We start from the raw sequence: 57,671 nt of genomic DNA, 5'->3' as shown, positions 1-57,671 counted from the left end.
GGTCTTCTTTGTCGTTACGGTTATCTTTCAGTTTGATTGACACACCCGAGTTCAGGAACGACAACTCGCGCAGGCGTTTAGCCAGAATCTCGTACTGGAATTCGATGTTATTGGTAAAGGTCTGGAAACTCGGCCAGAAACGCACGGTTGTCCCGGTCAGCTCAGTTTCACCTACCATTTTCAGTGGTGCCTGCGGCACACCCATTTTGTAGGTTTGTTCGTGAACTTTACCGTCACGGCGGATCACCAGTTCCAGCTTTTCAGACAGGGCGTTAACAACCGATACACCCACGCCGTGCAAACCACCGGAAACTTTGTACGAGTTATCGTCAAATTTACCGCCGGCGTGCAATACGGTCATGATGACCTCTGCGGCTGATACCCCTTCCTCGTCATGCATACCGGTTGGGATACCACGGCCATCATCCTGTACAGAAACCGAGTTATCCGAATGGATGGTAACGATAATTTCTTTACAGTGGCCAGCGAGGGCTTCGTCGATAGCGTTGTCCACAACCTCGAATACCATGTGGTGCAGACCGGTACCGTCATCAGTATCACCGATATACATGCCCGGACGCTTACGAACCGCATCCAGCCCTTTTAATACCTTGATACTTGAGGAGTCATAAGTATTCGACATCAACGTTTCTCGCTCATTTTTAATCCTGTGGTTGAACCTCTATTTTGCCATGTTCCACGCGGAACATCTTGCCCTTTTCGCCTACCATGTCAGTCACTTGTTCAGCACTCACTGCGCTGACAAAAACCTGTGCCTGGGTAGCCTTGAGACGCTCGGCCAATAATCGACGACGGCCGGTGTCCAATTCGGAAGCAAAATCGTCAAGCAGATACAGGCAACGCCGCCCGCTCTGTCGGGTGAGAAACTCACCCTGCGCTAACCGCAGTGCGCACATCAGCAACTTCAGCTGACCACGCGATAGCAAATCTTCTACCGGCGTACCATCAGCCCGAATACGGAAATCCGCTTTATGTGGCCCGATGGCGGTATAAGTTAGCGCGCGGTCACGCTCAAACTGGCGTTCCAACAACTCACCATAGTCACTCTCTTTATCCCAGCCGCGCTGGAAAGAGAAACTCAGGGCGAACTCTGGCAGGAACAGGGCGCATGTGGCTGAAATATCTGCCGCAATTGCACCGCTGTATGCCGCCCGCCACTCACTAATGCGTTCAGCCAACGGGATAATTTCCAGATCCCAAGGCCGAATTTGCGCATAGCGACTGACCTGGCGCAGCGCGGCGTTACGCTGCTTAAGTAATCTTTTTAGATTGCTCCAGGCCGTAAAGAAACCGGGTTCGTTATGAAAGCAACCCCAGTCTAAAAAAGCGCGCCGAAACTTAGGCCCGCCATTCAATAAGGTAAACCCTTCAGGGGTAATCAATTGCATTGGCAACAGTTGCGCCAATTCAGCCACTTTGTGGCCGTCAGTGCCATCGATACGTACCTTACTATCACCCTGTCGGCTTTTACTCAGCCCCACAGAGGATTCACGTTCATTCACGTCAACCCGGCCATGCAGCACAAACTCGGCACATTCGTGACGGATCACTCTACCGGCTTGTAAGCTACGAAAAGCCCTACCGTGACCAAGGGTATAAATCGCCTCCAGCACACTGGTTTTACCGCTACCATTGGGGCCAACTAAAAAATTAAACCCCGACGCCAGTGCCAAGTCTGCCGATTCGATATTGCGAAAATCTTTAATTAATAAACGCGTCAGAGCCATGCTTTACAAACGCATTGGCATGACAACATAAGCCGCAGCCTGACTGGCGCTGTCTTCAATCTGTACACTGGAAACCGAATCGGTCAATAACAGGCGCACATCCTCACATTTCAGGGCATTCAGCACATCAAGTACATAGCTGACGTTGAAACCAATTTCCATTTCCGTCCCATCATAGCTGACGTCCAGGATCTCTTCTGCTTCTTCTTGTTCAGGGTTATTCGCGGTAATCTTGAGCTGATTATGGCTGACATAGAGCCGAACGCCACGGAACTTCTCATTTGACAAAATTGCCGCACGAGCAAAAGCCTGTTTCAGCAAGTCACAACCTGCTTCCAGCGTTTTGTCCGGATTTTTCGGCAATACGCGGCGATAATCGGGGAAACGACCATCAACCAGCTTAGAGGTGAAAATAAAATCACCCACATGCGCACGGATGTTATTACTGCCAATTTGTAGTCGCAGCGGTGTATCACCCCCATCGAGTAACCTGACCAGTTCCATCACACCTTTACGTGGCACGATAACCGAATGCGAAGGTAATGTTTGCCCGATTGGCATTGAACATACCGCCAGACGATGGCCGTCAGTTGCGACAGTACGCAGCTCTTCGCCTTCGGTCTCAAACAACATGCCGTTCAAGTAATAGCGCACATCCTGATGAGCCATAGAGAACTGTGTCGACTCAATCAGACGCTTCAATGTGGCTTGCGGTAAGGTGAATTCCACCTCGCTCTGCCAATCATCCAGATTAGGGAAATCCGCCGCAGGCAAGGTAGACAGCGAGAAGCGACTGCGGCCGGAGCGCACCAGCAGGCGATCACCGTCCAGCGCCACCGTGATTTCCGCCCCTTCCGGCAAACCACGCCAGATATCAAAAAACTTCCGGGCAGGTACGGTGGTTGCGCCCTGTTCATGGGGATGAGACAGCGCCACGCGCGCTACCATCTCCATTTCCAGATCAGTACCGGTCAGCAGCAAAGAGCCTTCCGTCACTTGTAGCAACAAGTTACCCAGGATTGGCAACGTAGGGCGTCCACCCAGCGGGCTACTGACCTGTTGCAGCGGTTTTAGCAGATGCTCACGTTCAATGATAAATTTCATAGCGCTAGGAGGATAATGTTCTGATTAAGTTAGAGAAATCTTCTTTGATGTCGTGGCTTTCTTCACGCAATTGTTCAATCTTGCGGCAAGCATGCAACACCGTGGTATGGTCGCGGCCACCAAACGCATCGCCGATTTCAGGCAGGCTGTGGTTGGTTAGCTCTTTTGCCAGCGCCATCGCCATTTGGCGCGGGCGGGCTACCGAACGGGAACGCCGTTTGGAGAGCAGGTCAGCGACCTTAATTTTATAATATTCTGCGACAGTCTTCTGAATATTATCGATAGTAACCAGTTTTTCTTGCAATGCCAGTAAGTCACGCAGGGCTTCACGCACAAAATCGATGGTGATAGCCCGGCCGGTAAAGTTGGCGTTGGCAATAACACGGTTCAATGCCCCTTCCAGCTCACGCACATTGGAACGCAGACGTTTGGCAATAAAGAACGCGACTTCACCCGGCAAGCGAATATTATTTTCATCTGCCTTTTTCATCAGAATCGCAACACGGGTTTCCAGCTCCGGTGGCTCAATGGCAACCGTTAGCCCCCAGCCGAAACGCGATTTCAAGCGATCTTCTACTCCGTTGATCTCTTTTGGATAGCGATCTGAGGTCAGAATGATCTGCTGATTGCCTTCCAACAAGGCATTGAAGGTGTGGAAAAACTCTTCCTGTGAACGCTCTTTATTGGCAAAGAACTGAATATCATCGATTAATAAAGCATCAACCGAACGATAATAGCGTTTAAACTCTTCTATCGCGTTGTTCTGCAAGGCTTTCACCATATCTTGCACAAAACGCTCGGAATGCATGTAAACCACTTTGGCATTGGCTTTACGCGCAATGATGCCATTCCCTACAGCATGTAACAGGTGAGTTTTACCCAAACCTGTGCCGCCATAGAGGAATAATGGGTTATACGCTCCACCCGGATTGTCGGCAACCTGACGGGCCGCAGCACGCGCTAATTGGTTCGATTTACCTTCAACGAAGTTATCAAATGTGTGCTTCGGGTTCACATTCGAACGGTAAGAATGTTCAGGCTGAGCGGGTGAACTGTCCCAACTCGGGCGTACCGGTGCGCTGCGGGTAACCGGAGCAACAGGTGCGCTAACGCTGGCTGTAACTGGATGATTGTGTGCTCTTACCGCCGGCTTACTCCCTACTTCAAAACGCAGTAAAGGAACCTCGGAACCACAGAAATCATTAAGCAAGCCATTGATATTGTTTAAGTACTTATCACGGACCCAGTCCAGAACAAAACGATTAGGGGCGTAAAGCGCCAGAGTATTGTCACTCAGTTCCGCCTGTAGGGGGCGTATCCACATACTAAATTCTGTGGCAGGTAACTCATCCTGCAATCGGGCAAGACACTGCTGCCAAAGCGAAAGTGACACGGCGGACTCCACTCGAACAAGATCAATAAAAGAAAGAAATCAGGATTTTTTGTAACTCATCGTTTTTGACACACGCCAACATGGCCTGTAGCAAGCCAAAGTGACATGCGAACCGTTTTTCGGTTGTTTTACGACTCACATCCCCCAAGATCCTAGAGTAGTGATCCCAGAGTAGCGGATGCGATCGGAATGGCGGATCATAGCGCAAAAGGAGCAATAGATCCTCCCCTTCCTCACAGATTAGATCCTTTTTATCCACAGGGCATAACTTCTGTCGGGAGTGTAACCCAGCGCACAGCTTTTCGTGCCCCTCATCGTCAATGATCGCGAAATATTTCAAGATTCGCTACTATCTCCCTCCCCTTTCCCTGCAACAGATCGCGATTAATCCGCAAAGGATCTCACCGCGATCCTTGCGATTTGTCCGGGAGTCCGTATAATCCTCAGCCCTACGTGTGATGCCTGTGCTCTTGATGGCCTTGGCCAAAAAAGAAACCAGCGGTGAACACGGGCAGGCTCTTGGTAAACTCCCGATACAGAAAACTTCTGTGCGGGCGGGCGCAATGTCAATTGACTCAGGACTGTACAATTATTACAATCCCGCTTCTTTATATGTTGCGATTGAGGCGTCGGTGTTTCACTCCGAGCAGCCAAACGCGTTTACTGAATCAGTAATTATTTTAAGTTTAGGTAGAAATCGCTATGAAACGCACTTTCCAACCGTCCGTATTGAAGCGCAACCGTAGCCACGGTTTCCGTGCTCGTATGGCCACCAAAAATGGTCGTCAAGTTCTGGCTCGCCGTCGTGCGAAAAGCCGTACTCGTCTGACTGTTTCTAAGTAATAAAAGCTAACCATCTCAGTGGTTAAGCTAGCATTTCCTAGGGAGTTACGTTTGTTAACTCCCAGTCATTTCACTTTCGTCTTCCAGCAGCCACAACGGGCTGGCACGCCGCAAATCACCATCCTCGGCCGCCTGAACGAGCTGGGGCATCCCCGCATCGGTCTTACCGTCGCCAAAAAACATGTCAAACGTGCTCATGAACGTAATCGGATCAAGCGCTTAACCCGCGAGAGCTTCCGTTTACATCAGCATACGTTACCGTCTATGGATTTTGTTGTGTTGGTGAAAAAAGGCGTGGCTGACCTCGATAACCGTGCGTTAACGGAAGCTTTGGAAAAATTATGGCGTCGCCACTGTCGCCAGGCTCCCGCATCCTGATCGGGCTAATCAGGGGCTATCAGCTCGTGATTAGTCCGCTGCTGGGGCCGCGTTGTCGTTTCCATCCGACATGCTCTCATTACGGAATTGAGGCAGTGCGCCGGTTTGGTATGATAAAAGGCAGTTGGTTAACACTGAAACGCGTATTAAAATGCCACCCTTTGAACCCAGGTGGCGATGATCCCGTGCCGCCGAAACCCGACGATAACAGAGAACACTAACGATGGATTCGCAACGCAATCTTCTACTCATCGCTCTGCTGTTCGTGTCTTTCATGATCTGGCAAGCCTGGCAGGTGGACAACAGTCCACAACCAGCCGCTCAGACCACGCAACAGACTGCGAATACTGCTACCGGTGATAAAGCAAGCCAGGCTGTGCCAGGCAGTGGTCAGGGCCAATTGATTACTGTAAAAACTGATGTGCTGTCTCTGACCATTAATACCCGTGGCGGCGACATCGAGCAGGCTAACCTGCTGGCTTACCCGGATGCTCTGGGTTCAGACAAAACGTTCGAATTACTGGAAACCACCCCAGCGTTCGTTTATCAGGCGCAAAGTGGCCTGACCGGTAAAAGCGGCCCGGATAACCCAGCTAACGGCGAGCGCCCACTGTTTGAAACGCCTCAAACCAGCTTTGTATTGGCTGATGGTCAGGATGAACTGCGCATTCCATTGACCTTCACCGGTAAAGACGGTTCTGTTTTCATCAAGACCTTCGTGCTGAAACGTAACGATTACGCTATTGGCGTGGATTATCACGTTAAAAACGCCTCTGCTGCCCCGCTGGAGCTGACGCTGTTTGGCCAATTGAAGCAAAGCATCAACTTGCCTAAACACCGTGATACCGGCAGCAATAACTTTGCGCTGCATACTTATCGTGGTGCGGCTTACTCTTCTGATGAAACTAAATATAAAAAATACAGTTTTAGTGATATCGAAGATAAGAGCCTGGACATCACCACCAAAGGCGGCTGGGTAGCCATGTTGCAGCAGTACTTTGCAACCGCGTGGATCCCAACAGCTAACGAAACCAACACCTTCTATTCCGCTGACTTGGGTAACGGTTTGGCTGCCATCGGCTTTAAAGGTGCGCCTGTCGTTATTCAGCCGGGTGAAGCGAAACAACTGGGTGCCACCTTGTGGGTTGGCCCGGAAATTCAGGACAAAATGGCCGCTATCGCGCCCCATCTTGACCTGACGGTTGACTATGGTTGGTTATGGTTTATTTCTCAGCCACTGTTCAAACTGTTGAAATTCATTCACAGCTTTGTCGGTAACTGGGGCTTCTCCATCATCGTTATTACCTTTATCGTGCGTGGTATCATGTACCCGCTGACTAAAGCGCAATACACCTCGATGGCGAAAATGCGTTTGCTACAGCCTAAACTGGCTGCCATGCGTGAGCGTATCGGCGACGATAAGCAGCGTATGAGTCAGGAAATGATGGCGTTGTACAAAGCTGAGAAGGTTAACCCGCTGGGTGGCTGCTTACCGCTGGTCATTCAGATGCCAATCTTCCTGGCGTTGTACTACATGTTGATGAGTTCCGTTGAGTTGCGTCATGCGCCATTCATCCTGTGGATTCATGACTTGTCAGCACAAGACCCGTACTACATTCTGCCAATTCTGATGGGTATCACCATGTACTTCATTCAGAAGATGTCACCGACCACCGTGACTGACCCGATGCAGCAGAAGATAATGACCTTCATGCCAGTTATTTTCACTGTGTTCTTCCTGTGGTTCCCGGCCGGTCTGGTACTGTACTATATCGTCAGTAACCTGGTGACCATCCTGCAACAGCAGCTGATTTATCGTGGTCTGGAAAAACGTGGCTTACACAGCCGCGATAAGAAAAAACAGTCTTAACATGATAGATACCCCAGTCACTGGCAGACGTCAGTAACTGGGGAGAGCAGCTAACAAACGCTGCGACTGCAATTAAGAAGGGTATATGAGGCGGTCATAGCTATATGACCGCCTTATTCTTTTAAAGAGAGATATAACCATGAGCACCACTGATACTATCGTCGCTCAAGCAACACCGCCAGGCCGCGGTGGCGTGGGTATTTTACGTGTTTCAGGTCGTGCTGCCGCCACGGTTGCGCAAGCGGTTTTAGGTAAATTACCCAAGCCACGTTATGCCGATTATCTGCCGTTTAAAGATGTCGATGGCAGCACATTGGACCAAGGTATCGCTCTTTACTTCCCTGGCCCGAATTCCTTCACTGGCGAGGACGTGCTGGAACTGCAAGGTCACGGTGGCCCAGTTATACTGGATTTACTGTTAAAACGCATTCTGGCCCTGCCAGAGCTGCGTATTGCCCGCCCAGGGGAGTTCTCTGAGCGCGCATTCTTAAACGACAAGCTGGATCTGGCGCAGGCGGAAGCCATTGCTGACCTGATTGACGCCAGCTCAGAGCAAGCAGCACGCTCGGCGGTGAATTCATTACAGGGCGCATTTTCAGTCCGTATCCATCAATTGGTGGAAGCACTTACTCACTTGCGAATCTACGTCGAAGCGGCAATTGACTTCCCAGATGAGGAAATTGACTTTCTGTCTGATGGTAAAATTGAAGGCCAACTGAACGGCGTAATGGCTGAACTGGAGCAAGTGCGCACTGAAGCGCGGCAAGGCAGTTTGCTGCGCGAAGGGATGAAAGTGGTGATTGCTGGCCGCCCTAACGCCGGAAAATCCAGTTTACTCAATGCGTTAGCGGGGCGTGAGGCGGCAATTGTTACCGATATCGCGGGAACAACTCGTGATGTTTTACGAGAACATATTCATATCGATGGAATGCCACTGCATATCATTGATACCGCCGGCTTACGTGAAGCCGGTGACGAAGTTGAGCGCATTGGTATCGAACGTGCGTGGAACGAGATAGAACAAGCTGATCGGGTGCTGTTTATGGTTGATGGCACCACCACAGATGCCACTGAACCGGCCGCTATCTGGCCCGAGTTTATGGCGCGCTTACCCGCGACACTGCCGATCACTGTAGTACGTAATAAAGCCGACATCACCGGTGAAACCTTAGGTCTGACCGAAGTAAATGGTCACTCACTAATTCGCTTATCGGCCCGAACCGGTGAAGGTATTGACCTGCTGCGTAATCATCTCAAGCTGAGTATGGGCTTTACCAGCAACACCGAAGGCGGTTTTCTGGCCCGAAGCCGTCATTTACAAGCACTGGAAGCAGCAGCCCAGCATCTGGTACAAGGTCACGAACAGTTAGTAAGCGCTTACGCTGGGGAGTTGCTGGCGGAAGAGCTGCGTTTAGCACAACAGTCATTGAGCGAAATTACCGGTGAATTTAGCTCTGATGACTTACTGGGGCGAATTTTCTCCAGTTTTTGTATTGGAAAATGAGTGTGATGCTATAGAGCTGGAGCAGATTATCGCTAATTTTGATAATCTGGCTCTATGAGTCCGAACCGACGGTAGCTCGAACACTTAACTTTATTCATAAACTGAGGTATCCATGATTATAAAACCACGTGTACGCGGCTTTATCTGTGTGACTGCACATCCGGCGGGCTGTGAAGCTAACGTCAAAAAGCAAATCGACTATGTCACAGCAGAAGGTGCAATCGCTAACGGCCCAAAACGAGTATTAGTGATTGGTGCGTCAACTGGATACGGGCTGGCGGCTCGCATCACAGCAGCATTTGGTTGTGGTGCCGATACGCTGGGTGTGTTCTTTGAGCGCCCAGGTGAAGAAGGTAAACCCGCTACTTCCGGTTGGTACAATAGCGCGGCGTTCCACAAATTCGCCGAGCAGAAAGGCCTGTATGCGAAAAGCATCAATGGCGATGCGTTCTCCGATGAGATTAAACGACTGACAATTGAAGCTATCAAGCAAGACTTGGGTCAGGTTGATCAGGTTATCTACAGTCTGGCCTCACCGCGACGCACTCATCCGAAAACCGGCGAAGTATTTAACTCAACACTGAAGCCAATCGGTCATGAAGTTAAATTCCGCGGTCTGGATACTGATAAAGAAGTTATCAAAGAGATTGTGCTACAACCGGCAAGCCAAACCGAGATCGACAATACGGTGGCCGTAATGGGCGGCGAAGACTGGCAGATGTGGATTGATGCTCTGTTGGAAGCAGGTGTGCTGGCTGAAGGTGCGCAAACTACGGCCTTTACTTATCTGGGCGAAAAAATCACCCATGATATCTATTGGAACGGCTCTATTGGCGCGGCCAAGAAGGATTTGGATCAAAAAGTTCTGGCTATCCGCGACAGCTTGTCTGCTCATGGCGGCGGCGATGCCCGTGTATCTGTACTGAAAGCGGTGGTAACTCAAGCCAGTTCTGCTATTCCAATGATGCCACTGTATCTGTCATTGCTGTTCAAAGTGATGAAAGAGCAAGGCACTCACGAAGGCTGTATCGAGCAGGTTTATTCCCTGTATAAAGACAGCTTGTGCGGTAATGCGCCACACCTGGATGCAGATGGCCGCCTGCGCGCTGACTACAAAGAACTTGCCCCGGAAATTCAAAACCAGGTACAAGCGTTGTGGGATCAGGTGACCAATGACAATATCTACCAACTGACCGACTTTACCGGTTATAAGACTGAGTTCTTAAACCTGTTTGGTTTCGCCGTCGACGGTGTAGATTATGACGCTGACGTTAATCCTGATGTGAAAATTCCTCATCTGATTCAGGGCTAAACTCAGGTTTATACCCGCTGCGGATGGCTGCGCGGCGGGTAACCCCATCATTAATAACCCTTTCTTTACCCTCTTCTGATTTTTAGCATATCAGCCGTACATCATTAAACCTTAAAACCACTGATCACACTTTCCAACTGTAGCGTTTGATCCTGCATCGCTTGTGCCGCAGCGGCCACTTGCTCCACCAATGCTGCGTTTTGTTGTGTCGAGTTATCTAGCTGATTAATCGCCAAATTAACCTGATCGATGCCCAAACTTTGCTCGCGACTCGATGACATTATCTCATTCATTAACGTTGCAACATTGGACACCCCGCCCATCAGGTTATCCATTGTCGTCCCAGCATCGGCGACCAAACGGGTACCGGTGGCAATATCGGCCACCGAGTCTTCAATCAGCTTTTTAATTTCACGGGCTGATGTTGCTGAACGCTGTGCCAAATTGCGAACCTCAGACGCGACCACGGCAAAGCCACGGCCTTGCTCACCCGCCCTTGCCGCTTCTACCGCCGCGTTTAGCGCCAGAATGTTAGTCTGGAAGGCGATGCTATCAATCACACTGATGATATCGACGATTTTCTTCGATGAATGATTGATTGAACCCATCGTATCCACCACCTGTTTCACCACGGTACTGCCTTTCACTGCCACCGTGGAGGCATCTATCGCCAATTGGTTAGCATGACTGGCATTATCCGCATTTTGTTTCACCGTGCTGGTGAGTTCATCCATTGAAGCGGCAGTTTCTTCAATCGAACTGGCCTGATCTTCAGTTCGGGCCGATAAATCCAGATTTCCACTGGCGATTTGGCGCGAAGCCGAGGCAATAGCCAGGCTACTTTCACCTACTTTCCGCATCATTTGCTGCAAATAGTCGATAAAATCGTTGAAACTCTGGTTAATAGCATTGAACTCCGGACTACTGCTTTGTGGCAAACGTTGGGTTAAATCCGCGCCCCCCGCAGACAGTGCGGTAATATTCTCTTTCAATGCCGCTAAGCGCTTCATAAATACGCGGATTGAAAACACTAAAAATAACAGCAATAACAACATAATAGGAATCTGCACCAGACCTAAATGCAGCAAAATACCGTGGCTTTGCTTAACCAACAGGCTGGTCGGCAAATCTGTCACCAGATACCACGGGCTATTGGCGATCGGGCGGATAAACAGAGTGTGGGAAGTCCCTTCAACGTCAAATTCACTTTCCAGTGATTTCTGGTCTTTCATCTGAGCCAACAACCGCTGTGTTTCAGTCGCCATTGGTGAGCTGGCGGCAACGTCGGATAGATTTTTTAATTCGGCTTTACCGTCTGCCAGAGCACTACTACCAACAATCTTGCCATCGGCTTCGACAATCAGAATCGTGCCATTCACTTTCTGCTCCATTTCTTTAACCAGGCGATTAAAGAAGCCCAAAGTGACATCAATGGTAGATACACCATATACCTCGCCACCTTTATAAATCGCCATTGCGCAGTTAGTTCGCGGCTGCGGGCTGGCATCATCCTGATACGCTTTAGCCCAGGCACAGAAGCCTTTCGGGGCATTTAAACCCTCTTTGTACCACGGTTGTTCGAAATAATTTTGTGATTCTGGCGAATTCCAATGAGTGTTAACCGTTAACTTATTTTCGCCATTACGGGCAAAGAACGTACTGAACTTCATCACCCCTTGCTCACGCTTATTAGGTAATGGCCAAATACCGCCACCAAACACATTACTGTCGCCATACTGATCCACCAGGCCCGGTAATAACTGATCGATAGTATTGCTGTCCATAACAGCGACCGCCTGCGTAATACTGCGCGCTTGCGCTTCCACTTTATTCATTTGCGCGGTGATTGCCGTTGCGATTTGGTCAACGCTATTGCCAACAATGGTACTTTCAGATTGTTTGAGTTGTGGTGTCACAAAAAGCTGAATAACCACCACAGTGATTATCAGTAACAGAATAAAAAACGCACTGACGAGTAAGGTAAATCGGGCTTGTGTGGTTTTTAGCATTATCGTGTCGCTCAGTGAAGGGAACTGGATAGCTCCACATCTATTAACGGCATTTCGCACGCAGACTTGATAACGGCCAGAAACGATTTTTCTTGTTTTTATCCTGTGATCACAATTTCAGTGCAATAAATCCACAACTGATACTTATTTAAGTGAAATTTAAAGGGGTAACGGAGCAGATAGTGATTGTTTTATCGCACGCGTTTGCCCAGTGCAGGTGGTGCCCATTGGGGGTTTCCTCTTCCCCCCGTACATGTTATCAATAGCCACTTTCTTTTGTGCGGATGCTGCTAAATGGCCATTAAAATCACTGCCTGGCTTATCCTGACCCTGATATCCACTCTCTGGCTGGGCTGGTATGGCTTAAATGTGCAGCAAGCTGAGCGCGAAGCTGATTTTCGTATTACTCACCGCGAATTAAGCCAGCAATTAGCCCAGCAACAGGCCATTTTATTTTTGACACTCGAACCGAGCCAATTGACGCAACTTCAACGCCACTTCCCGCAGTTGGTGGCGATCAGCCAATCCAAAGCGGACACATCAACCGCCGGCCGGTTAACGCTGAAAACTCACGCCGGGGATTACCAACTCTCTAACTCTTACAATGGCAGCGGCTTGCAAATTAATGGCTTAAAGTTGTTACAGGCTGTTGGTTTACCTAATCATTTCGACAGCATCACATTACGCTATCAGCAACATCCATTAGCGGTTCTGGGCGATGCAAATGCAAACAGCTTATGGCAATGGAAAAAGCCACTGGGAGAGGGTGCCCAATCCTTCACTTTAACCGGCCAGGCCACCCCTCTTTGGCGCGATTTACCGTGGTTAACCGCTCTGCTGCTGTCACTCTTATGGGGAGCCGTTATCTATGGCTGGCAGCGTTGGCAGCAATTGGCACAATACCGCAACCGCGCCGAACAACGGGCTAAATTCGCCGATCAAGCCAGACTTAATGCGATGGGTGAAATTGCAACCGGTATCGCCCATGAGCTGAACCAACCCCTTACAGCGACACTTACGTATAACCAAACCGCCCTGCGGTTATTATCAGCACAAGACGAAAAAATCACCCCGCTGCTACTGGCTTCCGTTGAGCAAATAAAACGCATTTCGGCACTGCTAGAACGGCTGCGCACCTTACTCAGTCGTGGGCAGGTGAATTTACAACCGGTGGTGGTAGCTGATATCTGGTTACGCGTTAATACCTTATTAAGCAATGAGATAACGGCCAGTAAAGTCACTGTTATAAACAGTATTCCGGCGAATTTACCCCCTCTACAGGCTGATCCTTTATGGCTGGAGCAAATCCTGCATAACTTGCTCAGTAACGCGATCCATGCGGTACAACACACCCCAACACCACTAATTTATTTCACTGCCAGCCTGCAACCACAGCAATGGCTAATCCAGATAGAGGATAACGGGTCGGGGCTGAACAACCAGCAATTGGATAACCTGTTTACGCCATTTTTTACCACCAGAGAGAGTGGATTAGGGCTGGGCTTGACGTTGTGTGAAACATTGGTACAACGGATGGGCGGCGACATCAAAGCGGCGAATAGTGAATATGGCGGAGCCTGCTTTACCCTAACCTTTCCACTGACAACAGGAAGCGCACATGACTAAGTATATTTATCTGATTGACGACGACGACGGTGTGCGCGCCGCATTAGCAACGTTACTGGCAACAATGGGTTGGGAAGTTAAAACGTTCAGTAATGGCCAGCAATTCCTCGATGCCTTGGCGGTCACGCAACCCAGTTGTGTACTGCTGGATATCCGCATGCCCGGTAAAAGCGGCATGGTGGTACTGGAAACGATTCAAAACCGTGATAGCACTCTTCCGGTCATCATAATGACTGGGCACGGTAATATTGAATTGTGCCGCCGGGCCTTTAAAGGCGGCGCTCTGGAGTTTTTGACCAAACCGATTGATGCCGATGTCCTGATCGAAACCGTCAGTATGGCGCTGGAGCAGCATGAACAATCGCTGACAGCCCATAAGCAGCGGGAGAGCTATCAACAGCTATTCAACCAACTCTCTGCTCGCGAGCGGGAAGTTGCCACCCTGATTATTCAAGGGGAAACCAGCAAACAGATTGCCCATACATTGTCGCTGTCTCCACGAACGGTTGAGGCTCACCGCGCGAATATCTTTGCCAAGCTAGAGGTCAACTCGCTGGCATCACTGATTCATCACTATCACTTATCCGCCCTATAATCCCCAAAGCAATTGACGTTGCAGGTAGGCAGCCAGTGAACTCATCCCGATGAGCTTACTTATTTTAAAGTCAAAACCAGTAAGTGATTCGGGTGCGCGAACGCAGCTAACACCCCTGCGGCGTCAAGTGCGCCAATAATCCCCAAAGCAATTGACGTTGCAGGTAGGCAGCCAGTGAACTCATCCCGATGAGCTTACATAAGTAAGTGATTCGGGTGCGCGAACACAGCTAACACCCCTGCGGCGTCAAGTGCGCAGGGGATAGGTAGAAATACCTAGTAAAACGGGTAGTTAGCCGAATGTTTTTTCACCACTTTTCGCCGTAGCATAGCGTTACTGTGATGAATTCACGTCGCTAACAATAAGGATTTTATATGATCAAGCCCATTGCCCTGACCTCCGCCTTATTCATCGGCCTGATAACTCAAGCCTCTGCTGCGGGTCTGAATACTGAACGCAATATCTCTCTGGCGCTGGCCACCGATGTGGCAAGCCGCACCCTCGCCATTTGCCAGGCGGATGGCTATAACGTTGCGGTTACCGTCGTTGATCGTGCTGGCATCATCAAAACTGTGCTGCGTGCGGATAATGCTGGCCCACATACGGTAAAAGCCAGTGAACAAAAAGCCTTTACCGCGCTATCGACTAAAACCCCCAGCGGGCAAGTGATGGAAAACAGCCAGAAGACGCCTGCGGCCAATAACCTGAAAGATATTCCCGGCTTCTTGCTATTAGGTGGCGGAGTACCGGTGAAAGCAGGCGATGAAGTGGTGGGTGCGATCGGTGTTGCTGGCGCGCCCGGTGGGCACCTGGATGCACAATGTGCCACAAAAGCACTGGAGCAAATCAGCGCTCAGTTAAAAGCATAAGATGATAACGACAACGCCCCCTGCCTCAGTGTCGAAAAAGGGGGCGTTTTGTGATCAGTGATCGACAAACGCAATTTTCAGCACAAACAGTAGCGCCACTACCACTACGCATGGGCTGATTTCACGCCAGCGACCAGTACCCAACTTCATCAGGCAATAAGAGATAAATCCCAATGCGATCCCTTCAGTAATAGAGAAACTAAACGGCATCATTACTGCGGTAACAAATGCCGGAACCGCTTCGGTCAGGTCATCCCATTTCACGCGGGACAAGCTGGATGTCATCAGCACGCCAACATAAATCAACGCACCGGCTGCGGCATAGGCAGGCACCATTCCGGCCAATGGCGAAATAAACATCACCAGCAGGAACAAAATGCCCACCACCACGGCGGTTAAGCCGGTACGACCCCCGACAGAAACCCCAGAGGAGCTTTCAATATAAGCCGTCACTGATGATGTCCCAATAAAGGCACCGGCTACCGAGCTGATGCTGTCCACATACAGCGCTTGTTTCATGCGTGGGAACTTACCTTTATGGTCGGTTAAACCGGCTTTATCCGTCACACCAATCAATGTGCCGGATGAATCGAACAGGTTAACCAGCATAAAGGAGAAAATGATCCCAGCCATACCAACATTCAGCGCACCGGCTAAATCCACCTGCCCGACCACGGAGGTCACACTTGGCGGCATGGAGAAGATGCCCGAGTATTGGACATCTCCCAGCGCCCAGCCAATCAGCGTGGTTACCACAATCGACACCAGCACCGCAGCATGGATATTGCGAGAGGCCAGAACCGCGATAATAAAGAAGCCCAGCGCCCCCAACAGCACACTGTGAGAGGTCAGATTTCCCACCGCGACTAATGTATCCGGGTTTGCCACCACGATACCGGCATTTTTCAGCCCCATCATAGCAATAAACAGGCCGATACCACTGGTGATCCCCACCCGCAGACTCAGCGGAATGTTAGCAATCATCCAATATCGGATGCGGAAAATGGTGAGCAAAAGGAAACCGATTGCGCCCCAGAAGATAGCCCCCATGCCGACTTGCCATGAAATACCCATCGCGCCAACCACCACAAAAGCGAAGAAAGCGTTAAGCCCCATCGCCGGAGCCAGTGCTACCGGTAAATTAGCCAATAAGCCCATAAAGATGCTACCAAAGGCGGCAATCAGGCAGGTGGTGACGAAAACAGCCCGCACATCCATACCCGCAACCCCTAAAATCTGTGGGTTTACAAACACGATATAGACCATGGTCAAAAAGGTAGTGATACCGGCAATCAGCTCAGTACGTGCCGTGGTGCCGTGCTGTTTCAGTTTAAATACACGTTCGAGCAGCCCCTGCTCAATATCAAGATTTGGTTTACTCATTCGACGAGTTCCACAAAAGGGAGTAATTGTTGGGGATATCCTATAACAAAAAAAACATTGTTTAGAGCGAGATCACACTCTTTTTGGCTATTTTTTATCTTCACTGTTGCGCAACAGGCGGTTTAATATTAACCATGTGGCATTCAACTTATTGAATTTTATTCAGTTGATATTAATGATGTTACTAAACTGGTCATTAAACATCGCATTCTTACTCAGGATGATTAAAGTGGGATGAAAGACAAACGGTATGGTTAAAAGGAGAATTGAGTGAACCAAATTGAATGTGTCATGTTCGATTGCGACGGCACCCTGGTAGACAGCGAGGTCCTGTGCTGCCAGGCATACGTGGTGATGTTTGCCCATTACGGTATTCACCTGTCGCTGGAAGAGATGATTAAGCGTTTTAAAGGGGTGAAACTGAATGAAATAGTCGCGTTGGTCAGTCAAGAAAATGGTCTGGATGAATCAATAGCAGCTCTGGAAAAACTCTACCGCGCCGAGGTCGCTCGTTTATTCGATGCCGAATTGCAGCCTATTGATGGCGTAAAAGCGCTGTTGGAGCACATCACCGTGCCGGTCTGCGTTGTCTCTAACGGGCCGGTGAGCAAAATGCAGCACTCTCTTGGCCTGACCGGGTTGCTATCATTCTTTGATACCCGCCTCTATAGTGGCTATGACATTCAGCGCTGGAAGCCTGATCCGGCACTAATTTATCATGCGGCAAAAGAGATGCATGTCGCGGCCGAGCACTGCATTTTAGTTGAAGACTCTGCCGCCGGCACCCATGCCGGAATAGCCGCAGGGATACCGGTGTATTACTACTGCGCCGACCCGCATAACCCGCCCATTCACCACCCGTTGGTCACTATGTTTGATGATATGCATCAGCTGCCCGATTTATGGCGTGACAGAGGTTGGCAGATCACGCGTAATTAACTTACCGATAATGCAGGTTTATTACGCCACCAGCGCCATGACCGTTTAATGGCGCTTTGATTTTTAATGGTATTTTTCGGGCTGAAACGGCGATTAAGGCCATTTGCCAGCAAGTCCAGCGTCAGACATAAAACAAAATAAACCAACGCGACAAACAAGAACACTTCCATCGGATAAACCATGCTACGGTTATTAACCTGAGTGGCCAAAAATGTCAGTTCATTCACCCCAACGATATAAGCCAATGAGGTATCCTTTATCAATGAAATCCATTGATTAATAAAGGATGGCACCATCATACGTAAGGCTTGTGGTAAAACAACAAACCACAAAACCTGCCAGCGATTGAACCCCAATGACAAACCCGCCTGCCACTGACCTGCACCGATGGCGATAATTCCCGCTTTCACCGCATGAGCCAAATACGCCGATGCAATCAGTGCCAATGCGCACACCACCGTGGTGATTTCCGGAATATCCACACCAAATACCATCGGTAGCAGGAAGTAAGTCCAGAAAATCAACATAATCACAGGAATAGCGCGGAAAAACCCTAAAACTGCCGCCAAAACCCCCGCCCAAACACCACGGGACATCGCCAACGCCACGCCCAGCGCCGTGCCTAAGATTGCCGAAGCCACCCCAGCCAACAGGCTGATCAGCAACGTTAATGCCGCCCCACCTAATGGGCCATCAGGAAAAGTGCCCCACAACAGATAAGTCCAGTTATCGGCGATAATGGTAAAATCCATCTCAGAACCCCTTAGCAGCGGTTCGCTGCTGACGCCACATGCCCCAAGCCTCAATCAACGCAATAATCGCGATATACAACACCGTCGCGACACCAAAAGCCTGAAATGTTCTTAGCGTTTCGGTTTCAACCTGACGAGAGGCATAAGAAAGCTCAGCCACCCCAATAGCCATTGCTAACGACGAGTTTTTAATAATATTCATATATTGGCCCAGTAACGGCGGCATCGCTATCTTCAACGCCTGCGGCAACACCACATGGCGCATGGCCTGCCATCCCGTCAACCCCAATGCATGGGCAGCATACTTTTGCCCCTTCGCCACCCCGCTTATCCCCGCGCGCAACTCTTCAGCAATAAATGCCGTGGAATAACAGGTCAACCCGATAAAACCGGCCAAGAATTCAAAAGAAGGCCAGCCGAGGGTTAACCCGAAAAATGTTATCTCATGGGGAGTATTAAGCCAGGGTATCCAGGATGCGGGCAGTAACTGGCTGGCAGCGAAATACCAAAAGAACAGTTGGATCAGCAGCGGCGTGTTGCGAAATAGCGTGCTGTAACCTATCGCAAGCCATTGCAGCCCGTTGAGTTCACTGTCTCTGGCGGCTGCCAGCAAAAAACCTAACAATGTCGAGGCCACCACTGTGCAGGCAGAAATCCACAACGTCAGTAGAAAACCGTGCCACAACCAGCCGAGATATTGCGGAGCCAGCAGCCAATCAGTGAGGTGATGTAGATTCATAGGATTTTAGGCCTATCTCTGCTTGACACCTTAATAGAGTGTTTTTTAGGCATACAATAAAATCCATTTTTTACTATTAGATACCTATGAGTCATAACCTTATAGCCGAAGTCATTGGAGTTGCAGGTAGGCCGCCTGCAAACGAATCACGATGAGCTTACTTATTTTAAGTCAAAACCAGTAAGTGATTCGGGGGACAAATCTGTCGGGAGCAGATTTGAACGCTGCTTGCAGCGGCCTCGCAGAGGCGAGGCCCATGGATGGGCCGAGTAACACGCGCAGCTAACACCCCAACAACTCAAGGACGAAGGATATATTAGGCTTTAGGCTGTTGATCTAATGGCGCAAACTTAAACTCACCACGCGGCTGGGCTGAATTGGTTTCCGGCCCGAACCAGCGGTTATAAATTTTCGCCGCTTCGCCATCTTTTTCCAGTTTAACCAGGGTTTCATTCACTTGGGTGGTTAAACGATCTTCGCCTTTAGGGATACCCACACCTTGATACTCTTTGGTAATGCTAAAGGGTGAGATTTCAAAATCTGCTTTTTGAGCCGCAGGCAGGTTACCCAACAGACCGACGAGTTTTGCATCATCTTGCGTGATAGCTTGAACATTGCCATTGCGCAGAGCGGTAAATGCTACTGGGGTATCATCGTAGGAAATGACTTTCGCGGTTGGATAATGCTCACGCAGGGTAATTTCCTGAACGGTTCCTTTATCAGCACCGATGCGTAATTTACCGATATCTTCTGGCGTTTTTAACACGCCTTTATGCGCAATAAATTTCTGGCCGGTGGCGAAGTACGGCAAGCTGAAGTTCACTTCTTTAGCGCGATCGTCAGTAATGGTGAAGTTGGCAGCAATCAAATCCACTTTTTTGGATATCAGCAGCGGTATACGGTTAGCCGGATTGGTTGCCCGCAGCTCCACTTTAACCCCTAAATCCTGGGCGATAGCATTGGCGATATCCACGTCATATCCCACCAGTTTTTTAGTCTGCGGATCGATATAACCAAACGGTGGGTTACTGTCAAAAACAGCAATTCGCACCACACCAGCTTGCTTGATATCGTCCAGTTTATCAGCATGAGCTGCGCCAGAAAGCGTAGCCAGGCACGCTAGCAGCGTTAATACGATTGTGCTTTTTTGAGTGGAAAGAGACGGCTTCATAGAAAGCTCCTAAGGTAATTGAGGTCTTGCGATATCGATAAACTATCAATTTGCCGTTAGGTCAGGAAATAATATAAAACACTATATTTATAACTAATTAGTCTCAGTGAATGAGTCTCATTATATTGATAATAAATAACTATTTAAGGAAGGTCGGTGCAAAGGAGAGGGGGAAACACGCAAACCGCCCCCAATCACACCTTAACCTTCGGTATGATTGGGGTAGAAGAAGTTATTTTTCAGTCTTATTGGAAAGCAGATTTTCTAAATCATCGCCACCCAGATGGCGGAAATCCTGCCCTTTGACGAAATAAAAGATAAATTCACAGATATTCTGGCAGCGATCGCCGATACGCTCAATGGAACGCGCGCAAAATAGCGCCGTCAGCACACTGGGAATAGTTCGCGGATCTTCCATCATATAGGTCATCAATTGGCGCACGATGCCTTCATATTCCTGATCGACCTTCTTATCTTCACGATAGATGCGGATAGCTTCGTCCAAATCCATGCGGGCAAAGGCGTCCAGCACATCATGCAGCATCTGCACCGTGTGGCGGCCCAAAGACTCCAGGCTAACCAGCAAGGGCTGATGCTGATGAGAGAACTTCTCCAGCGCGGTACGGCAGATTTTATCCGCCACATCACCAATGCGCTCCAGCTCAGAAATGGTCTTGATAATCGCCATCACCAAACGCAAATCACTGGCCGTTGGCTGACGTTTGGCAATGATGCGCACGCAGGCTTCATCAATCGCCACTTCCATCATATTGACCTTTTTATCACCGGCAATGACCTGTTTCGCCAACTCACCGTCCTGATTATGCATCGCGGTGATCGCGTCAGACAGTTGTTGTTCCACCAACCCGCCCATCGTTAGCACTTGGGTGCGGATATGTTCAAGTTCCGCATTGAACTGGCCGGAAATATGTTTATTCAGATTCAAGTTATCCATAATACTTCCCGTACGTGTAAGTAGGCGAAATTGATGTATACCCTACATAATTCTAATTGCATCAAGGCGGCAAGCGAGCGACAACTTGGTTGAAGCCATGTTGAACAGCGCTTGCGCTGGCCCGCAGGGTGAGTCTCATTAGAGGCTCATAATCCCCAGGAGCTTACTCAAGTAAGTGACTGGGGTGACAAGTCTGCCGGGAGCAGATTTGAACGCTGTTTGCAGCGGCCTCGCCTTGCGAGGCCCATGGACGGGCCGAGTAACGAAAGCAGCCAACGCACATGCAGCTTGAAGTATGACGGGGATAGGCCCTTCAGCCATAACGACCAGTAATATAATCTTCCGTCTGTTTCTGCTGTGGCGCGGTAAACAGGGTATCGGTATCACTGTATTCAATTAACTCGCCCAGATACATAAATGCAGTGTGATCTGAACAGCGGGCCGCTTGTTGCATATTGTGCGTCACAATCACCACGGTGTAGTCTGACTTCAACTCGCTGATTAGCTCTTCAATACGACCAGTCGAGATAGGATCAAGTGCCGAACAAGGCTCATCAAGCAGCAATACATCCGGGCGGATAGCAATACCACGAGCAATACACAGGCGCTGCTGCTGCCCACCCGACAAGCTATAACCGCTCTGATGCAGCTTATCTTTGGTTTCATTCCACAAAGCCGCTTTGGTCAATGCCCATTGCACGCGTTCGTCCATATCAGCGCGAGACAAATTCTCAAACAACTTAACGCCAAAAGCGATGTTATCGTAAATAGACATCGGGAATGGCGTCGGTTTTTGGAAAACCATGCCCACTTTGGCCCGTAGTAATGCAATATCTTGTTTATCGGTCAGGATATTTTTCCCATCCAGTAAAATATCGCCTTCCGCACGCTGATCCGGATACAACTGATACATTTTATTGAATGTACGCAGCAACGTAGATTTACCGCACCCCGATGGCCCGATGAATGCGGTGACCTGATTTTTGGCAATATCCAGCGAAATATTCTTCAGCGCATGGAATTTGCCATAGTAGAAGTTCAGATCACGAACCTGGATTTTGCTGTTGTTGATGTCAGTAGCCATACTCATCAAGACTTCTCTCTTTTAGCCAATGCCGCCGTAGCCGCATTTTGAAATTTGTTGACAATCAGTATCTTCTGCGCTAATCGCTGTTTTTTTTCAGCCGATCAATACTTTTTCTTTGCGAAAATAACCCGAGCCAGAATATTCAGTAACAGAACACACAGGGTTATCAACAGCACCCCGGCCCAAGCCAGTTGCTGCCATTCGGCAAACGGACTCATGGCAAATTTAAAGATGGTGACTGGCAAGTTGGCGATAGGCTGACTCAGGTCGGTGCTCCAGAACTGATTGGAGAGCGAGGTAAACAGCAGCGGTGCCGTTTCACCGGCAATACGTGCCACCGCCAGCAAAATACCGGTCAAAATACCGGAGATAGACGCTTTTAGCGTAATAGCCGATATCATGCGCCATTTCGGTGTTCCCAGTGCATAAGCCGCTTCACGCAGGCTATCAGGCACCAGTTTCAGCATATTTTCGGTGGTACGGATAACAATCGGCACTTGTAACAATGCCAATGCAATCACCCCAGCCCAACCGGAGAAGTGCTCCATCTTGGTAACCACGATGGTGTAAACAAACAAGCCGACAACGATAGATGGTGCTGATAACAAGATGTCATTAATAAAGCGGGTAATTTCCGCCAGCCAGGATTTACGGCCATATTCCGCCAGATAAATCCCCGCCATGATACCCAGTGGCGTACCGATGACGGTTGCCCATAAGATTAACAAACCACTGCCCGCAATGGCGTTTGCCAAGCCACCACCCGCGGTATTAGGTGGCGGTGTCATCTCGGTAAACAGCGCCAAAGACATACCGTCGATACCTTTGGTGACGGTAGAAAATAAAATCCACACTAACCAGAACAGGCCGAACGCCATCGTTACCATTGAAAGTATCAAGGCGATACGGTTCTTTTGGCGACGCCATGCTTGCTTTTTACGGCGGGTTTCCAGCAGCGTTGCATCACTTTGCATATCCATAGTCGCCATCTTAGCGCCCCTCTTTCTTAGCCAGACGCAAAATCATTAACTTTGATATTGCCAGCACGATAAAGGTGATAACGAACAGGATTAACCCCAATTCCATCAATGCTGCGGTATGTAAACCAGATTCCGCTTCAGCAAACTCATTCGCCAGCGCAGAGGTAATACTGTTGCCCGGCATAAACAGCGAGAAGCTGTCGAGCTGGTAGGTATTACCGATGATAAAGGTCACCGCCATCGTTTCACCCAAAGCGCGACCCAACCCCAACATCACGCCGCCGATAACACCATTTTTGGTGTAAGGCAGCACAATACGCCAGATCACTTCCCAGGTGGTGCAGCCGATACCGTAGGCTGACTCTTTCATCATTACCGGCGTTTGTTCAAATACATCGCGCATCACCGCTGCAATGTAAGGAATAATCATGATTGCCAGAATGATGCCAGCAGCCAGAATACCGATACCGAATGCCGGGCCGGAGAACAGCACACCAACAATCGGGATGCCAGACATCACGTTACCAACCGGTTCTTGGAAATAGCGGGCAAACAGTGGAGCGAAGACGAAAAGCCCCCACATCCCGTAAACAATACTTGGGATAGCGGCCAGCAATTCAATCGCAACACCCAGCGGGCGTTTTAGCCAGTTAGGGGCCAGTTCAGTCAGAAACAGGGCAATACCAAAACTGACCGGAACGGCAATAAGCAGCGCGATAACAGAAGTGACAATGGTGCCGTAAATCGGCACTAATGCGCCAAACTGTTCAGCCGGGGCATCCCACTCTTTGGTCCACAGGAAGGCCCAACCAAATTTCTCAATGCTTGGCCAGGAAGCAACAATCAATGAGATGATAATGCCACCTAGCAGAAATAGCGTAATCAGCGCAGCCAGTTTAACCAGCGCACTGAAAATGATGTCACCGTATTTACTCGGTGCTTTGGTAGTCGGCTTATTCGCAGCCATAGACTCTCTTCTCATCCTACCGTCATACTTCAAGCTGCATGTCCGTTGGCTGCTTTCGCTCACCCCAGTCACTTACTTGAGTAAGCTCCTGGGGATTTGCTCAGTTGCCGCTTTCCCACAACTCGAATTATTTAGGGCATATATTGAATCAATATTTTATAAATCACAGCTTGCCCGTAAATCAGAAGATTGGCTTACCGCTGTTGTCTTTAATCTGAGTTTTCCAGGCAGCTCGAACCTGCTCAACCACTTCTTTTGGTAATGTGGCGTAGTCCAGAGCACTGGCTTGTTCAGCGCCATTTTTGTATGCCCAATCAAAGAACTTCAGGACTTCAGTACCTTTATCCGCATTTTTCTGTTCTTTATGCACCAGAATAAAGGTGGTAGAGGTGATTGGCCACACATCATCACCTTGCTGATTGGTTAAGTCTTGCGCGAAGGTTTTACTCCAGTCCACACCTTTAGCCGCAGCGCTAAAGCTTTGCTCTGTTGGGCTGACCGGTTTGCCATCAGCTGAAACCAGTTTGGTGTAAGCCAGGTTATTTTGTTTGGCGTAAGCGTATTCTACATAGCCAATGGAGCCTGGTAGACGCTGTACAAATGCGGCGATACCGTCATTACCTTTGCCACCCAAACCGGTTGGCCAGTTGACTGTAGAACCCGCACCCACTTTCTCTTTCCACTGCGCATTCACTTTAGCCAGATAGCTGGTGAATACGAATGAAGTACCTGAACCGTCAGCGCGGCGCACCACGGCAATATTTTGATCTGGCAATTTTACGCCCGGATTCAGCTTCACAATCGCCGGGTCATTCCATTTTTTCACATTGCCCAGATAAATATCACCCAGTATTTTACCGTCTAAGGTCAGCTCACCGGACTTAATACCTGGGATATTCACCGCTAATACCACACCACCAATCACCGTCGGAAATTGGAACAGGCCATCAGCAGCCAGTTTTTCGTCGGTCAATGGCGCATCAGAAGCACCGAAATCCACAGTATTGGCAATAATTTGTTTCACGCCACCTGAAGAACCGATCCCTTGATAGTTAACTTTGTTACCTGTTTCTTTCTGATAAGAATCTGCCCACTTGGCATACACCGGCGCGGGGAATGTCGCACCTGCACCTGTCAGGCTAGCAGCAGCGAACGCGGACACAGTGGTCATAGATAAAGTCGCTGCCACAATGCTGGCTACGGTGGTACGCATCAGTTTCATAATCCCTCCTAATGGGATATTAGAATTAACTCTAAAATTTTTCATCAGATTAAGTATGGTGCAGGAGAGAAAATAGGACAGTTTAATGACAGAAAAATGTACGAAATATGACAGTTATATGACAGTTACAGAAATAGGTCAGAGAAAAGTAATAAATGACCGACTGAACCATCAGAAGCGTTTTATAAAAGAATACAATTAATTATAGTAAGACAATCGTTTACCTATACAACCAATCATAGGATTAAACAATGAGCGCTTTGATCAATACGGCTTCAGCAAGTATATTAATATCGAAAATAATAGATCCACTATATACATCAGCAAAAAGTAATAATAAGATAAAAATGGATGCTATAAAGGAATTAAGACAGCAACTTACTGTTTTACGTATAAATAATACGCCAATATCATTCAACTCAATTGAGGAAAAAGATAGTTCATTAAATAAGGTGAATAACCTTAAGGATATGTTGAACAATCAAAAATCATGGAGCTTTAAAAATAAATTTTCGGCGTTACATGAATTAGATAGCCTTGTTTTTTCTACCAAAATCATAACACCGGAACCAAAATCAAGTGAAAGACCTTGGCCAAAAGATGACTCAACCCAACATCACATAAGTGAATAGCAATCTCGAATTTAATAAAAATCGTAGAGCAACAGAAGCTAATTTAACCATATTATATATATGGTTAAGAAGATAAACACTTGGAAGACCACATTTTATTAACCCGGACGGTTGCTCCGCTTCTGTCAGTGTCGATGTTAAGACAGTAAAAGCCCATCAATAACATGATGGGCTTTTACATGGCACAAGGGACTCACCCTATGACGATTAACTAAGTGAAACTGAATTATTCAACTGTGACCGATTTTGCCAAGTTACGTGGCTGATCCACATCCGTACCTTTGATAAGCGCGACATGGTAAGACAGCAACTGTAGCGGCACGGTGTAGAAGATAGGGGCAATAATCTCTTCTACATGTGGTAACTGAATGATTTTCATACCTTCGCTATCAGTGAAACCTGCATCTTGATCAGCGAATACATACAGTAAACCGCCACGGGCGCGCACTTCTTCGATGTTGGATTTCAGTTTTTCCAACAATTCGTTATTGGGTGCAACTACGATGACCGGCATGTCTGCATCAATCAATGCCAATGGGCCGTGTTTTAATTCACCCGCTGCATAAGCTTCGGCATGAATATAAGAGATCTCTTTCAGTTTCAGCGCACCTTCCATCGCAATCGGGTATTGATCACCACGACCAAGGAACAATGCATTGTGCTTATCAGAGAAACCTTCAGCCAGCGCTTCAATGGTTTTATCCAGAGACAGCATCTGCTCAATGCGCGCAGGCAGTGCCTGTAATGCATGAACAATGTCGTGCTCCAGGCTAGCATCCGCCCCTTTTAGCTTCCCAATACGCCCCACCAGCATCAGTAAAACTGCAAGTTGAGTGGTAAAAGCTTTGGTTGAGGCCACACCAATCTCTGTACCGGCTTTGGTCATTAAGGCCAAGTCTGATTCACGCACCAGTGAAGAACCGGCGACGTTACAAATGGCCAGCGAACCTAAGTATCCTAACTCTTTGGATAAACGCAGAGCAGCTAAGGTATCGGCAGTTTCACCCGATTGTGACAAGGTGATAAGCAGGCTATTAGGGCGCACAGCAGATTTGCGGTAGCGGAATTCAGAGGCGATTTCTACGTCACAAGGCACACCGGCTAATGACTCAAACCAATAGCGTGAAACCATACCTGAGTTGTAAGACGTACCGCAGGCTATGATTTGGATATGTTGCACATCCGCCAGCAGAGCATCAGCCTTAGGGCCAAGCTCCGACAAATCAATCGCCCCGTGGTTTAAACGCCCTTCCAGCGTATTCTTAATCGCCATTGGTTGTTCATAAATCTCTTTCTGCATGTAATGGCGGTAAATACCTTTATCACCGGCATCGTATTGCACCTGAGATTCGATTTCAGGGCGCTCAATCGCATTGCCCTGCTTATCAAAAATGGCGATGCTACGGCGAGTCACTTCAACCACATCCCCTTCTTCCAGGAAGATAAAGCGACGGGTTACCGGCAACAGGGCCAGTTGGTCGGAGGCGATAAAGTTTTCACCCACACCACAGCCAATCACCAGCGGGCTACCAGAACGAGCAGCGACCAAGCGGCTTGGGTCACGGCTATCCATCACCACAGCGCCGTACGCGCCACGCAATTGCGGGATCACACGCTTAACCACGTCCAGCAAAGACCCGCCTTGCTGCTGCTCCCAGTGCACCAAGTGAGCAATAACTTCGGTATCAGTTTGAGAACTGAAACGGTAGCCACGGCCAATCAATAACTCACGTAACGGTTCGTAGTTTTCGATGATGCCGTTGTGTACCACGGAGATATAGTCAGAAACATGAGGGTGCGCATTGTCCTCGGATGGCTCACCATGAGTCGCCCAACGGGTATGGGCAATCCCAGTACCGCCGTGTAAGGCGTGGTTTTCCGCCGCATCAGACAGCGCTTGTACTTTACCCACGCGACGTAAACGAGTCAGATTACCTTCAGCATCAACCACGGCTAAACCGGCTGAGTCATAGCCACGGTATTCAAGACGACGTAAACCTTCGATCAGAATCTCAGCGATATCACGCTGCGCTACTGCGCCAACAATTCCACACATCTGTTTTATTCCTATATAAGGTTCTTTTAGAACCTTGTCGATGTCAGTGACCTGATTTTCCGGATGTTCCGGGTTCCCCGAGCCTGTAGAGATGGGGATTATTATGTTTTGTTCTGTGCTCTCAGCAAGAATATAGATGCCGAAAACTCAGGGCAAAACATCCCTTCAATGCGGAATAACTAACGTTGAAGGGACTGTTTTATGTATTATTTTTTCTTAACCGGACGCTGCCATCCTTGAATATGGACTTGCTTAACACGGCTAAGCACTAACTCGTTTTCAGCGATATCTCGGGTGACCGTTGTCCCTGCGGCAATCGTCGCGCCGTTTGCAACAGTGACAGGAGCCACCAGTTGAGTATCAGACCCGACAAAGACATCGTCGCCAATAATCGTTTTAAACTTATTAGCTCCATCATAGTTGCATGTTATCGTCCCTGCGCCGATATTCACGCCAGAGCCAATTTCAGCATCACCTAAATAGGAGAGATGACCCGCTTTAGAGCCTTTACCCAAGCGGGCTTTCTTGATCTCAACAAAGTTACCGACATGCGCGCCTTCAGCTAATTCCGCACCTGGTCGCAGACGGGCAAATGGCCCAACAGTACAACCAGCATCCAAACGAGAATCTTCTAATACACTGTATGGGCTGATTTCGGAATCATCACCAATCACACAGTTTTTGAGAACACACCCAGTTCCAATACGAACTCGATCACCTAAAGTCACATGGCCTTCAATGATGACATTGGTATCAATAGTGATGTCACGGCCATGTGTTAATTCTCCGCGCAAATCAAAGCGCGCGGGGTCCAGCAACATCACCCCAGCCAGCAAAAGTTTCTCAGCTTGCTCTGACTGATAAACGCGTTCAAGAGCGGCTAATTGCAGCCGGTTATTGACACCTTCAACCTCACTCAGACGAGCGGGATGCACCGTAGCTATCTTCTTACCATCGGCATGAGCCAGCGCGATAATATCGGTAATATAAAACTCACCCTGAGCATTGTTGTTATCCAGCAGTGATAACCAACGCTTTAAATCGCGCCCGTTAGCCACCAGAATCCCAGTGTTGATTTCATTAATCTCACGCTGCGCATCGCTGGCATCTTTATGCTCAACAATCCCGACGACATCGCCATTTTCACGCACAATACGGCCATAACCACTAGGGTTATCCAGCTTCACCGTCAATAAACCAATCCCACCTTGTGGTTTGGCTGCTAGCAGGCGTTGCAAGGTATCTACAGAGATTAACGGCACATCGCCGTATAACATTAAAACATCTTCATCATCAGCAAAGTGCGGTGCGGCTTGTTGCATTGCGTGTCCGGTACCCAGTTGCTCTGCTTGCAATACCCAGTTAAGGGAGGGATCGGATAATATTTTTTGCAGCAACTCGCCGCCATGCCCATAAACCAGATGAACATTTTGCGCACCCAGCTTCATGGCCGCATCAATCACATGCTGAACCATTGGCTTACCTGCCAGTGGGTGTAACACCTTAGGAAGGTCGGAATACATGCGTGTCCCCTTACCTGCGGCAAGGATGACTACACTCATTGAGCTGTTAGACATAAGCAACCTGATAACTCCAATTTAATAGACGGAAGTAAACCTGTTTAGTGAAATAATTACTACATATTTCTCAGCGAAAAACTTACGCAACCCGCGTGGTTACAGGCTTGTAGCAACTTGCCCTGTAGTGAAAAAATGCAGTGAAAAGTGTCGGCGATCGGCGACGTTTTCTGACCTTTCTTTATAAAAAAACATTCATTCGTTAACGCTATTAACCACTTATTTTACGACAAGAAACAAGATTTTTCAGAAACAAACGTGTTGAATAGTTTAGCGGGGGCTTAACTAAACAGCGTAAAAGCGGATTAAGGGGTAAAAAAGGGTGAGTTCCGTTTTGGGAACAGGTCACTATCTGGCTTATAGGTAAAAAAAAATGCCAATCAGTATTCTGACTGGCATTCTGTTTTTATAGAATAATATTATAAATCAATGAGTTTATTCATCAGACACAAACAACCCAGCGGCCTAAAAAATAAACTCACCTCATATAAAATTACATCGCCTTCCTGGTCAGTTCGATTACGCGTAATTTCGCAATCGCCTTCGCCAATTCAGCGGATGCCTGAGCATAGTCGACATCGCCGTGGGAGTTATTGATATGATCTTCTGCTTTACGCTTAGATTCCAGCGCCTTAGCTTCGTCCAGATCAGTTCCACGAATAGCAGTGTCTGCCAATACGATCACAACACTCGGTTGCACCTCAAGGATGCCGCCAGAAAGATAAATAAACTCTTCCTCACCGAACTGTTTCACGATACGTATCATGCCAGGCTTAATGGCAGTGAGCAGTGGGGCGTGACCTGGGAAAATCCCAAGTTCACCTTCACTACCCGTCACCTGAATTTTTTGTACCACGCCAGAGAACATTTTTTTCTTCTGCGCTCACAACATCCAGATGGTAAGTCATTGCAGCCATGTCACCCTCCAGTCAACAGCGTTACAGTTTCTTGGCTTTTTCCACTGCTTCTTCAATGGTGCCAACCATGTAGAACGCCTGCTCCGGCAAGTGGTCATAGTCGCCGTTCATGATGCCTTTGAAACCACGAATGGTATCTTTCAGCGAAACGAACTTGCCCGGTGAACCGGTAAAGACTTCTGCCACGAAGAACGGTTGGGACAGGAAGCGCTGAATTTTACGCGCACGGGATACCACCAGTTTGTCATCTTCTGACAACTCGTCCATACCCAAGATTGCGATGATGTCTTTCAGCTCCTGATAACGTTGCAGAATAGACTGCACGCCACGCGCTACATCGTAATGCTCCTGACCAACAACCAGCGGATCAAGCTGACGGCTGGTGGAGTCAAGTGGATCAACCGCCGGGTAAATACCCAGAGAGGCGATTTGACGGCTCAAAACGACGGTGGCATCCAAGTGAGCAAAGGTGGTTGCTGGAGAGGGGTCAGTCAAGTCATCCGCTGGCACGTAAACGGCCTGAACAGAGGTGATTGAACCCGTCTTGGTGGACGTAATACGTTCCTGCAACACACCCATCTCTTCTGCCAGCGTTGGCTGGTAGCCTACCGCTGATGGCATACGACCTAGCAGTGCGGATACTTCCGTACCGGCCAAGGTATAACGATAGATGTTATCGATGAACAACAGTACGTCACGACCTTCATCACGGAATTTCTCCGCCATTGTCAGGCCGGTCAGTGCAACGCGCAGACGGTTACCCGGTGGCTCATTCATCTGGCCATAAACCAGGGAAACTTTGTCCAGAACGTTGGAGTCAGTCATCTCGTGGTAGAAGTCGTTACCCTCACGAGTACGCTCACCCACACCGGCAAATACAGAATAACCTGAGTGCTCAATCGCAATGTTACGAATCAGCTCCATCATGTTTACTGTTTTACCCACACCCGCACCGCCGAACAGACCCACTTTACCGCCCTTAGCGAACGGGCAGATCAAGTCCATGACTTTGATACCGGTTTCTAACAAATCTTGCGAGCTGGCAAGCTCTTCGTAAGAAGGCGCTTCACGGTGGATTGCCCAACGCTCTTCTTCACCGATTGGGCCTTTCATGTCGATTGGATCACCCAATACGTTCATGATACGGCCCAGAGTTGATTTACCCACCGGCACTTCAATTGGGTGTTCCAGGTTGATGACTTTCAACCCGCGGCTCAGACCATCGGAAGAGCCCATTGCGATACAACGAACAACACCACCACCCAGCTGTTGCTGAACTTCCAGCACCAGCTTGGAAGCTGTGCCTTCAACCTCAAGGGCGTTGTACACTTTTGGTACAGCGTCTTGGGGGAATTCGACGTCCACTACGGCGCCGATTACCTGGATAATCTTTCCAGTAGCCATCTTGAATCCTCTACGTAATACGTTTACCCGTCATATTTCAAATTACTTGGGCGTTGACTGCCTTCCCGCAATCTGAACTATTTAGGGTAATAACCTGGTTAAACCGCGGAGGCTCCCCCGACGATCTCGGTGAGTTCCTGAGTGATGCTGGCCTGACGAGCCTTGTTGTAAACCAACTGCAGCTCTTTGATCAGACTACCGCCGTTATCGGTGGCGGCTTTCATCGCTACCATTCGCGCGGCCTGTTCGCTAGCCAGGTTTTCAACGACGCCCTGATAAACTTGCGATTCTACATAGCGACGCAGGAGAGTATCCAGCAGTGCTTTAGGATCGGGTTCATACAGGTAATCCCAGGATTTCTTCTTCAGCTCACCATCTTCCGCAGGCGGAAGCGGTAGTAGCTGCATGATCCGTGGTTCCTGAGACATCGTATTGATAAACTTGTTATTAACGATATACAGCTTATCCAGACGACCTTCATCATAGGCTTGCAGCATCACTTTCACTGGCCCGATAAGTTCTGACAGCGAGGGGTTATCCCCCATGCCAGTAACCTGAGCAACAATCTTGCCGCCCACGGAACCAAAGAAAGACGCAGCTTTTGATCCAATCAGCGCTAAATCACATTCAACGCCTTTTTCAGACCAACCTTTCATCTCAGCCAACAGTCTTTTGAACAAGTTGATGTTCAAACCACCGCACAAGCCACGGTCGGTAGAAACCACCAGATACCCAACACGCTTAACGTCGCGTTCTTCCAGGTACGGATGTTTGTATTCCAGATTACCTAACGCGAGGTGACCAATCACACTACGCATTGTTTCTGCATAAGGACGGCTGGCCGCCATGCGTTCTTGCGATTTACGCATTTTGGAGGCGGCGACCATCTCCATGGCTTTGGTGATCTTTTGCGTGTTTTGCACGCTGGCGATCTTGGAACGTATCTCTTTTGCGCCGGCCATTTCTGCTTCTCCTCATTGCCAGACGGCCTGCTTTCCTAATGAAAAGCAGGGCCGTATAGCGTTACCAGGACTGGGTTGCCTTAAATGTATCAAGGATGCCTTTCAGCTTGCCCTCAATCTCATCGTTGTACGCGCCAGTTTGGTTGATTTGTTGCAGAAGCTCGGCGTGCTCGCGGTCAGCAAACGCTAACAGCGCAGCTTCAAAGCTACCTACCTTCGCCAACTCGACATCACCCAGATAACCACGTTCAGCTGCGAACAGAACCAGAGACTGCTGCGCAACCGACATCGGTGCGTACTGTTTCTGTTTCAGAAGCTCGGTCACCTTCTGACCGTGGCTCAACTGTTTACGTGTTGCATCATCCAAATCGGATGCGAACTGGGAGAACGCAGCAAGTTCACGATACTGTGCCAGAGCGGTACGGATACCACCGGACAGTTTTTTCATGATCTTGGTTTGCGCTGCACCACCCACACGGGATACGGAGATACCAGGGTTAACCGCAGGACGAATACCGGCGTTAAACAGGCTGGATTCCAGGAAGATCTGACCATCGGTAATCGAAATTACGTTAGTCGGAACGAACGCGGAAACGTCCCCTGCTTGAGTTTCAATGATTGGCAATGCGGTCAAAGAACCGGTTTTACCTTTCACTTCACCCTTGGTAAAGGCTTCAACGTAGTCGGCGTTAACACGCGCAGCACGCTCCAGCAAACGGGAGTGGAGGTAGAATACGTCGCCAGGATAAGCTTCACGACCTGGTGGACGACGAAGCAGCAAGGAGATTTGACGATATGCAACGGCCTGTTTAGACAGGTCATCATAAATAATCAGCGCATCTTCACCGCGGTCGCGGAAATATTCACCCATAGCACAACCGGAGTAAGGTGCCAGATACTGCAATGCAGCAGATTCTGAGGCGGTAGCTACCACCACAATGGTGTTAGCCAACGCGCCATGCTCTTCCAGTTTACGCACTACGTTTGCAACAGTAGAGGCTTTCTGGCCGATAGCAACATACACACATTTAATGCCGGAATCGCGCTGGTTGATGATCGCATCAATCGCCAGAGCAGTTTTACCTGTCTGACGGTCACCGATGATCAATTCACGCTGACCACGACCAATTGGGATCATGGCATCCACTGACTTATAGCCCGTCTGAACAGGCTCATCAACGGATTGACGTTCGATAACGCCAGGTGCGATAGCTTCAACCGCTGAGAAGCCGTCGTTTTCTACCGGACCTTTACCATCAATAGGTTCACCCAGAGTATTGACGACGCGACCTAACAGGCCACGACCGACAGGAACTTCCAGGATACGGCCAGTACATTTAACCTTCATGCCTTCGGCAAGATCGGCGTACGGACCCATAACGACAGCACCTACGGAGTCGCGCTCCAGGTTCAGTGCGATTGCGTAACGGTTGCCTGGCAGTGCGATCATCTCGCCCTGCATAACATCGGCTAAGCCGTGTACACGAATGATCCCGTCACTGACGGAAACAATAGTACCTTCATTGTGAGCTTCGCTCACCACATTGAACTGAGCAATGCGCTGCTTGATCAGTTCGCTGATTTCGGTGGAATTCAGTTGCATATGCTCCAGTCCCCTTAAGACTGCAAGACGTCCGCCAGGCGTTCTAGACGACCGCGAACGCTGCCATCTATCACCATATCGCCTGCACGTATTACTACGCCGGCCATTACGGACTTATCGATTTTGCAATTCAGCTTAACTTTGCGTGATAGCCGTTTTTCCATCGCAGCGGCAATTTTAGCCAGCTGTCCGTCATTCAGTGGGCTCGCAGAGCTCACCTCAACGTCGACGGTCGACTCCAGTGAGGCACGCAGTTGAATAAACTGCTGTAGTACCTCAGGAAGAACCAGTAAACGGCTATTCTCCGCCATAACTCGAATGAAGTTCTGTGCGGATTCATCGAGTTGATCACCACAGACGGCAATAAACGTCTTAGACATTGTTTCTGGTGCTACAGCACCGGAAAGCAATTCAGCGATCTGTTCATTGCGCGTCACTTGGGCAGTAAACGCCAGCATATCTTGCCAACGATCAACCGCCTGGTGCTCAACAGCAAAGTCAAAAGCTGCTTTGGCGTAGGGGCGAGCTACAGTGACAAATTCAGACATCAGCCCCTCCCTCCTTACAGTTCAGCGACCAGTTTATCAACGATGTCGCTGTTAGCAGCTTCATCCACGGAACGTTCGATGATCTTCTCGGCGCCAGCTATAGCCAACATCGCGACTTGCTTACGCAACTCTTCACGAGCACGCTTACGTTCGGCGTCGATCTCTGCCTGCGCTTGCGCCACGATTTTGTTACGTTCCTGTTCAGCTTCTGCTTTAGCTTCATCAAGGATCTGAGCTTTGCGTTTACTTGCCTGCTCAATGATCACCTGGGCTTCTGCTTTGGCTTTCTTCAGTTGGTCGGTCGCATTGGCTTGCGCTAAGTCCAAATCTTTTTTGGCACGCTCTGCAGAAGAGAGACCGTCAGCAATTTCTTTTTGACGCTTCTCGATGGCAGCCATAATCGGCGGCCATATATACTTCATACAAAACAGGACAAACAGGACAAACGCGATGGCCTGGCCGAGGATTGTTGCGTTAAGATTCACAGCACAATGCCTCTTTAAAAGTTAATAGTTTGGTGTAGTTCACAGTAGAGAAAACTCTACTTACGCGACAGCAAACATCACGTACAGACCCAGACCAACAGCGATCATAGGGATGGCGTCAACCAGACCCATGACGATAAAGAACTGTGTACGCAGCAGAGGAATCAGGTCAGGCTGACGTGCAGCACCTTCCAAAAATTTACCACCCAGGATGCCGATACCGATCGCAGCACCGATTGCCGCTAAACCCATCATTATAGCGGCAGCCATGTACAGCAGATCCATATTCAGGTTTTCCATGACAGTCTCCAGTTATTTCAGTTAAACGTAGTAATGTTATAAGAAAATCAGTGCTCTTCGGACGCCATCGACAGATAGACAATCGTCAGAACCATGAAGATAAAGGCTTGTAACGTAATAATCAGTATGTGGAAGATAGCCCAAGGTAAACTGAGCATCCACTGTGACCACCACGGCAACAGGCCAGCAATCAGGATGAAGATCAACTCACCCGCATACATGTTGCCGAACAGTCGCAGACCGAGTGAAACCGGTTTGGACAGCAGGCTGACACCTTCCAGAATTAAGTTAACTGGAATGAATATCGGGTGATTGAACGGCTGCATCGTTAATTCTTTTACGAAGCCGCCTACACCTTTCATTTTAATGCTATAGAACAGGATCAGGATGAAAACACCCAACGCCATGGACAAGGTAATACTCACGTCAGCGGTGGGAACCACGCGCAATGCAGGTAACCCAAAGACATGCTCGCCGATGTAAGGCAGTAAATCGATTGGCAGTAAGTCCATCATATTCATCAATAAAACCCAGACAAATACCGTCAGGGCTAATGGTGCGATGACTTTACTTTTACCGTGGTACATATCCCGAACGCTGCTATCGACAAAACCGATAATTAACTCAACAGCCGTCTGCAATTTGCCAGGCACGCCACTGGTGGCACCTGCCGCGACTTTGCGGAAAACAAACAGAAAAGCTAACCCCAGCACGACAGAGAAGAACAAAGAGTCAATGTTCAACGTCCAGAACGTTGCAGGGCCAGGTGAGTGGGGATTGACCAACTCAAAGGTACGCAGGTCCAGCTGAAGGTTATTCAGATGGTGCCCTATGTAGTCCCTTGGAGTAGAGATTTCTCCTGATGCAGACATGATGCCTCTTACCCTTTTTGTAGTTAAATACGGTGATCGTTAAATACGATAACTGTTAAGTACGGTAGCCGCTAAGTATGGCCGGTGCCAATATCTGCACAATCAGCACCGCTAAATAGGTTAAACCGAGTGGTGCAAAAGCGGCTTTAAACAGCCCCAGAGCCACAATCAGTAAAATTATCGTTACGATAACTTTTAACCCTTCGCCAATGGCAAACGACCACGCAACACGACCTGGAGCTGCTGTTTTTGCCTGATGGCGGCAAGCAAACAACATAAATATGGCACTGGGCAACCAGGCTGCCAATCCTCCTGCCAAAGCAGAAACACTCCATTCAAGGCTCTTAAAGCCAAAAGCGGCGCTGAGAACAACAAACGTCATTAACTGCAAAAACAGCGACTTTCGTGCAATTTTCCCACTGTAAAGGGATACAGGCATGACGTTTGTTCTCTCCGAACCACACTAGGGCATGTTGAGTGAGGTATAAAACTGCTTTTTACCCCATAGAGTCAAGCAGCAAAAAACGAGCAAATTATACGGGCCACTCAAACGAATTCAATCGATAAGTAACGAAAAGGTGAACAATTATTCAATTTTTTTACTTTTCGACCTCTTTTCACAAGATTACTCTCGGAATAAAGCCCAAATCTAATTGTCTGACGATTCCAATTATTATCAATAAAGCGTGAAATTGATCACAAAACTTAAAACAGACTAATTTATAGCCCATAACCCCAAGCTTTGTCTTTAACGAAAAGAGCGATCAAAAGCTTTTATAAATCATAATGTTAAAATAAAACTATTATTACGCAACTTATCTACTTAATAAAAACTAACCGTTGACATTTCAGATAATAACTCGGCAACAATTCAGACACATAAAAAAGGCGGCATTGGCTAAAAAATAATTACCATAGTGACTATTTTGTGGTTTCCGATACCGTTTTGTCATTTCTTGCAGTTGATTATGTAAGAAATAAGTAAAATAATTTAGGTCATACTAAGAGTTAGCGAATAAAAAGCAACCATAACTAAAAATAATTAAACTGATAAAATAGCTTACAGTTGCAGATAATTTATTGCTTTTTTTTGATAAAAAACAAAGTTAGTTTAGCTTAAGAATGACCAAGTGACGCTCACCTTCCAACTCAGGTATCTGCAACCGGATAACTGCTTTAAGCGTAATACCTGCTGGCAGTGTGGCTAACTCATCATCTGGCCTAACCCCTTTAAGCGCATAAAAGCACCCTTCAGGCTTCGCTGGCAAGTGATGGCACCAGGACAGCATATCTTGTAAGGAGGCAAATGCACGGCTTATTACGCCATCAAAAGGGGGTTCTGCGACAAAGTCCTCAACTCTGCTCTGTACAGGGTCAATATTGGTTAACCCTAATTCATGTTGCACCTGACGCAGAAAACGAACGCGCTTACCCAAGCTATCCAGCAAGGTAAAATGCGCATCAGGCCGCACAATTGCCAGAGGGATACCAGGCAGGCCAGGGCCGGTTCCAACATCAATAAACCGATTACCTTGCAGATGTGGGTTAACCACAATGCTATCCAAAATATGCCGCACCAGCATTTGCATTGGATCGCGAACGGAGGTCAAGTTATACGCTTTGTTCCACTTATGCAGCAACTCCACATAACCTACCAACTGGTATTTTTGTTGATCGGGAAGCGCAATACCTGCTGCGGTAAGCAGTGAGTTTAATTTTTTTAGCACAACATTATCCTGTAACCAGAAGATGCCTGGTCAGCCTATAAATGGGTTAATACGCAGAATGATAATCGAGCTTAACAGCGCTTTGAAGACCTGGCTGCGGGTTTGGCGGTTAAATCGCATCTGCCTGGCGGCTAAAAAGCACAACACAGGCAAACACTTTTAGAGTTGTACGATGTAGAAATTATGCACTGCGACGCAATAAGCCTTGTTTTTTCAACCAGACTAGCAAGATAGAAATAGCCGCTGGCGTGATGCCAGAAATGCGCGAGGCCTGACCAATTGAGTTAGGTTTATGATCATTCAGTTTAGCGATCACTTCGTTCGATAAACCAGACACTTGGCGATAATCAAGGTCTAGTGGCAATACGGTGTTTTCATTGCGTAATTGCTTTTCGATCTCTTCCTGCTGACGGGTGATATACCCTTCATATTTAACCTGAATTTCAACCTGGTCCGCCGCTTGTGGATCAGTCAATGCCGGGCCGAAAGAAGGCAGAGTGGTCAACAATCGGTAATCAATTTCTGGCCGACGTAGCAATTCTTCCCCATTGGCCTCTTTTGACAATGGTGCTTTAAGTAACGCATTGATTTCAGAAACGTTATCAGAATATGGGTGTACCCAGATATCACGCAGGCGCTGGCGTTCTTTTTCAATTTTTTCAATTTTCTGACTGAAGTGTGCCCAGCGAGCATCATTGACCAACCCTAATTTCCGCCCCATTTCAGTCAAGCGCAGATCTGCGTTATCTTCACGCAACATCAGGCGATATTCCGCCCGTGAGGTAAACATGCGGTACGGTTCTTTGGTACCAAGGGTGCTTAAATCGTCCACCAGCACGCCAAGGTAGGCTTCATCACGACGAGGTGACCATCCGTCTTCATCGTTGGCAAAGCGGCCCGCATTGAGGCCTGCAAGCAGCCCTTGAGCCGCCGCTTCTTCATAGCCCGTCGTACCATTGATTTGTCCGGCAAAGAACAAGCCCTGGATATATTTGCTTTCCAGGGTGGGTTTTAAATCACGCGGATCGAAGAAATCATACTCGATAGCATAACCAGGTCGAATAATTCGAGCATTTTCCAGCCCTTTCATTGAACGGACAATTTGCATCTGTACATCGAAAGGCAGGCTGGTAGATATGCCGTTTGGATAGATCTCGTTACTGGTCAAGCCTTCCGGTTCAAGGAAGATCTGGTGTGAATTACGATCAGCAAAGCGCATGACCTTGTCTTCGATCGATGGGCAATAGCGTGGCCCGATCCCTTCGATGATCCCGGCATACATCGGGCTGCGATCCAGATTATTACGGATCACTTCATGGGTTTTTTCATTGGTGTAGGTGATGTGACACGCCATTTGCTCAGGATGCTGGCTGGCATTACCCAGGAATGAAAATACCGGGATTGGGGTATCACCTAGCTGTGGAGCCAATTGGCTAAAATCAATGGTGCGTGCATCAATGCGCGGGGGAGTACCGGTTTTAAGGCGATTTACCCGCAATGGTAATTCACGCAGGCGTTGTGACAATGAGATGGATGGCGGATCACCGGCACGGCCACCACTGTAGTTTTCAAGGCCGATATGAATCTTTCCGTCCAGGAAAGTACCGACGGTTAAGACTACCGCTTTAGCGCGGAATTTCAGGCCCATTTGGGTAACTGCACCGACCACGCGATCGTTTTCAACAATCAGATCTTCAACCGGCTGCTGGAAAATCATCAGGTTAGGCTGGTTTTCTAATGCAGTACGTACCGCTTGGCGATACAAGACGCGGTCTGCTTGAGCACGGGTCGCTCTTACCGCTGGCCCTTTACTGGAGTTTAGTATCCTAAACTGAATACCGGCTTGATCCGTTGCCATTGCCATCAGGCCACCCAGAGCATCGATCTCTTTTACCAAATGCCCCTTACCGATACCGCCAATCGCTGGGTTGCACGACATTTGCCCCAGTGTATCGATATTGTGCGTCAGCAATAAGGTCTGACGTCCCATGCGTGCCGCTGCCATTGCAGCTTCGGTGCCGGCATGGCCACCACCGATGATGATGACGTCAAATTGATCTGGATAAAACATGGTACTGCACCTCGCCGTTATGCGAATTTCTGTGTTTGCCCTGAGGTGGGGGATTCTACTCAAGTTTAGACTTTCGACCAAGCGCCTTAGGATCGCCCTTAATTAAAAGAAGATCTTTTTATTTAAAGATCTCTTTATTAGATCTCTTATTAGGATCATGATCCTCTGTGGATAAGTGATTATTCACATGAAAGATCATAGAATTAACGAGGATCGTTTGCTGTGAATGATCGGTGATCCTATTGCGTATAAGCTGGGATCTAAATGGCATGTTATGCACAGGCACTTGGTGGCCCTAAGGTTGTTATGTGGATATGTACCGGTTTTACCCTGCTTTTAAGCATACTTATCCACATTCGTTTGCGTGATCTTTAAGCAAATTAGAGTAAATTAATCCAATTTTTAACCCAAACCTCTGCTGGATCCTCGGGAATCTCATGTTGGATGACGTCTATTTCTAAAATTTCACCCAAACGGCTGGCACCTTGTGCGATCAATTGTTGATCCAGTTGTCTGACTGCACCGCAGAAAGTGTCATATTCTGAACTGCCTAAACCGACGGCTCCGAAGCGTACTTGAGAAAGATCCGGCTTCTGTTGCTCGATTTGTTCTAATAAAGGCTGAAGGTTGTCCGGAAGGTCACCTGCACCATGTGTAGACGTGACAACTAGCCACAAACCATTCAAAGCAAGCTCGTTTAATTCCGGGCCATGCAGCGTTTCTGTTGAAAAACCTGCTTCTTCTAATTTCTCAGCCAAATGCTCAGCAACATATTCAGCGCTGCCAAGTGTACTGCCACTGATCAAGGTAATGTCAGCCATAAGGAACCCAACCGATGTAAAGAACCGGTATTGTACGCTGTGAATCAGCTGGGATCTACCTGTGGATAATGTGGGTATAGTTATTTAAGGTTTAAGGCACGATGGTACGCATTATGGGGTTCTGCAAGGAGATTAGCGTCTCTGTCGACTGGATCTCATCAATCGTTTGGATCTTGTTGATAAGTACCTGTTGCAGCGCATCTATTGATTTACACATCACTTTGATAAAAATGCTGTAATGGCCGGTGGTGTAATAGGCTTCAACAACTTCTTCTAAACTCTCCAACTTTTTGAGGGCTGAAGGGTAATCTTTAGCACTTTTCAGAATAATGCCGATAAAGCAGCACACATCATAGCCCAGCAGTTTTGGGTTAACATGAACACAGGCTGCTGTGATTATCCCTGCCTGACGCATTTTCTCTACCCGAACATGAATAGTTCCTGGGCTAACACCCAATTTTTTGGCCAATTCTGCGTAAGGTGTGCGTGCATTTTCCATTAATGCGTTCAGGATGCTGCGATCGAGATTATCGATCTGATAAATTTCACTCATATTATCTCTCTTTTTTTGCCGATTATTTAATTATAGTGATATAAAAATGAATGATTAAAAGTGAAATGGCAATATTGTTTATTGGATATTGAATTTAACTACCATTTTGTTGCTTAATCGATGTCAAGCCAAACGGCATCACTCAATTAGCATAATAAACAATAACGAATCGAGAACACGGCAATGAAAAAACAATTTATCCAAAAACAGCAACAAATCAGCTTCGTAAAATCTTTCTTTTCTCGCCAGTTAGAGCAGCAACTGGGTCTGATTGAAGTACAGGCTCCAATCCTGAGCCGCGTGGGTGATGGCACTCAAGATAACCTGTCTGGTTCAGAGAAAGCGGTACAAGTAAAAGTTAAAACTTTGCCTGATGCGACTTTTGAAGTTGTTCATTCATTGGCTAAATGGAAACGCAAAACCTTGGGTCGCTTTGATTTTGGTGCTGACCAGGGGATTTACACCCATATGAAAGCATTGCGTCCGGATGAAGATCGTCTGACGCCTATTCATTCTGTATATGTTGATCAGTGGGATTGGGAACGCGTTATGGGCGATGGCGAGCGTAACCTGGCTTACCTAAAATCTACTGTGAGCAAGATCTATTCAGCGATTAAAGCCACTGAAACCGCGATCAGTGCTGAATTTGGCGTGAAACCGTTCCTGCCAGAACAGATTCATTTTATCCACAGTGAAAGCTTGCGTGCCAAGTTCCCTGATTTGGATGCTAAAGGCCGTGAACGTGCCATTGCTAAAGAGTTCGGGGCCGTTTTCCTGATAGGTATTGGCGGTAAATTGGCTGACGGTCAATCTCATGACGTTCGTGCGCCGGATTACGATGACTGGACCTCGCCGAGTGCGGAAGGTTTTGCTGGCTTGAACGGCGATATTATTGTCTGGAACCCCGTGCTGGAAGATGCTTTCGAGATCTCCTCTATGGGCATCCGAGTTGACGCGGATGCACTTAAACGCCAGTTAGCACTGACCTGCGATGAAGATCGACTGAAACTTGAGTGGCACCAATCACTGCTGCGTGGCGAAATGCCACAGACGATCGGTGGCGGCATTGGTCAGTCTCGTTTAGTGATGTTATTGCTGCAACAACAGCATATTGGCCAGGTGCAATGTGGTGTGTGGGGGCCAGAAATTAGCGAGAAGGTTGACGGTTTGCTTTAATTATCCAACCCGTGGTGGTTGCAACAGCCATCGCGGGTTTTTAATCTATGCTGTAGTCATATATAAATAACTATATGCAAGGTTGCTGATGTTATGCTTCTATTTCATCCCGTTAGACACTATTTACATACCCGCCCAAGGCTGCTGCTCTCTGTTAGCGCTGGCGTCATCACCTACTTCCTATTACCGTCACATTTCACCGTATTATTGCGCCTGATGGTGAGTTGGAATGTATCCGCGTGGCTTTATTTGTTATTTTTATGGTTGCAGCTATTACGTACCGATCCGACGAGAATCAGAAAGATAGCCCGGGTGCAGGATGAAAGTGCCAGTATGGTGCTCAGTATTGTCAGCATGTCCTGTCTGGCCAGTATTTTGGTGATTTTATTTGAATTGAGTACCGCAAATCAGCTCTCTGACTCAGCCAAGGCGTTCCATTTGGTTCTGACCGGGATGACGTTGTTGGTATCATGGTTACTGTTACCTACCGCTTTTACCATGCATTACGCCCATCTATTTTATCTGCCACGAGATAAATCAGAAACGGTTTTACCGTTACTTTTCCCCAAAGAGATAACCACGCCTTCCTATTGGGATTTCCTTTATTTCTCATTTACTATCGGTGTGGCTTCTCAAACTGCGGATGTCTCGACTGGAACGTCTGATATCCGCCGAGTGGTGCTCTTACAGTCAGTTTTATCATTTATCTTTAATATGACGATATTGGGTTTGTCGATTAACGTTGGTGCAGGGTTACTTAACTAGAAATGCTAAATTAGCGTTTCCAGCGGCGCATTAAGCGGCTTTTTAAACCGGTATCAAAGCGCCAGATATGATCGAAAATACGCATGATACCGGGCTTGCCATAAGCTGACATGGCGACGGCATGAAAACGGTGCTGGTGGGCCTGTTGTTGAATTTTAATCTTGCGCACTAATTCATCCGGTAAGCGCTGGGCGATAAAGTCAGAAATGATCACTGCATCGGCGTCATACCACTCCCTGTCTTCCATTTTACTTAATGTGCTGGCTAAACATGCGGCCAGATCGGTTCCGCCGTGAAAGTGCTGACTAAGAAAGCGAATTGCTTGTTCAATGCCACTGGCTGCTGATAGCTCATAATGGATTATTTCGGTAGCAAATAGCATGATGTAACAGCGGCGGTTATCCGCCAGAGCGATTCGCAGCAGAGCCAGACAAAATGCTTTGGCACACTGCTCATTAAAGCCACCCATCGAGCCGGAAGTATCAACACAAACAATAAAAGGGCCACGAGGTTGTTCATCATGACTCTTAAGGCTAACGGGCCGCTGTAAGGTTTTTTCCTGCCAGTTATCTCCCTGTAAACGGTAGGTGAGCAAGCGCCGCTCCAGTAAGCGACGATAAAACTCAAATTCCAGTTCACTCATCCCCAGCATCACCAGTTCGGTCGGTAATAGCCGCAAAATATCATTGCTCTGATGAATACCACTGACTTCTTCTGGCACCGTATCGGGCTGACGCACCATCACGGTGTAAGGCTCGTAGCGAGCATCTGGCGTGGGCTGCGCTTTGGCTGAACGGCTGCGGCCGAGTTGTTCGGCCAATTGCTGTAATTCGGGTTGGTGTTGCAGGAAGTCACCGTATTGCAGTAACAATTGATAATCGCCACGCTGCAAATGCCCCTGACTCATATCCCACAAGCGCCCTGCCGCGCCATCGTTGGTTGCCAGTATCGGTTCTAACGCGCCACTGAGTGCCAAACGTTGTTGTAATTCAGCTAAAAGTTGTTCGCGTTCTTGCTCAAGTAACTGATGATGGATAGTGATGGTTTGTAAGGTCAGGCTAACGCGCCAGCGCTGTAAAAAGAGCGTTTGCAAACTCTCACCGGTTTGGGGGTTTTTGGCTAAATCAGCGGTTTGCAGCAATGTTTTGGCTTGTGTAGCAAAGGGGGAATGCAATGCCTGTAACTGCGCCACGATATCGGGCAAATGGGCATAAAACTGTGGGCTATCTTCCAACTGACGCTGTTGATATAAGAAAAATTCATTTGCCAGGCCCGGTGGGACTTTCGCCTCATGGATACGTTGTTGTAAGTTCTGCTTCCAGGCTGGAATATCCTTCATCAACGCCCGTTTAATACGCGGGAATTTTTCAAAAAATAAGGCTAACTGGGGTGATGCCAGCAGCCAAATCACCATTTCTTCAATAAGTTCGCCCTCACTTATTGATAACAGCAGATCCAGTGTGGCCAGGCTGAGCATCTGTCAGTGTCCGCACATTTTTTGTTGCTGCTGTTTTAGCTGTTCTACTACCTGTAATAAGCTGGCTTCAATTTTTGCCAGCCAGGATGATGGGGTGAACAGGCAAGGTTGGTGCTGACTGAATAGCCGCCGTTGCTCAGACAAACTGTTTTCAAGCTCGGTTAATGCCACCAGCAGCTCAGGGGGAACGCTGCTGGTGGTGGCTCCCGGTTGTGAGAGGAGGGATGGCTGGCGGCTAGCATCAAGAACAATTATATGTAACTGATCATCAATTTCCGCATCAATAGATTGGGCATAACCTATACCGTTTAATTTGGCGCGTAATGCTCCGCCCTTATTTAACCACTGCACCAGAGCATCTTTCTCTATTTGCAGATGATTAACCTGAATATCATGCAGATAGAGTGGTTTTTGCAGCAAGAGAGTCAAGGTGCTGTCAGTCAGATGGCCTGGCAGCGCATATTGGGGTTTGCGGCTGAACATTCCGCTTTGTCTCACCACCGTTAGCGCCTGATGGTCACTTTGTTGCTGTTGGTGCTGCAACCATTGGCCCTGAATATGCTGTAGTTTCATTAATAGACTTTGCTGCTGGTATCCCTGTTCCGTTAACAATTGCTCAAGCTGTTGTTGCAGTAATTTGAGGGAGTTTAGGTCATGCCACAGGCAATCTTTCAATAAAATCAAATCAATAGGGGTTACTTCATCCCGGCCACTGAAAAATGCGCTAGCCTGGAGTAGGCGCAGTGCCTTTTTCCAGCGTCTATCTGATACATATGGAGCCTGTTCATGCGCGCTCAGCCGTTGACGTAGCTGAAAAATCAGCTCAAAGCAGTGATCGGGCAGCGTAATTTTGTCGATCAATGGTTGCCACTGATAGAATTCTTCATCACTGATACTGAGATTTTCTGCCACCGGATTGTGATTTTCGTTTTGTCGGCTAAGCAGTAACGAACGGAAGTTCTGCTTCTCTTGCACGCGATCCAGCCATAGGCGGATCAGCATTCGGTCATAAAGCGCTTCCAAACTACTGTCTGCATCTGGCAGCTCGTTGGAGGCGGTAACCAGCAGCCGCATTGGAATGCTGTCTTCCCGATCACCATTGCGAAAACGGCGTTCATTAATTGCGGTGAGTAAAGTATTCAAGATTGCCGGGCCTGCTTTCCAGATTTCATCAAGAAAGACGATTTCCGCTTCTGGCAGATAGCCGCCGGTCATGCGTTGGTAGCGCCCTTCTTCTTTCAACGCCTGAATAGAAAGTGGGCCAAATACCTCTTCCGGTGTTGAGAATCGGGTCATCAGGTATTCAAATGCACGGGCATTGCGAAAAGCAAATTTCAGGCGACGAGCAATCAGGCTTTTGGCAATTCCCGGTGGGCCAAGCAGAAAGACACTCTCACCGCTGAGGGCGGCCAGCAAACAAAGGCGGATAGCTTCCTGTCGTTCATACAGGCCACTTTCAAGGGCACTGCTTAATCGGGATATTCTTTCTGCTAATTGCGATGATTGCGCCATAATTGTTCTATATGTTCCGTTAGATAATTGATTTTTACCTGATAGAAAGGAATAAATCCTCTTTTTTAATAAGATAGTTTGTTGATTAGTAAAAAATTATATTCTCTGATATTGGTAGCCAATCAATTTTAACCATTTTCACAGTATTTAAGAGTAGGCAATCTATTGAAATGGTGCATACTGTGCGCCTTTTGGTGGGCGTACTAAGAATACAGAATGCGCGATTGCGGTTCTTAAACGCACGCATCAGCTTATGGATGTTCTAGCAAAAAGAATTCAATGATGAGCACAGAACATAAGAAACAATCTTTATCGGCAGTAACACTGGCAGCTATCGGGGTCGTTTACGGTGACATTGGTACCAGCCCACTCTATACCTTGAGAGAGTGCTTTTCTGGTCACTATGGTTTTGATGTCCGTCCGGATGTGGTGTTTGGTTTTTTATCGCTGATCTTCTGGATGTTAATCTTGATAGTTTCAGTTAAATACCTGACCTACGTGATGCGGGCTGATAACGCCGGTGAAGGGGGGATTCTTACGTTAATGTCCTTGGCTGGGCGTAATACGTCTTCCAGAGCCACCTCAATATTGGTGATCCTCGGGCTGATTGGCGGCAGTTTCTTTTATGGTGAGGTGGTTATCACCCCGGCCATATCGGTTATGTCGGCTATTGAAGGGCTGGAAATTGCCGCACCAGCGCTTGACCCCTACATTGTTCCCTGCTCCATTGCGGTGTTAACACTGCTATTTATCATTCAAAAACACGGTACTGGCAGTGTGGGTAAGTTATTCGCGCCGGTTATGTTGGTGTGGTTTCTAACGCTCGCTCTGCTTGGGCTGCGCAGTATTATCGCGAACCCGGAAGTTCTGTCTGCACTGAATCCCAAATGGGCACTAAGCTTCTTTACTGAATATAAAGCTGTTTCATTCTATGCCCTTGGCGCGGTCGTACTGGCTATCACTGGGGTGGAGGCGCTGTATGCCGATATGGGGCACTTCGGTCGATTCCCTATCCGCCTGGCGTGGTTTACCGTGGTTCTACCGTCGTTAGTGCTGAACTATTTTGGTCAGGGCGCGCTATTACTGAAAAACCCTGAGGCGATTAAAAACCCGTTTTTCCTGCTAGCACCGGATTGGGCGCTAATTCCATTGTTGATTCTGGCGACGTTCGCCACCGTTATTGCCTCACAAGCGGTTATCTCTGGTGTGTTTTCGCTTACCCGGCAGGCCGTGCGGTTGGGCTATTTGCCGCCGATGCGGATTATTCATACCTCTGAAATGGAATCAGGCCAGATATATATTCCTGTGATTAACTGGACACTGTATTTAGCGGTGGTATTGGTGATTGTCGGCTTCGAGCGCTCCAGTAATCTGGCTGCGGCTTACGGTATTGCCGTAACCGGTACGATGGTGATAACCAGTATTTTGTTCTGCACCGTGGCGCTGAAAAATTGGCACTGGAACCGCGTCTTTGTCGGTTGTTTGCTGGTGGTGTTATTAATTATTGATATTCCGATGTTTTCTGCCAATGCCCTGAAATTGTTCTCTGGTGGTTGGTTGCCACTGTCGCTGGGCCTGGTGATGTTTATCATCATGACAACCTGGAAAAGTGAGCGTTTCAGCTTGTTGCGCCGTATGTATGAACACGGAAATTCACTGGAAGCGATGATTGCTTCACTCGAAAAATCGCCACCGGTACGGGTACCCGGTACTGCGGTTTATATGTCGCGGGTAATGAATATAATTCCTTTTGCATTGTTACATAACCTTAAACATAACAAAGTGTTGCATGAGCGGGTGGTATTGCTGACATTGCGAACTGAAGACGCGCCTTACGTGCATAATGTGAAACGTGTGACCATCGAGCAGCTTTCTCCTACCTTCTGGCGAGTGGTGGCCAACTATGGTTGGCGTGAAACACCGAATATGGAGGAGATTTTCCACCGCTGTGGTTTGGAAGGCTTGCCTTGCCAGATGATGGAAACCTCATTCTTTATGTCCCACGAATCGTTAATTCTCACCAAGCGGCCGTGGCATCTGTTCTTGCGTGGCAAGTTGTTTATTGCGCTTAGTCGCAATGCGCTACGTGCGCCAGACCAGTTTGAGATCCCACCCAATCGGGTGATTGAGCTAGGAACGCAGGTAGAGATTTAACTGAGAAGGCAGTTAACAACGTTGATAAGCGGGGAAATGTGCCGAATGGGTCGTAACGGCGTGAGCCATCGGAGTGCCCATTGGTGCAGTCGCCCCGCCAGTCTCAGTGCGACAAAATAGGTTTGCCATCAACCTCAGGCCGTTAGTCATAACGGCCTTTTTCACCTCTATCATGACCACTTTTCATTTGTGCAGCGAAACGTTTCGATGGTGATCACAATTTCACCAAATTGGGTTTGCCTTCTGCGGCCATTTTTCTAAACTCTGTATCAGCGAAACGTTTCGCTGTCGGAGTAGAAAATGAAAAAAGGCGCATTACTGAATTCTGATATTTCCGCTGTTATCTCCCGTCTGGGCCATACTGATCAGGTTGTGATAGGTGATGCGGGGCTGCCGATACCGGCAACCACCACACGTATCGATCTGGCACTGACACAAGGCGTCCCTGGCTTTCTTCAGGTTCTCGAGGTGGTAACGCAAGAAATGCAGGTTGAGAGTGCAGTCTTGGCGGAGGAGATCGTTAAAAACAATCCGCAACTCCATGAAGCGTTACTCGCACAACTATCACAACTTGAGCAACATCAGGGAAACCATATTACGGTGCGCTATATCAGCCATGAGGCTTTTAAAGAGCAAACCAAACAAAGCCGGGCAGTGATTCGTAGCGGGGAATGTTCCCCCTTTGCTAACGTTATTCTCTGCTCCGGCGTAACCTTCTGAGGCGTTTATGCAACCTTTGCTGCAACTGAAAGGGATTGATAAAGCCTTTCCCGGCGTTAAAGCGCTCTCCGGTGCTGCACTGAGTGTCTATCCTGGCAGGGTGATGGCGCTGGTGGGTGAAAATGGCGCCGGAAAATCAACCATGATGAAAGTGCTGACCGGTATCTACCATAAAGATGCCGGCAGTCAGCATTTCCTGGGTAAAGAAGTGGTGTTTAATGGCCCGAAAGAGTCGCAGGAAGCGGGGATTGGCATTATCCATCAGGAACTTAACCTGATCCCACAGTTAACCATCGCGGAAAATATCTTTTTAGGCCGTGAGTTTGTTAATCGTTTTGGCGGCATCGATTGGAAAAAGATGTATGCCGAAGCGGATTTACTGCTGGCGCGCCTTAATATCAGTTACAGCAGCCATCGGCTGGTGGGCGAACTTTCGATTGGCGACCAGCAAATGGTAGAAATCGCCAAAGTGCTGAGTTTTGAATCCAAAGTGATCATTATGGATGAGCCAACCGATGCGCTTACCGATACTGAAACCGCCTCTCTGTTTAATGTTATCAATGAGCTGAAAGCAGAAGGTCGCGGTATCGTTTATATCTCTCACCGGTTAAAAGAGATTTTCGAGATTTGCGACGACGTGACGGTATTCCGTGATGGCCAATTCATCGCCGAAAAGCCGGTTGATGGCCTGACTGAAAACTCGCTAATTGAGATGATGGTGGGCCGTAAACTGGAAGAGCAATACCCACGTTTGAATATCCCTCGTGGTGAAAAACGTTTGCAGGTCAAACAGCTCTGTGGCCCCGGTGTGACAAATGTCAGTTTCACGTTATACAGCGGTGAGATCTTGGGCGTTGCCGGTTTGATGGGGGCGGGTCGCACCGAGCTGATGAAAATCATCTATGGTGCATTACCGCGTAAATCCGGTTTTGTCATGTTGGATGGCCGCGAAGTGGTGACTCATTCTCCGCAGGATGGTTTGGCAAACGGTATTGTTTATATTTCCGAAGACCGTAAACGGGATGGACTGGTGCTGGGCATGTCAGTTAAAGAGAATATGTCTTTGACGGCATTGCGTTATTTCAGCCGTGCAGGAGGGTCGCTCAAACATGCCGATGAACAGCAAGCGGTCTCTGATTTTATTCGTTTATTCAATATAAAGACGCCATCTATGGAACAGCCGATTGGTTTGTTATCCGGTGGTAATCAGCAAAAAGTGGCGATTGCGCGCGGTTTGATGACCCGACCAAAAGTGTTGATCCTTGATGAACCGACTCGTGGTGTGGACGTCGGGGCTAAAAAAGAGATCTACCAGTTAATCAATCAATTCAAACAAGAAGGGCTGAGCATCATTTTGGTCTCCTCAGAAATGCCCGAAGTGCTGGGCATGAGTGACCGTATTCTCGTGATGCATGAAGGCCAGTTAAGCGGCGAGTTCTCGATTGAACAGGCTACCCAGGAAGTGTTGATGGCCGCGGCTGTCGGCAAGCGCGATTTATTGGAAAAATAATTTATTTAGACTCTAAATAATTCAAGTTGCAGGAAGCCAACACACATGCAGCTTGAAATATGACGAGTAGAGCAGGAGTAATCAGATATGAGTTCCCAGACTATCCAGACCAAGCGCTGGTTCAGTAAAGAATGGCTATTAGAACAAAAATCACTGATTGCGCTGCTGGTGCTGATTGCTGTGGTTTCGTCACTAAGCCCTAACTTCTTTACCCTTAATAACATGTTTAACATTCTCCAGCAGACTTCCGTCAACGCCATTATGGCGGTTGGGATGACGCTGGTTATACTGACTTCTGGCATTGATTTATCGGTCGGATCATTATTAGCGTTGACCGGCGCAGTTGCCGCCTCGATTGTCGGGTTGGAAGTGAATGCCTTGGTTGCCGTAGGCGCAGCATTGGCGCTGGGGGCATTTATTGGTGGCATCACTGGGGTGATTGTTGCCAAAGGCAAAGTTCAGGCGTTTATTGCGACGCTGGTCATGATGTTGCTATTACGCGGTGTGACGATGGTTTACACCAACGGTAGCCCAGTTAATACCGGTTTTACTGATGTGGCGGACACCTTTGGTTGGTTCGGTATTGGTCGCCCATTAGGTGTGCCAACCCCAATCTGGTTGATGGCGATTGTCTTTATTGCCGCCTGGTATATGTTGCACCACACGCGTCTGGGCCGTTATATCTACGCGCTGGGTGGCAATGAATCCGCAACACGCCTCTCTGGTATCAGCGTTGATAAAGTTAAGATTATTGTTTATTCACTCTGTGGGTTGTTAGCAGCACTGGCCGGGATAATTGAAGTTGCCCGCCTGTCCTCCGCGCAACCCACTGCCGGTACCGGCTATGAACTGGATGCAATCGCAGCCGTGGTTCTGGGTGGTACCAGCCTTGCTGGGGGGAAAGGGCGGATTGTCGGCACCCTGATCGGCGCATTAATCCTCGGTTTCTTAAATAACGGTTTGAATTTATTGGGTGTCTCCTCTTACTACCAAATGATCGTTAAAGCAGTGGTTATCCTGCTGGCGGTGTTGGTAGACAATAAAAGCAGCAAATAACCTCCTAACTCCCTACAGGAATTGCGACTATGAAAATGAAGAAACTGGCTACTTTGATCTCTGTTGTTGCATTGAGTGCGACCGTAAGTGCTAACGCGCTGGCAAAAGACACGATTGCATTGGTTGTTTCCACGCTGAATAACCCGTTCTTTGTTTCAATGAAAGACGGCGCACAAAAAGAAGCGGATAAACTGGGCTACAACCTGGTGGTATTGGATTCTCAAAACAACCCGGCTAAAGAGTTGGCTAACGTGCAGGACTTAACGGTACGCGGCACCAAATTACTGCTGATTAACCCAACCGATTCTGATGCGGTGGGTAACGCAGTTAAAATGGCGAATAAAGCCAATATCCCGGTTATCACGCTCGACCGTCTGGCAAACTCAGGCACCGTGGTGAGCCACGTAGCCTCTGACAACCGTTTCGGCGGCAAAATGGCCGGTGATTACATTGCTAAGAAAGTCGGTAGCGATGCCAAAGTGATTCAGTTGGAAGGGATTGCTGGTGCGTCTGCTGCGCGTGAGCGCGGCGAAGGCTTCAAGCAATCAATGGAAAAAAATAAATTCCAGTTATTGGCGAGCCAACCGGCAGATTTTGACCGTACTAAGGGCTTGAACGTTATGCAGAACCTGCTGACAGCACACCCGAACGTGCAGGCGGTATTTGCACAGAACGACGAAATGGCGCTGGGTGCTCTGCGTGCGTTGCAAACCGCCGGTAAAACCGATGTGTTAGTGGTTGGTTTCGATGGTACTGACGATGGCATCAAAGCGGTTGAAGGCGGGAAACTGGGGGCAACTATCGCTCAACGCCCAGATCAGATTGGTGTGATTGGTGTACAAACCGCGGATAAAGTATTGAAAGGCGAAAAAGTACCGGCGGTTATCCCAGTAGATCTGAAATTAGTGACTAAATAATATCCTCATTCAATCAGTAGTTGTCATTCAATAAACCCAAGGTAATTGCAGTTGCAGGTAGGCAGCAAGTGAATGAATCCCGATGAGCTGATTCAAATCAGTGATTCGGGTGAGTGAACGTAGCTAACACCCCTGCAACTTCAATGACAAAGGAATAAATACGATGGAAACAGGTAAACTGGTGGTCTTAGGTAGTATCAATGCCGACCATATTCTGAACATTGAGCAGTTTCCACGTCCGGGTGAAACGGTGATCGGCAAGCAGTATAACGTGGCGTTTGGTGGCAAAGGTGCTAATCAGGCCGTTGCTGCTGGCCGTAGCGGAGCAAACATCGCGTTTATTGCCTGTGTGGGTGAAGATGATATTGGTGATCGGGTGCGTCGGCAGTTAGCTGGCGATAATATTGATACTGCGCCAATCGAGGCGGTTGCGGGCATTACAACCGGTGTCGCGCTGATTTTTGTCAATGGTGAGGGCGAAAATGTCATTGGTATTCATGCCGGTGCTAACTCAGCAGTAACACCTGACTACCTTGGCCGCTACCAGCAGCAGGTGATCGATGCCGATGCATTATTGATGCAACTGGAATCTCCACTTGAGACGGTTATCGCCGCCGCGAAATTGGCAAAGCAGCATCAAACGCAGGTTATCCTGAATCCGGCCCCCGCCCGCGAACTGCCAGATGAGCTGTTAACGCTGGTGGATATGATTACCCCAAATGAAACGGAAGCAGAGCGCTTAACCGGCGTTCATATTGAGCAGGATGATGACGCCGCGAAAGCTGCACAAATCTTACATAATAAAGGTATAGCCACCGTCATCATTACCTTAGGTAGCCGTGGTGTATGGCTCAGTGAGCAGGGTCACGGCAAGTTAGTGGCAGGATTCAAGGTTGAGGCCGTGGATACCATTGCTGCTGGTGATACGTTCAACGGCGCACTACTGACTGCTTTATTGGAAGGGCAATCAATGGATTTAGCCGTGCGCTTCGCTCATGCCGCAGCAGCCATTGCGGTAACTCGCCCCGGTGCGCAGCCCTCGATTCCGTGGCGCGTTGAGATCGACCGTTTCTTACAAGGTCAGGGCTAACTTTGGCCACCATGAAAGACGTCGCCCGTCTGGCGGGCGTATCAACCTCAACCGTTTCGCATGTTATTAATAAAAACCGTTTTGTCAGCGATGCTATTCGCGACAAAGTGCTGGCTGCCGTCAAACAACTCAACTATGCCCCCTCCGCGCTGGCCCGCAGCCTAAAACTGAAGGAAACCCGCACCATCGGCATGTTGGTTACCGCCAGTAGTAACCCGTTTTATTCCGAAGTGGTACGTGGCGTAGAACGCAGTTGCTATGAGCGCGGTTACAGTTTGATTCTGTGCAATACCGAAGGCGATATTGACCGCATGAGCCGTAGCATTGAAACCTTGATGCAAAAACGTGTCGATGGTTTATTGCTGATGTGTACCGAAAGTCACCGCCCGTCACAAGATATCCTGCGTTGCTACCCGTCATTGCCGATCATCATGATGGATTGGGCACCCTTCGAGGGCGTCAATGATGTGATTCAGGACAACTCGTTATTGGGTGGCGAAATGGCAACTTCATATTTGATTGCCAGAGGATATACCCGCATTGCCTGCATCGCTGGCCCACAAGATAAGACCCCGGCTAAAGAACGGTTGGAAGGATATCGTAAGGCCATGAATCGCGCCGGTTTAGTTATTCCCTCTGAGTATGAAGTGGCCAGTGATTTTGAATTTTGCGGTGGCTTGGTCGCGATGAAGCAGTTACTTGCACTACCGAAGCCGCCTGAAGCGGTGTTCACCAGTAATGACGCGATGGCTGTTGGGGTTTATCAGGCTTTGTATCAGGCAGGGTTATCGATTCCGCAAGATATGGCCGTTATTGGTTATGATGATATTGAAATTGCACAATATATGACGCCACCACTGACCACTATCCATCAACCAAAAGATTCCCTTGGTGAACTGGCCATTGATACTCTGATTCATCGGTTGAATAACCCGGAAGCGGAACCCCAAATTCTGGTTCTCACTCCCGAGTTAATGGAGCGTGGTTCAGTCGCGACCCGTTAAATTTCGCTTTCAGCGGATTTCGCTCCCTTTTTCACATTCCTGCCCTGAATCAAATTGTCGCCATCTCTTGGTTTTAGCAATAAGAACACCATAGAGGAGAGTAGTGTCACGATGCCCATCGTAATAAAGGTATAGTGGAAGTGATCGACGCTGCCGCCAAACGACAACCCATCATAAAACCGCAATACCACCGCGCTGATAGCTACCCCAAAACTGATAGCCAGTTGCTGGGTTACCGCCAGAACACTGTTGCCGGAACTGGCATTATTATCGGTTAGGTCAGCCAGTGTGATTGTGTTCATTGCGGTGAATTGTGTCGACATTGCCATTCCCAGGACAAATAGCGGCAATATCATCATCCACGGCGACATGCCCGGTGATTGCAGCGCAAATAGCGCAATTAATACCCCAATAATGGCAGTTATACCCACTAATACCTTACGGTAGCCCATCGAACGTAACAGCTGAGTCACCATCGATTTTGCCATCATCGAACCAATGGCGGTGGGGGCCATCATGCAACCAGCAATAATAGCGGAATAACCAAACCCGACTTGCAACATGAGTGGCATCAGGAAAGGAACGCAGCCAGTCCCTAAACGTGAAGCTACGTTACCCGCAATGCCGACGGAAAAGGTTCGGGTTTTAAACAGCGGCAAACCAATTAGCGGATTAGGATGGCCTTTGGCGTGGAATATATAGAAGAGCAACATCAATAAGCCACCCAGCAGCACAGTGGCTGGTAGATAGCGGGTAATATCGGGCCGCCCCATTATCTCCAGACTTACGGATATCAGGACTAAACTGCTACCAAATAGCAGGAAACCGATAATATCAAAGGCACGTTTAGGCATGGTGAAGTCCGGCATATATTTACGGGCATAAAAGATGCCCAGTAAGCCGATAGGAATATTCAGGATAAAAATCCAATGCCAGGTGGTGTAGGTGACCAATAACCCACCCAACAACGGCCCCATCACTGGGCCAACCAAGCCAGGGATAGTGACAAAATTCAGAACCGGCAATAATTCACTGCGTGGATAAGCTCGGATCAGTGCCAGCCTTGCCACCGGCATCATCATTGCTCCACCGACTCCCTGAATAATACGTGAGGCGACCAAAAACGGCAGGGAACCTGACAGCGCGCACAGCAATGACCCCAGTGTAAATAAAGAAACGGCTAAAATGAAAACCCGGCGAGTACCAAAACGATCAGCCAGCCAACCACTTACCGGGATAAGCATCGCCACCGTTAGGGTGTAACTGATAATGGCTGACTGCATGGTCAGTGGCGAGCGGTTAAGACTTTCAGCAATAGAAGGAAGGGCTGTATTCAGTATGGTGGCATCCAAAGCTTGCATAAAGAAAGCCATAGCAGCTATCCAAGGAAGACCTGCCATACTGCGCGCAGATTTTATCATTATCCGTCCTGGTTATATCAAGTGGGTCTGAGTACCCTTCTTTTCGCTATAGAGAGGGATAGAAAACACCGGGTAGTTAATCTTTATCTCTTAATAACACCTGACAGGCCAGCAAGGCTCCTTGGCTGTCACCGGCCAAAATCGTGTCGACAATATCCTGATGATGTTGCAGTTTAATCACTTCATCACCGGTAATGGCGCGGAAGTAACTGTGGTAAACCGAACTGAACAAGTTAGCAAACGAGGTTAAAAACGGATTTCCGCTAGCCTCATAGATCAATTGGTGAAACTGGGCATCTACTTGTATCCATCGTTCACGATTAAAACGGGTATGTAACGCCCGCATCTCTGTCATTAAGGATGCAAGTAGCTCCCGTTGTTGTTCACTGGCTTGTATGGCAGCCAGTGAACACGCCTGGGGTTCGAGTGATGTCCTTAATATAAGGAAGTGTTGCATCACTTGATCGAAGTTTTCACGGTTCATCCACCAGCTCAGTAACTCCTGATCAAGGTAGTTCCAATTTGCTTGCGGCATAACACGGGTACCAATTCGGGGGCGGGGTAATAGCATCCCTTTTGCAGCCAACATCTTGACTGCTTCACGAATAGCAGTACGGCTAACACCGAATTGCTCCCCCAACTCTATCTCACCAGGCAGTATGCTGCCGGCTTCATATTCTCCGACGAGGATTCGCTGACCAATTTTCTCAGCCAGCAGGTAAGAGAGATTTCGCTGGGCGGCCTGTTGTTGGGTATTTAGTTGCATGGTGATTTGTCCTGTCTGTCCTCTTATCTATCTATTTTACTCTACTGTTTAACTCTGGGAGTGAATGTTTAGCTTAATAATTGTTTAAATATTGGTCTTTTAGCCCCTTTTTGCTGAAATAAAACGCGG

52 protein-coding genes and 1 pseudogene (1 of these 53 running past the window's edge) are annotated in these 57,671 nt (G+C 48.3%); 20 read left to right on the top strand and 33 right to left on the bottom strand.

What is annotated here, in order from left to right:
- The 4 genes in view from gyrB to dnaA are tightly spaced (at most 19 nt apart) and all read right to left on the bottom strand, a layout consistent with a single transcriptional unit that may run on beyond the window.
- On the bottom strand, nucleotides 1-643 hold the 5' portion of the coding sequence (gene gyrB / locus YALDO0001_RS13245; protein ID WP_004703905.1) for a DNA topoisomerase (ATP-hydrolyzing) subunit B. It extends 1,772 nt beyond the left edge of the window; the window shows 643 of its 2,415 coding nt (coding positions 1-643); its start codon is at nucleotides 641-643; its stop codon lies beyond the left edge, outside the window.
- Between the two features lie 19 nt (nucleotides 644-662).
- Nucleotides 663-1,748, bottom strand: a complete 1,086-nt coding sequence (gene recF, locus YALDO0001_RS13240) for a DNA replication/repair protein RecF (protein ID WP_004703904.1) — start codon at nucleotides 1,746-1,748, stop codon at nucleotides 663-665.
- 3 nt (nucleotides 1,749-1,751) lie between these two features.
- The gene (gene dnaN, locus YALDO0001_RS13235; protein ID WP_004703903.1) at nucleotides 1,752-2,852 is read right to left on the bottom strand and encodes a DNA polymerase III subunit beta; all 1,101 of its coding nucleotides are present in this window, start codon (nucleotides 2,850-2,852) and stop codon (nucleotides 1,752-1,754) included.
- A gap of 4 nt (nucleotides 2,853-2,856) precedes the next feature.
- Nucleotides 2,857-4,245: a chromosomal replication initiator protein DnaA gene (dnaA, locus tag YALDO0001_RS13230; protein WP_004703902.1), complete on the bottom strand. Its 1,389-nt coding sequence runs from the start codon at nucleotides 4,243-4,245 to the stop codon at nucleotides 2,857-2,859.
- 702 nt (nucleotides 4,246-4,947) lie between these two features.
- Here dnaA and rpmH point away from each other — a divergent pair.
- The 6 genes from rpmH (at nucleotide 4,948) to fabV (ending at nucleotide 10,152) form a co-directional block, all read left to right on the top strand.
- Entirely contained in the window at nucleotides 4,948-5,088 is a 141-nt protein-coding gene (gene rpmH, locus YALDO0001_RS13220; RefSeq protein ID WP_004393543.1) for a 50S ribosomal protein L34, read from the top strand.
- 18 nt (nucleotides 5,089-5,106) lie between these two features.
- Nucleotides 5,107-5,466 carry a ribonuclease P protein component gene (rnpA, locus tag YALDO0001_RS13215; protein ID WP_025380108.1) on the top strand — a complete coding sequence of 120 codons (360 nt, stop codon included), beginning with the start codon at nucleotides 5,107-5,109 and terminating at the stop codon, nucleotides 5,464-5,466.
- Nucleotides 5,430-5,687, top strand: coding sequence for a membrane protein insertion efficiency factor YidD (gene yidD / locus YALDO0001_RS13210; protein WP_042840038.1), 258 nt, complete (start codon nucleotides 5,430-5,432; stop codon nucleotides 5,685-5,687). Before rnpA ends, yidD begins: the two co-directional genes overlap by 37 nt.
- Nucleotides 5,688-5,689: 2 nt before the next feature.
- On the top strand, nucleotides 5,690-7,336 hold the full coding sequence (gene yidC / locus YALDO0001_RS13205) for a membrane protein insertase YidC (protein WP_042547361.1): 1,647 nt from the start codon (nucleotides 5,690-5,692) through the stop codon (nucleotides 7,334-7,336).
- 139 nt (nucleotides 7,337-7,475) lie between these two features.
- Nucleotides 7,476-8,840, top strand: a complete 1,365-nt coding sequence (mnmE, locus tag YALDO0001_RS13200) for a tRNA uridine-5-carboxymethylaminomethyl(34) synthesis GTPase MnmE (RefSeq protein ID WP_004703897.1) — start codon at nucleotides 7,476-7,478, stop codon at nucleotides 8,838-8,840.
- Between the two features lie 112 nt (nucleotides 8,841-8,952).
- Nucleotides 8,953-10,152, top strand: coding sequence for an enoyl-ACP reductase FabV (gene fabV / locus YALDO0001_RS13195; protein ID WP_004703896.1), 1,200 nt, complete (start codon nucleotides 8,953-8,955; stop codon nucleotides 10,150-10,152).
- 104 nt (nucleotides 10,153-10,256) lie between these two features.
- Here the strand turns inward: fabV and YALDO0001_RS13190 are convergent, their stop codons facing one another.
- Nucleotides 10,257-12,161: a methyl-accepting chemotaxis protein gene (locus YALDO0001_RS13190; RefSeq protein ID WP_004703895.1), complete on the bottom strand. Its 1,905-nt coding sequence runs from the start codon at nucleotides 12,159-12,161 to the stop codon at nucleotides 10,257-10,259.
- Nucleotides 12,162-12,455: 294 nt separating this feature from the next.
- Here YALDO0001_RS13190 and YALDO0001_RS13185 point away from each other — a divergent pair, with 294 nt between their 5' ends.
- The 3 genes from YALDO0001_RS13185 (at nucleotide 12,456) to YALDO0001_RS13175 (ending at nucleotide 15,251) form a co-directional block, all read left to right on the top strand.
- Complete coding sequence (locus YALDO0001_RS13185; RefSeq protein WP_004703894.1) at nucleotides 12,456-13,787, top strand: sensor histidine kinase; 1,332 nt, start codon at nucleotides 12,456-12,458, stop codon at nucleotides 13,785-13,787.
- Nucleotides 13,780-14,382 (top strand): response regulator transcription factor, encoded by a 603-nt coding sequence (locus tag YALDO0001_RS13180; RefSeq protein WP_042840036.1) that lies wholly within the window; start codon nucleotides 13,780-13,782, stop codon nucleotides 14,380-14,382. Before YALDO0001_RS13185 ends, YALDO0001_RS13180 begins: the two co-directional genes overlap by 8 nt.
- 374 nt (nucleotides 14,383-14,756) lie before the next feature.
- The gene (locus tag YALDO0001_RS13175; RefSeq protein WP_004703892.1) at nucleotides 14,757-15,251 is read left to right on the top strand and encodes a GlcG/HbpS family heme-binding protein; all 495 of its coding nucleotides are present in this window, start codon (nucleotides 14,757-14,759) and stop codon (nucleotides 15,249-15,251) included.
- Between the two features lie 54 nt (nucleotides 15,252-15,305).
- Here YALDO0001_RS13175 and YALDO0001_RS13170 read toward each other — a convergent pair whose 3' ends face one another.
- A complete protein-coding gene (locus YALDO0001_RS13170) occupies nucleotides 15,306-16,634 on the bottom strand; it encodes an NCS2 family permease (RefSeq protein WP_004703891.1) in 1,329 nt (442 codons plus the stop codon).
- Between the two features lie 270 nt (nucleotides 16,635-16,904).
- Between YALDO0001_RS13170 and yieH the strand changes: the two genes are divergently transcribed.
- Complete coding sequence (gene yieH / locus YALDO0001_RS13165) at nucleotides 16,905-17,573, top strand: 6-phosphogluconate phosphatase (protein WP_042840034.1); 669 nt, start codon at nucleotides 16,905-16,907, stop codon at nucleotides 17,571-17,573.
- On the opposite strand, the gene YALDO0001_RS13160 is transcribed toward yieH, so the two are convergent.
- From YALDO0001_RS13160 to pstS, 8 genes are all read right to left on the bottom strand, one after another.
- Complete coding sequence (locus YALDO0001_RS13160; RefSeq protein ID WP_004703890.1) at nucleotides 17,570-18,325, bottom strand: amino acid ABC transporter permease; 756 nt, start codon at nucleotides 18,323-18,325, stop codon at nucleotides 17,570-17,572. The two genes, yieH and YALDO0001_RS13160, sit on opposite strands and share 4 nt — an antisense overlap.
- A 1-nt stretch (nucleotide 18,326) precedes the next feature.
- Complete coding sequence (locus tag YALDO0001_RS13155; protein ID WP_004703889.1) at nucleotides 18,327-19,064, bottom strand: amino acid ABC transporter permease; 738 nt, start codon at nucleotides 19,062-19,064, stop codon at nucleotides 18,327-18,329.
- 316 nt (nucleotides 19,065-19,380) lie between these two features.
- Nucleotides 19,381-20,235, bottom strand: coding sequence for an ABC transporter substrate-binding protein (locus YALDO0001_RS13150; RefSeq protein ID WP_004703888.1), 855 nt, complete (start codon nucleotides 20,233-20,235; stop codon nucleotides 19,381-19,383).
- Between the two features lie 232 nt (nucleotides 20,236-20,467).
- Nucleotides 20,468-21,190, bottom strand: a complete 723-nt coding sequence (phoU, locus tag YALDO0001_RS13145) for a phosphate signaling complex protein PhoU (RefSeq protein WP_004703887.1) — start codon at nucleotides 21,188-21,190, stop codon at nucleotides 20,468-20,470.
- A gap of 313 nt (nucleotides 21,191-21,503) precedes the next feature.
- The gene (gene pstB, locus YALDO0001_RS13140; protein WP_004703886.1) at nucleotides 21,504-22,280 is read right to left on the bottom strand and encodes a phosphate ABC transporter ATP-binding protein PstB; all 777 of its coding nucleotides are present in this window, start codon (nucleotides 22,278-22,280) and stop codon (nucleotides 21,504-21,506) included.
- 98 nt (nucleotides 22,281-22,378) lie between these two features.
- A complete protein-coding gene (gene pstA / locus YALDO0001_RS13135; protein WP_042547350.1) occupies nucleotides 22,379-23,266 on the bottom strand; it encodes a phosphate ABC transporter permease PstA in 888 nt (295 codons plus the stop codon).
- Nucleotide 23,267: 1 nt separating this feature from the next.
- Nucleotides 23,268-24,224 carry a phosphate ABC transporter permease PstC gene (pstC, locus tag YALDO0001_RS13130; RefSeq protein WP_004703884.1) on the bottom strand — a complete coding sequence of 319 codons (957 nt, stop codon included), beginning with the start codon at nucleotides 24,222-24,224 and terminating at the stop codon, nucleotides 23,268-23,270.
- 181 nt (nucleotides 24,225-24,405) lie between these two features.
- A complete protein-coding gene (gene pstS, locus YALDO0001_RS13125) occupies nucleotides 24,406-25,446 on the bottom strand; it encodes a phosphate ABC transporter substrate-binding protein PstS (protein WP_004703883.1) in 1,041 nt (346 codons plus the stop codon).
- A gap of 251 nt (nucleotides 25,447-25,697) precedes the next feature.
- Here pstS and YALDO0001_RS13120 point away from each other — a divergent pair, with 251 nt between their 5' ends.
- Nucleotides 25,698-26,078 (top strand): hypothetical protein, encoded by a 381-nt coding sequence (locus YALDO0001_RS13120; protein WP_042840033.1) that lies wholly within the window; start codon nucleotides 25,698-25,700, stop codon nucleotides 26,076-26,078.
- A 226-nt stretch (nucleotides 26,079-26,304) separates the two neighbouring features.
- Here the strand turns inward: YALDO0001_RS13120 and glmS are convergent, their stop codons facing one another.
- The 15 genes and pseudogenes from glmS to asnC all read right to left on the bottom strand — a co-directional run bounded on the left by glmS (nucleotide 26,305) and on the right by asnC (nucleotide 41,974).
- Nucleotides 26,305-28,134: a glutamine--fructose-6-phosphate transaminase (isomerizing) gene (gene glmS, locus YALDO0001_RS13115; protein WP_004703881.1), complete on the bottom strand. Its 1,830-nt coding sequence runs from the start codon at nucleotides 28,132-28,134 to the stop codon at nucleotides 26,305-26,307.
- A gap of 206 nt (nucleotides 28,135-28,340) precedes the next feature.
- Nucleotides 28,341-29,711, bottom strand: a complete 1,371-nt coding sequence (gene glmU / locus YALDO0001_RS13110; protein WP_042840031.1) for a bifunctional UDP-N-acetylglucosamine diphosphorylase/glucosamine-1-phosphate N-acetyltransferase GlmU — start codon at nucleotides 29,709-29,711, stop codon at nucleotides 28,341-28,343.
- A gap of 493 nt (nucleotides 29,712-30,204) precedes the next feature.
- A pseudogene (locus YALDO0001_RS13105) lies at nucleotides 30,205-30,628 on the bottom strand (F0F1 ATP synthase subunit epsilon).
- A 21-nt stretch (nucleotides 30,629-30,649) separates the two neighbouring features.
- On the bottom strand, nucleotides 30,650-32,032 hold the full coding sequence (gene atpD, locus YALDO0001_RS13100; RefSeq protein WP_042547347.1) for a F0F1 ATP synthase subunit beta: 1,383 nt from the start codon (nucleotides 32,030-32,032) through the stop codon (nucleotides 30,650-30,652).
- 98 nt (nucleotides 32,033-32,130) lie between these two features.
- Nucleotides 32,131-32,994 carry a F0F1 ATP synthase subunit gamma gene (gene atpG, locus YALDO0001_RS13095; protein ID WP_002220756.1) on the bottom strand — a complete coding sequence of 288 codons (864 nt, stop codon included), beginning with the start codon at nucleotides 32,992-32,994 and terminating at the stop codon, nucleotides 32,131-32,133.
- Nucleotides 32,995-33,055: 61 nt separating this feature from the next.
- Nucleotides 33,056-34,597 (bottom strand): F0F1 ATP synthase subunit alpha, encoded by a 1,542-nt coding sequence (atpA, locus tag YALDO0001_RS13090; protein WP_004703877.1) that lies wholly within the window; start codon nucleotides 34,595-34,597, stop codon nucleotides 33,056-33,058.
- Nucleotides 34,598-34,611: 14 nt separating this feature from the next.
- Nucleotides 34,612-35,145, bottom strand: coding sequence for a F0F1 ATP synthase subunit delta (atpH, locus tag YALDO0001_RS13085; protein ID WP_004703876.1), 534 nt, complete (start codon nucleotides 35,143-35,145; stop codon nucleotides 34,612-34,614).
- 14 nt (nucleotides 35,146-35,159) lie between these two features.
- Nucleotides 35,160-35,630, bottom strand: a complete 471-nt coding sequence (gene atpF, locus YALDO0001_RS13080) for a F0F1 ATP synthase subunit B (RefSeq protein ID WP_004393038.1) — start codon at nucleotides 35,628-35,630, stop codon at nucleotides 35,160-35,162.
- Between the two features lie 60 nt (nucleotides 35,631-35,690).
- A complete protein-coding gene (gene atpE, locus YALDO0001_RS13075) occupies nucleotides 35,691-35,930 on the bottom strand; it encodes a F0F1 ATP synthase subunit C (RefSeq protein WP_004393045.1) in 240 nt (79 codons plus the stop codon).
- A gap of 47 nt (nucleotides 35,931-35,977) precedes the next feature.
- On the bottom strand, nucleotides 35,978-36,802 hold the full coding sequence (gene atpB / locus YALDO0001_RS13070) for a F0F1 ATP synthase subunit A (protein WP_042547345.1): 825 nt from the start codon (nucleotides 36,800-36,802) through the stop codon (nucleotides 35,978-35,980).
- Between the two features lie 55 nt (nucleotides 36,803-36,857).
- The gene (gene atpI / locus YALDO0001_RS13065) at nucleotides 36,858-37,241 is read right to left on the bottom strand and encodes a F0F1 ATP synthase subunit I (protein WP_042547344.1); all 384 of its coding nucleotides are present in this window, start codon (nucleotides 37,239-37,241) and stop codon (nucleotides 36,858-36,860) included.
- Between the two features lie 667 nt (nucleotides 37,242-37,908).
- Nucleotides 37,909-38,529: a 16S rRNA (guanine(527)-N(7))-methyltransferase RsmG gene (rsmG, locus tag YALDO0001_RS13060; protein ID WP_004703873.1), complete on the bottom strand. Its 621-nt coding sequence runs from the start codon at nucleotides 38,527-38,529 to the stop codon at nucleotides 37,909-37,911.
- A gap of 181 nt (nucleotides 38,530-38,710) precedes the next feature.
- Entirely contained in the window at nucleotides 38,711-40,600 is a 1,890-nt protein-coding gene (mnmG, locus tag YALDO0001_RS13055; RefSeq protein ID WP_004703871.1) for a tRNA uridine-5-carboxymethylaminomethyl(34) synthesis enzyme MnmG, read from the bottom strand.
- Nucleotides 40,601-40,980: 380 nt separating this feature from the next.
- Nucleotides 40,981-41,421, bottom strand: a complete 441-nt coding sequence (mioC, locus tag YALDO0001_RS13050; protein WP_004703870.1) for an FMN-binding protein MioC — start codon at nucleotides 41,419-41,421, stop codon at nucleotides 40,981-40,983.
- A 91-nt stretch (nucleotides 41,422-41,512) separates the two neighbouring features.
- Nucleotides 41,513-41,974: a transcriptional regulator AsnC gene (asnC, locus tag YALDO0001_RS13045; protein WP_004703869.1), complete on the bottom strand. Its 462-nt coding sequence runs from the start codon at nucleotides 41,972-41,974 to the stop codon at nucleotides 41,513-41,515.
- 183 nt (nucleotides 41,975-42,157) lie between these two features.
- Between asnC and asnA the strand changes: the two genes are divergently transcribed.
- Together asnA and YALDO0001_RS13035 are read left to right on the top strand one after the other, a co-directional pair.
- Nucleotides 42,158-43,150, top strand: coding sequence for an aspartate--ammonia ligase (gene asnA, locus YALDO0001_RS13040; RefSeq protein WP_004703868.1), 993 nt, complete (start codon nucleotides 42,158-42,160; stop codon nucleotides 43,148-43,150).
- Between the two features lie 93 nt (nucleotides 43,151-43,243).
- Nucleotides 43,244-43,915: a DUF1345 domain-containing protein gene (locus YALDO0001_RS13035; RefSeq protein ID WP_004703867.1), complete on the top strand. Its 672-nt coding sequence runs from the start codon at nucleotides 43,244-43,246 to the stop codon at nucleotides 43,913-43,915.
- 10 nt (nucleotides 43,916-43,925) lie between these two features.
- Here the strand turns inward: YALDO0001_RS13035 and viaA are convergent, their stop codons facing one another.
- Both viaA and ravA read right to left on the bottom strand, forming a co-directional pair.
- Complete coding sequence (viaA, locus tag YALDO0001_RS13030) at nucleotides 43,926-45,392, bottom strand: ATPase RavA stimulator ViaA (RefSeq protein ID WP_004703866.1); 1,467 nt, start codon at nucleotides 45,390-45,392, stop codon at nucleotides 43,926-43,928.
- 3 nt (nucleotides 45,393-45,395) lie between these two features.
- Nucleotides 45,396-46,904, bottom strand: a complete 1,509-nt coding sequence (ravA, locus tag YALDO0001_RS13025) for an ATPase RavA (protein ID WP_004703865.1) — start codon at nucleotides 46,902-46,904, stop codon at nucleotides 45,396-45,398.
- Nucleotides 46,905-47,186: 282 nt separating this feature from the next.
- On the opposite strand from ravA, the gene kup reads away from it, so the two are divergent.
- From kup to rbsR, 7 genes are all read left to right on the top strand, one after another.
- Entirely contained in the window at nucleotides 47,187-49,058 is a 1,872-nt protein-coding gene (kup, locus tag YALDO0001_RS13020) for a low affinity potassium transporter Kup (protein ID WP_042547338.1), read from the top strand.
- 300 nt (nucleotides 49,059-49,358) lie between these two features.
- Nucleotides 49,359-49,778 carry a D-ribose pyranase gene (gene rbsD, locus YALDO0001_RS13015; protein ID WP_004703863.1) on the top strand — a complete coding sequence of 140 codons (420 nt, stop codon included), beginning with the start codon at nucleotides 49,359-49,361 and terminating at the stop codon, nucleotides 49,776-49,778.
- Nucleotides 49,779-49,785: 7 nt separating this feature from the next.
- A complete protein-coding gene (rbsA, locus tag YALDO0001_RS13010; protein ID WP_004703862.1) occupies nucleotides 49,786-51,288 on the top strand; it encodes a ribose ABC transporter ATP-binding protein RbsA in 1,503 nt (500 codons plus the stop codon).
- 87 nt (nucleotides 51,289-51,375) lie between these two features.
- A complete protein-coding gene (gene rbsC, locus YALDO0001_RS13005; RefSeq protein WP_004703861.1) occupies nucleotides 51,376-52,344 on the top strand; it encodes a ribose ABC transporter permease in 969 nt (322 codons plus the stop codon).
- Between the two features lie 29 nt (nucleotides 52,345-52,373).
- Complete coding sequence (gene rbsB / locus YALDO0001_RS13000) at nucleotides 52,374-53,261, top strand: ribose ABC transporter substrate-binding protein RbsB (RefSeq protein WP_004703860.1); 888 nt, start codon at nucleotides 52,374-52,376, stop codon at nucleotides 53,259-53,261.
- Nucleotides 53,262-53,424: 163 nt separating this feature from the next.
- Complete coding sequence (gene rbsK / locus YALDO0001_RS12995) at nucleotides 53,425-54,351, top strand: ribokinase (protein WP_004703859.1); 927 nt, start codon at nucleotides 53,425-53,427, stop codon at nucleotides 54,349-54,351.
- Between the two features lie 2 nt (nucleotides 54,352-54,353).
- Nucleotides 54,354-55,355: a ribose operon transcriptional repressor RbsR gene (gene rbsR / locus YALDO0001_RS12990; RefSeq protein ID WP_042840030.1), complete on the top strand. Its 1,002-nt coding sequence runs from the start codon at nucleotides 54,354-54,356 to the stop codon at nucleotides 55,353-55,355.
- Here the strand turns inward: rbsR and mdtD are convergent.
- The gene (gene mdtD / locus YALDO0001_RS12985; protein ID WP_042840029.1) at nucleotides 55,352-56,776 is read right to left on the bottom strand and encodes a multidrug transporter subunit MdtD; all 1,425 of its coding nucleotides are present in this window, start codon (nucleotides 56,774-56,776) and stop codon (nucleotides 55,352-55,354) included. The two genes, rbsR and mdtD, sit on opposite strands and share 4 nt — an antisense overlap.
- Before the next feature lie 76 nt (nucleotides 56,777-56,852).
- On the bottom strand, nucleotides 56,853-57,542 hold the full coding sequence (locus tag YALDO0001_RS12980) for a FadR/GntR family transcriptional regulator (protein ID WP_004703857.1): 690 nt from the start codon (nucleotides 57,540-57,542) through the stop codon (nucleotides 56,853-56,855).
- Nucleotides 57,543-57,671 lie beyond the last annotated feature (129 nt).

Origin of the sequence: Yersinia aldovae ATCC 35236, assembly GCF_000173735.1 — a bacterium.
GTDB classification, from domain to species: Bacteria; Pseudomonadota; Gammaproteobacteria; order Enterobacterales; family Enterobacteriaceae; genus Yersinia; species Yersinia aldovae.
The sequence above is the reverse complement of the archived record's forward strand: the minus strand, read 5'-3'. Positions and strand labels throughout refer to the sequence as shown.

What these genes read in the sequence shown, in the direction of transcription:
- recF (WP_004703904.1), bottom strand. Translation starts at nt 1,748, where the DNA reads ATGGCTCTGACGCGTTTATTAATTAAAGATTTTCGCAATATCGAATCG.
- dnaN (WP_004703903.1), bottom strand. Translation starts at nt 2,852, where the DNA reads ATGAAATTTATCATTGAACGTGAGCATCTGCTAAAACCGCTGCAACAG.
- rpmH (WP_004393543.1), top strand. Translation starts at nt 4,948, where the DNA reads ATGAAACGCACTTTCCAACCGTCCGTATTGAAGCGCAACCGTAGCCAC.
- yidD (WP_042840038.1), top strand. Translation starts at nt 5,430, where the DNA reads ATGGCGTCGCCACTGTCGCCAGGCTCCCGCATCCTGATCGGGCTAATC.
- yidC (WP_042547361.1), top strand. Translation starts at nt 5,690, where the DNA reads ATGGATTCGCAACGCAATCTTCTACTCATCGCTCTGCTGTTCGTGTCT.
- mnmE (WP_004703897.1), top strand. Translation starts at nt 7,476, where the DNA reads ATGAGCACCACTGATACTATCGTCGCTCAAGCAACACCGCCAGGCCGC.
- fabV (WP_004703896.1), top strand. Translation starts at nt 8,953, where the DNA reads ATGATTATAAAACCACGTGTACGCGGCTTTATCTGTGTGACTGCACAT.
- YALDO0001_RS13190 (WP_004703895.1), bottom strand. Translation starts at nt 12,161, where the DNA reads ATGCTAAAAACCACACAAGCCCGATTTACCTTACTCGTCAGTGCGTTT.
- YALDO0001_RS13185 (WP_004703894.1), top strand. Translation starts at nt 12,456, where the DNA reads ATGGCCATTAAAATCACTGCCTGGCTTATCCTGACCCTGATATCCACT.
- YALDO0001_RS13180 (WP_042840036.1), top strand. Translation starts at nt 13,780, where the DNA reads ATGACTAAGTATATTTATCTGATTGACGACGACGACGGTGTGCGCGCC.
- YALDO0001_RS13175 (WP_004703892.1), top strand. Translation starts at nt 14,757, where the DNA reads ATGATCAAGCCCATTGCCCTGACCTCCGCCTTATTCATCGGCCTGATA.
- YALDO0001_RS13170 (WP_004703891.1), bottom strand. Translation starts at nt 16,634, where the DNA reads ATGAGTAAACCAAATCTTGATATTGAGCAGGGGCTGCTCGAACGTGTA.
- YALDO0001_RS13160 (WP_004703890.1), bottom strand. Translation starts at nt 18,325, where the DNA reads ATGGATTTTACCATTATCGCCGATAACTGGACTTATCTGTTGTGGGGC.
- YALDO0001_RS13155 (WP_004703889.1), bottom strand. Translation starts at nt 19,064, where the DNA reads ATGAATCTACATCACCTCACTGATTGGCTGCTGGCTCCGCAATATCTC.
- YALDO0001_RS13150 (WP_004703888.1), bottom strand. Translation starts at nt 20,235, where the DNA reads ATGAAGCCGTCTCTTTCCACTCAAAAAAGCACAATCGTATTAACGCTG.
- phoU (WP_004703887.1), bottom strand. Translation starts at nt 21,190, where the DNA reads ATGGATAACTTGAATCTGAATAAACATATTTCCGGCCAGTTCAATGCG.
- pstB (WP_004703886.1), bottom strand. Translation starts at nt 22,280, where the DNA reads ATGAGTATGGCTACTGACATCAACAACAGCAAAATCCAGGTTCGTGAT.
- pstA (WP_042547350.1), bottom strand. Translation starts at nt 23,266, where the DNA reads ATGGCGACTATGGATATGCAAAGTGATGCAACGCTGCTGGAAACCCGC.
- pstC (WP_004703884.1), bottom strand. Translation starts at nt 24,224, where the DNA reads ATGGCTGCGAATAAGCCGACTACCAAAGCACCGAGTAAATACGGTGAC.
- pstS (WP_004703883.1), bottom strand. Translation starts at nt 25,446, where the DNA reads ATGAAACTGATGCGTACCACCGTAGCCAGCATTGTGGCAGCGACTTTA.
- YALDO0001_RS13120 (WP_042840033.1), top strand. Translation starts at nt 25,698, where the DNA reads ATGAGCGCTTTGATCAATACGGCTTCAGCAAGTATATTAATATCGAAA.
- glmS (WP_004703881.1), bottom strand. Translation starts at nt 28,134, where the DNA reads ATGTGTGGAATTGTTGGCGCAGTAGCGCAGCGTGATATCGCTGAGATT.
- glmU (WP_042840031.1), bottom strand. Translation starts at nt 29,711, where the DNA reads ATGTCTAACAGCTCAATGAGTGTAGTCATCCTTGCCGCAGGTAAGGGG.
- atpD (WP_042547347.1), bottom strand. Translation starts at nt 32,032, where the DNA reads ATGGCTACTGGAAAGATTATCCAGGTAATCGGCGCCGTAGTGGACGTC.
- atpG (WP_002220756.1), bottom strand. Translation starts at nt 32,994, where the DNA reads ATGGCCGGCGCAAAAGAGATACGTTCCAAGATCGCCAGCGTGCAAAAC.
- atpA (WP_004703877.1), bottom strand. Translation starts at nt 34,597, where the DNA reads ATGCAACTGAATTCCACCGAAATCAGCGAACTGATCAAGCAGCGCATT.
- atpH (WP_004703876.1), bottom strand. Translation starts at nt 35,145, where the DNA reads ATGTCTGAATTTGTCACTGTAGCTCGCCCCTACGCCAAAGCAGCTTTT.
- atpE (WP_004393045.1), bottom strand. Translation starts at nt 35,930, where the DNA reads ATGGAAAACCTGAATATGGATCTGCTGTACATGGCTGCCGCTATAATG.
- atpB (WP_042547345.1), bottom strand. Translation starts at nt 36,802, where the DNA reads ATGTCTGCATCAGGAGAAATCTCTACTCCAAGGGACTACATAGGGCAC.
- atpI (WP_042547344.1), bottom strand. Translation starts at nt 37,241, where the DNA reads ATGCCTGTATCCCTTTACAGTGGGAAAATTGCACGAAAGTCGCTGTTT.
- mnmG (WP_004703871.1), bottom strand. Translation starts at nt 40,600, where the DNA reads ATGTTTTATCCAGATCAATTTGACGTCATCATCATCGGTGGTGGCCAT.
- mioC (WP_004703870.1), bottom strand. Translation starts at nt 41,421, where the DNA reads ATGGCTGACATTACCTTGATCAGTGGCAGTACACTTGGCAGCGCTGAA.
- asnC (WP_004703869.1), bottom strand. Translation starts at nt 41,974, where the DNA reads ATGAGTGAAATTTATCAGATCGATAATCTCGATCGCAGCATCCTGAAC.
- asnA (WP_004703868.1), top strand. Translation starts at nt 42,158, where the DNA reads ATGAAAAAACAATTTATCCAAAAACAGCAACAAATCAGCTTCGTAAAA.
- YALDO0001_RS13035 (WP_004703867.1), top strand. Translation starts at nt 43,244, where the DNA reads ATGCTTCTATTTCATCCCGTTAGACACTATTTACATACCCGCCCAAGG.
- viaA (WP_004703866.1), bottom strand. Translation starts at nt 45,392, where the DNA reads ATGCTCAGCCTGGCCACACTGGATCTGCTGTTATCAATAAGTGAGGGC.
- ravA (WP_004703865.1), bottom strand. Translation starts at nt 46,904, where the DNA reads ATGGCGCAATCATCGCAATTAGCAGAAAGAATATCCCGATTAAGCAGT.
- kup (WP_042547338.1), top strand. Translation starts at nt 47,187, where the DNA reads ATGAGCACAGAACATAAGAAACAATCTTTATCGGCAGTAACACTGGCA.
- rbsD (WP_004703863.1), top strand. Translation starts at nt 49,359, where the DNA reads ATGAAAAAAGGCGCATTACTGAATTCTGATATTTCCGCTGTTATCTCC.
- rbsA (WP_004703862.1), top strand. Translation starts at nt 49,786, where the DNA reads ATGCAACCTTTGCTGCAACTGAAAGGGATTGATAAAGCCTTTCCCGGC.
- rbsC (WP_004703861.1), top strand. Translation starts at nt 51,376, where the DNA reads ATGAGTTCCCAGACTATCCAGACCAAGCGCTGGTTCAGTAAAGAATGG.
- rbsB (WP_004703860.1), top strand. Translation starts at nt 52,374, where the DNA reads ATGAAAATGAAGAAACTGGCTACTTTGATCTCTGTTGTTGCATTGAGT.
- rbsK (WP_004703859.1), top strand. Translation starts at nt 53,425, where the DNA reads ATGGAAACAGGTAAACTGGTGGTCTTAGGTAGTATCAATGCCGACCAT.
- mdtD (WP_042840029.1), bottom strand. Translation starts at nt 56,776, where the DNA reads ATGATAAAATCTGCGCGCAGTATGGCAGGTCTTCCTTGGATAGCTGCT.
- YALDO0001_RS12980 (WP_004703857.1), bottom strand. Translation starts at nt 57,542, where the DNA reads ATGCAACTAAATACCCAACAACAGGCCGCCCAGCGAAATCTCTCTTAC.